This window comes from Thalassospira sp. CH_XMU1420-2, from assembly GCF_037029325.1.
GTDB lineage: Bacteria > Pseudomonadota > Alphaproteobacteria > Rhodospirillales > Thalassospiraceae > Thalassospira > Thalassospira povalilytica.
Window position 1 is genome coordinate 230,687 of record NZ_JAYMEG010000006.1, and the last position, 57,671, is coordinate 288,357.

Below are 57,671 nucleotides of genomic sequence, written 5' to 3' on the forward strand. Positions count from 1 at the left end.
AAGTTCTCGGGAAAAGCCATCATGTTGCCACCGCGAATTTCATCAAGCGTCTTGACGGAATTCACCAGCATCACAAACAGCGGCAAAAGATAATAAACCGCAAACAGGATCAGGACCGCATAAAGACATGCGCGCAGCAAACGGGCCGGTGAAAATGCAGGTTGCGATGAATGTGCCATTACCGACGCTCCCTGAGTTCTGCATACAGATAGGGTACAATAATGGATGCGATCATCGCCAGCATGATGACCGCTGATGATGCACCAACCCCCATCTGATTGCGGGTAAAGGTATAGGAATACATAAAGGTTGCCGGAAGTTCGGTCGCCCGTCCCGGCCCGCCATTGGTCAGCGCGATGACAAGGTCATAGGCCTTGATCGCCAGATGGGCCAACACCACGAAAGCCGACAAAAAGACCGGGCGCAATTGCGGGATCATAATCCTGGTATACAGGCTCCAGCGACCGGCACCGTCCATTTGCGCGGCCTTGAGGATTTCGCTGTCAATCCCGCGCAATCCGGCAAGAAACATCGCCATGACAAAGCCCGATGACTGCCAGACCGCGGCAATCACCACGGTATAGATCGCCATATTGCGATCCTTGATCCAGTCAAAGGTGAAGCTTTCCCATCCCCACAGATGCATGGTGTTTTCAAGACCAAGTCCCGGATCAAGAAACCATTTCCATGCTGTTCCGGTCACAATAAAGGACAGCGCCATCGGATAGAGATAGATCGGGCGCAAAATGCCCTCGCCCCGGATTTTCTGATCCAGAAAGATCGCAAGAACAAGCCCCAGCAAAGAGCAAATCAGAATGTAAAGAATGCCAAAAATCGCAAGGTTCTGAAGGGCCGTGATCCAGTTACGCTGCCCCCACAAGCGGGCATAGTTATCAAACCCTTGCAGATCATAGGATGGCAACATCCGGCTGTCGGTAAGCGACAGATAACCGGTATAAAGGATGAAACCGTAAACAAATAACAGGATTAAGAACAGACTGGGGCTCAGCACCAGCCGCGGAAGGATTTCCCGCAGGGTGGCTTCTGCCTTGCCGGGCAGTGAGTGTTGCATTGATGATGCTCCGCACTTCCGCAATTCGGTTCGGCGGTCGGAAACCCGACCGCCGAGGATCATTTTTATTCTTACTGTGCAGACTCAACGGCGTTGACGAGTTCCTCGACCGCGGTCTCGGCGTCGTATTCGCCATTGAAGTGGGCTGTGATCACGTCATACATGGCGTTTTTGACACCGGCCGGGACCGAGTGGCCATGGGCCATGGACCCGAACAGCGTGCCTTTTTTGTTGGCTGCTGCCAGTTCTGCCATGCCTTTTTTGCCACAGGCATCAAAGGCATCATTGGGAACGTCGGTACGGGCCGGAACCGATCCCTTGACTACGTTGAACGCCGACTGGAAGGTTGGCGACATCACTGCTGATGCCAGTTTCATCTGGGCGTCCTGACGGTCTTCACCGACCTTGAACATGACGAACTGGTCAGAGTTGAAGGTCACGGCATCCTGCGTTCCCGGGAAGCGGAAGCACATAAAGTCCTGATCGGGCACCTTGCCCGCATTCAGGAATTCACCCTTGGCCCAGTCGCCCATGAACTGAACACCAGCTTCCTTGTTGATCACCATCGCGGTTGCAAGGTTCCAGTCACGGCCCGAGAAATTGTCATCCACATAGCTGCGCAGCTTCGCCATGCGTTCAAACACGGTTTTCATGGTGTCGGAACCAAGTGCGTCGGGATCGGTATCGATCATCGATGCCTGATAGAAATCAGGCCCGCCCGTTGCCATTACGACCGCATCAAAGATGGTCGCGTCCTGCCAGGCCTGACCACCATGGGCAACGGCGGTGTAGCCAGCAGCCTTGATCTTGTCGAGGGCCGCAATCAGCTCATCCCAGTTGCCCGGCTGTTTCAGGCCAAGCTCGTCAAAGATCGCCTTGTTGGCCCAGACCCAGTTGGTCGAATGCACGTTGACCGGGGCTGCAATCCAGTGGCCATCATATTTTGAAAAGCCCTTAAGCGCATCGGGAACAACCGCATCCCAGCCTTCCTTGCTGGCAAGCTCATCAAGATTGGCCAGAACACCCTCGCCCGCCCAGTCCTTGATATCAAAGCCCAGCATCTGAACGGCTGTCGGTGCATTGCCCGATGTCACGCGCGCGCGCAAAACAGTCATTGCCTGTTCCCCGCCACCGCCTGCAACCGGCATGTCATTCCATGAAACACCCTGACCTTCGAGATCCTTTTTCAGAACCTGAAGCGCCTTTGCCTCGCCACCGGCGGTCCACCAGTGCAGAACCTCCACGCTTTCCTGTGCGGATGCGATGCTGGTGGAAAGACCCAGTGCCGCAATCATGCCAAGCCCGGCACGCGTCATCTTGCCAAGAAACATTTTGCTTCCTCCCTGTACGGTTATTGTTTCGGCGCTTGATTACTGCAACGTTACAGTTGAGTGTCAAGCTACACCTGTAACGTTGCAGTACAGCATGACATCAACCGCCCGAGAAACCCTTGATTGAGATATGGGCACTATCGCATCGCAAAATCGGACATTTCCGTGAAAAGCATGGTGACATGCAGAAGACTCGGTGCTGCCTTAACCAAATTGCAACCGCTTTTGATGGAAAACGGGCTTAATAACTTGGGTCATGACCCTGGGGCAGGTTCGCCTCCCTCCAATAACTTTAGAATAATTCAGAGCATTAAATTGGCACGCAGCAAGACAAGATCAGGATTGATTGCGGCCTTGGACATTGGAACGTCCAAGGTCTGCTGTTTCATTGCGCGACGCGAAAAGGACCATCCGCCGAAAATCATCGGTATCGGACACAACATGTCCAAGGGCCTTCAAAGCGGTTCGATCGCCAATCTTGATGCTGCACAGGAAGTCGTTCTGGCCGCGGTCAATGCGGCTGAAAAAATGGCGGGTCAGACCATTGAATCGGTCATTGTGAACCTGTCGGGTGGTCGCCCGGAATCAGAAACCCACACGGTTGAACTGCCATTAGGGTCGCGACCGATCGGCAATCTCGAGATCCGCAAACTGAATGACCAGAAAGAAGCCCTTCTGCGTCAGGCCGGTGACGAACTGATCCACACCGTTCCGCTCGGCTTCCGGCTTGACGGGGCCAGCACGATGAACGATCCGCGCGGCATGTATGGATCGACCCTTGGTCTTGATCTGCATTTCGTGCGCACCCAGACCGCGCCATTGCGCAACCTTGATACGCTTCTGGGACGATGTCATCTGGCGATCGAGGAAACCGTGGTCACGCCGCTGGCGTCCGGTCTTTCGGCACTGACCCCTGATCAGCGTGACCTTGGCGCAACCGTGATCGACATGGGTGCCGGCACAACAAGCGTTGCCGTGTTCAATGGCGGCCAGGTGATCTATACCGCCTCGATCCCGGTTGGTGGCGCGCATGTTACCCGCGATATTGCCTATGGCCTTAATACGTCGCTTAATCACGCGGAACGGATGAAGACCCTGCATGGCAGTGCCCTGACATCACCTTCGGATGATCAGGAAATCCTTGCGGTCCCGATCATTGGTGACGAAGACGAAAACAACTTCAACCATGTGCCGCGCTCGATGCTGATCAACATCATCAAGCCGCGCCTTGAAGAAACCTTTGAACTGATCCGTGATCAGCTTGAAGAACACGGCCTGACCCAAATCGGCGGACGCAGCATTGTCCTGACCGGCGGCGCAAGTCAGCTGAATGCCATTGCCGATCTGGCCAACCAGATGTTTGAACGTCCGGCATCCGTTGCCCATCCGCACGGGGTGACCGGCCTTGCAGAAGCAACCGCCGGCCCGGCATTTTCGGCCTGCGCAGGCTTGTTGCTGCGGGCGGTTGAACAAGGCAATGATCCCCTTAGCGAAGCGATGGCATCGATCCATCAATCGGGCGGTCGCTGGGGCCGTCTGGGGGCCTGGTTCAAGGAAAACTTCTAGTTTCCTGCGGCCCTTTCCCCTGACTGGCGCAGAAATCTGTGCAATCGAAAAACAAGTGCATTTTTTTCTGCATTTTTTCGAAAACTTTCGCGCGCATTAACAAGCCAATAACTCTTTGCCCGCTAAAACGGACTCGGAGGTCTTTGTGCCCGATGCATTTCGGGTACGCACAGGCAAAGGGAAGGCTTGTGTGATCTTAAGGGTCAGGACCTATTAATTTGATTGGAATGGCAGTGTTTATATTTGCGAAATCCAAGGAAAAGCCCGCAGAGCGGGTTGGCACCCCGGGCAAGGGATTTGACGCCGGAGTTCGTAAATATAAACACTGCCCTTCGGGTCAATCGGATTTTCGCGGGCTACTTTGTCTCAAAACCTTGAAAGATATTCATCTTCCTTCGGTTTTGATCCGCGTATCCGCATTAATCCGAATGACCATTCGAACCAAATTAATAGGTCCTGACCCTCAGCTCTAAAGCGCGGAGAGGAAGAGCAAACAATGAGTACAATCAATTTTTCCGTCCCTGAAACGGAAGAAAATCTAAAGCCTAAGATCACCGTTATCGGTGTCGGCGGTGCGGGCGGCAACGCCGTTAACAACATGATCGCGTCCGAACTCGAAGGATGCGATTTTGTCGTTGCCAACACAGACTCACAGGCCCTGACCCAAAGCAAAGCCACGCGCAAGATGCAGCTTGGCCGCAAAATTACCCAGGGTCTTGGTGCAGGCGCACGACCGGATGCCGGTAGTGCCGCCGCCGAAGAATCCATCGAAGACATTCAGGCCCAGCTTGAAGGCAGCCACATGGTATTCATCACCGCCGGTATGGGCGGTGGTACGGGTACCGGTGCAGCCCCGGTCATTGCACGTGCCGCCAAGGAAGCCGGCATTCTGACCGTTGGTGTCGTTACCAAACCGTTCCATTTCGAAGGTACGCGCCGTATGCGTACTGCCGAACAGGGCATCGAACAGCTTCAGCAATATGTCGACACCCTGATCATCATTCCGAACCAGAACCTGTTCCGGGTTGCGAACGAAAAAACCACTTTCGCAGATGCCTTCCAGATGGCTGACGATGTTCTGCGCAACGGTGTGCGTTCGATTACCGACCTTATGATGGTTCCGGGTCTTGTGAACCTTGACTTCGCCGACATTCGCACCGTGATGAGCGAAATGGGCAAGGCGATGATGGGCACCGGCGAAGCATCCGGGGAAAAACGTGCGCTTGAAGCAGCCGAAGCCGCCATTGCCAACCCGCTTCTGGAAGATGCATCGATGAAGGGCGCACGTGCGGTCCTGATCAACATCACCGGCGGCATGGATATGGCCCTGTATGAAGTTGACGAAGCTGCAAACCGCATTCGCGAAGAAGTTGCTTCCGAAGCCAACATCATCTTTGGTTCGACCTTCGATCCGACCATCGAAGGTGCGTTGCGTGTTTCTGTTGTTGCCACGGGCATCGACGCCGAGGAAGTACGCCGTCCGCAGCCGACCACCGTTTCCGTTGCACAGCCCAAAGCAGCACAGCCGGCTGAAAAGCCGTCCATGCCGTCCTTTGGTCAGCATGGCGCTGCCAACGCAGCAGCCAGCGTTGCTGAAACCACCCAGTCGGGCGGTGGCGATTATGCCGGTGGCGCATCCATCGATCACATTCCGGCCGAACGCTTTGCCGCGACCGGCAGCGCACAGCAGCCGGAACTGAGCCATCAGGCCGAAGCACAGGAAACCGGTGCCATTGAAATGGGCCAGACGGTTCTGAAACCGAAACCGGTTCTGCGCGCCAACAAGCCGATGGAAAAAACCAACAGCAACGGCGACATGGCCTTTATCCCGCCGCGCGCCGTTTCGCCAAGCGAAGCCGATCAGGTCAGTCACAGCCCGGACGTCTTCGAAGCTGCAGATGCCCAGAACGCAACCTCTCCGCGTTCGGTTCTGAGCAGCCTGTTTGGCAAGAACAAAACCGTCAAGGAACCGCATCAGCACGCAGAGCCGAAAGTCTCGCAACCGCAGGCACCGGCACCGCGTCAGACTGAAATGTCTCTTGGCGAAGACAGTGCTTCTGTCATGAAGAAGGAGCCCGCTTCCCGGGGCAAGGCGCAAGGCGCGTCTGATGACCTTCTTGAAATTCCGGCCTTCCTTCGTCGTCAGGCGAACTGACGGCAAAACTCCGCGCGATGAAAGGGAAGGCTTCGGCCTTCCCTTTTTTTATAGGCAGACCATTTTATCTGACGCCCAAGACCGGCACCTGTGAAATGAAATGTTTCACATCGTTGTTTCAGAACAGAGAAATATAAGTTCAGGTCATTGTTTTATTTGTAATTTTCGCCATTTTCGATGATTTACAAAGCGTAACAAAGAGTGATTTGAGTGATTTTCTCAACCTCTGTAGTGTCTGAAGCTAACGAAGTAAGGGTTACGGCCCTGCCAATGACTTCGACCAAGATTGATTGCAACCTGACTGACCTGATTTGGGGGTTCCTGTGAACAACATCGCCGACCTTAGTGCTGCCATCGCGCAGACAGGCGTCTCTGGTGACGATTACGTGCGTCAACGCACGCTTAAAGCGTCCATCGGCTGTGCGGGCGTCGGTCTGCATTCCGGTCACAAGATCCGCATCACACTGCACCCTGCCCCGGTTAATCATGGCATCGTATTTCGCCGCACGGATCTGGATGACCAGCCGTTGTTCCCGGCACGTTACGATGGCGTGATCGACACCCGCCTGTGCACCTGCCTGGGCGACGCATCCCGTGGCATCAAGATCGGCACCATCGAACATCTGATGGCTGCTCTGGCCGGATCGCGCATTGATAACGTTCTGATCGATATCGATGCCGACGAAGTTCCGGTTATGGATGGCAGTTCCGCACCGTTCAATTTCCTGATCGATTGTGTCGGCATCGAGGAACAGAATGCCCCGCGTCAGGTCATCGAAGTGCTCAAAGCAGTTGAAGTCGAATATAACGGCTGCACAGCACGTGTTGAGCCGGCCCACGGCTTTGAAATCGATTTCGAAATTGATTTTGCCAGCAAGGCCATTGCCAACCAGCGCATGAATGTCAAATTCGATGATGGTGTTTTCGTGGCCGACATCGCACGTGCCCGCACATTCGGTTTCCTTCACGAAGTCGAAGCCATGCGTTCGGCCGGTCTTGCCCGTGGCGGTTCGCTTGACAATGCGGTTGTGCTGTCGGGCGATGAAGTCATGAATGAAGAAGGCCTGCGCTACGAAGACGAATTCGTTCGCCACAAGATCCTTGATGCGCTGGGCGATCTTTATACTGCCGGCTTGCAGCTTCAGGGCAAGGTAACCGCCTATAAATCCGGTCACCACGTCAATAACCTGCTGCTTCAGGCATTGCTGGCCGATGAAAGCGCCTATCAGGTTGTCCCGATGCCGAAATCAGCTCTGCATGGTGCATCAGCACCGGTTCTGGCGACTGCGTAAACCGATAACGGGTTTTGGAATCCGGCACAAAACATTCGAAATTGGCGGCCCGTCGGGTCGCCTTTTTTGTTGTCTGACCGCGTTTTTCCCGCACAGATCAAAGCACAGGCTCAAGATCGGGCATAAAAGTCACCGATTGGCGACACAACTACTTGCCCAACCACGCCCTTCACATGATATAGTCCGGCGGATTTTCCCGTGAGTGCGTCACAAAATTCAAGGATAGGTCACAGTGCTTAGTACCGTTCGCGCCAAACACATCATTGCAACATGTGGCATGGCCATTCTGCTTGCTGCCTGCTCAAGCAATGAGGCACCGGAATATGTCGAACGTCCGGTTTCCGAACTGTATAACGGAGCACAGGATCTTCTGGACGCCAAGGAATATCAAAAGGCCGCCCAGGCATTTGACGAAGTCGAACGCCAGCACCCCTATTCGGTCTGGGCGACCAAGGCGACCCTGATGTCGGCCTATTCCTACTATCAGGACAACAAATATGATGATGCCATCAACGCACTTGATCGCTTCATCTCGCTTCATCCGGCCAACCCGGATGTGCCATATGCCTATTACCTCAAGGCATTGTCCTACTATGAACAGATTTCCGATGTCGGCCGTGACCAGCAGATGACCCAGCACGCCATGGAGGCGCTTGATGACGTTATCCGCCGTTTCCCCGACAGCAAATATTCCCGCGACGCCAAGCTGAAAAAGGACCTTACGGTCGATCACCTTGCCGGCAAGGAAATGAGCGTCGGGCGCTATTATCAGGACCGTCAGGAATATCTGGCTGCGATCAACCGGTTCAAATCGGTTATCGACAAATATCAGACCACAACCCACGTTCCCGAAGCACTTGCACGCCTGACCGAATGCTATTTGGCGCTGGGTCTTGAGGGTGAGGCAAAGCGCACCGCAGCCGTCCTTGGCCACAACTTCCCGGGCAGCGAATATTACAGCGAATCCTACAGCCTTCTGGTCGGGGATGCCGGTGCCGAACGCACCGAAGAAAGCTGGTGGGATTCCGCAACCAAGTCGATCACCGACCTTTTCTAGGTCACTCGTGCAAAAGACCTGATCACCATCAGGTCTTCTTGACATCCGGGGCAAAACAACCATAGAACACAACAGGAACAAATGATAATAAGGTCCTGTTGCAAATCGCTTCTGCTCCGACCGCACAAGATCCCGGTTTTTGATCACGCGCCGGGTGTTGCAATACTTGCAAGCCGGGTCGGTATTGGGCACTCTGCAAGTCGCAAAGCTGTTTGACCAAACTGTCTGCTGCCCCGTTAACAACATCAGTACCCAGAAATGCTTCGACGCCTCAGCATTCGGAACGTAGTCCTTATCGACAAGCTGGATCTGGATTTCCATGACGGACTTAGCGTCCTGACAGGTGAAACCGGGGCCGGTAAATCCATCTTGCTGGATTCTCTGGGGCTTGCTTTGGGCGCACGCGCCGATAGCGGACTGGTCCGCCATGGCTGCGACAAATGCAGCGTCACCGCCACCTTCACCCTGCCACAGGGACACCCGGTTTTCCGACTGCTTGCCGATCAGGATATTGATCTTGAAAGCGAAGAACTGGTGGTACGCCGCGTGGTAACCGCGGACGGACGGTCGCGGGCCTATGTCAATGACCAGTCGGTTTCGGTCGGGCTTTTGCGCGATGTTGGCAATTATTGCGTCGAAATTCAGGGGCAATTTGATCAGCACGGCCTGCTTGACCCGACAACCCACCGCGCCACTCTTGATGCCCATGGTAATCTTGGGGCGCTAGCCATGACGGTGCGCGACCACTGGCGGGCCTGGCGGGAAACGCAAAAAGAACTCAATGCCGCACGCGCACGCATCGACAAGGCGCGCGAAGAAGAAGAATGGCTTCGCCACGCAGTCGATGAACTTGAAAAACTGGGTCCCGAAGAAGGCGAAGAAGAACGCCTTGCCGAGGAACGCCAGTTCCTGATGCATGGTGAAAAGCTGGTTGCCGCCCTCAATGATGCCGGCACCGAGCTTTCGCGCGGCAAGGGTGCCGAAAGCGCGCTACGCAGCGCCCAGCGTTGCCTTGAACGTGAACTTGAAAAGGCCGATGGCCGATTTGAACCGATCATCGAGGCGCTGGACCGTGCTGCCATCGAACTTGAAGAAGCCAATCGCGCCATTTCTGCCACCCTTGCCGATCTGAATGTTGATACCGGCCATCAGGAAAATGTCGAGGAACGGCTTTTTGCCCTTCGGGCGGCGGCACGCAAATACAACGTGCCCGTCGATGGCCTGAATGCCTTGATGAAAGATTTCCGGTCCCAGATTGATCAGCTTGAATTCGGGGAAAAGGAACTGTCGCGTCTGACCGCTGCGGTTGGCGAACATCGCAATGCCTATATCGAAGCCGGACAAAAGCTGCATGCTGCACGCAAGGAAGCCGCTGCGAAGCTAGACGGCGCGATCAATGCCGAATTGCCGCCGCTTCGCATGGAAAAGGCCCGCTTCGTTACCGATATCGAACTGGTTGACGAAAATGAATGGGGCATTGATGGCATCGACCGGGTGCAATTCACCGTCGCCACCAACCCGGGAAGCCCGCCGGGCGCGCTGAACAAGATCGCCTCAGGCGGCGAGCTGTCCCGGTTCCTGCTTGCGCTCAAGGTCGTCCTGGCACGTGTATCAGCCGTCCCCAGCCTTGTCTTTGACGAAGTCGACAGCGGTGTTGGCGGTGCCACTGCTGCTGCCATCGGACAGCGTTTGCATCTGTTGGCAAAGGAACGCCAAATATTGGTGATCACCCACAGCCCGCAGGTCGCGGCACGCGGACGCACCCATTTCTATATTGCCAAGCGTGAAACAGACGGCACCATGGTGACCCGTGTCGATGCCCTGGTTGATGGTGCGCGCCGCGAAGAAATTGCCCGCATGCTGGCCGGGCATTCCGTCACCGCCGAGGCCCGCGCAGCGGCTGACAGCCTGCTTGAACAACCCAATTAAGATCCGGCATTCAGGCCGAACCCACTTCGAATACGGAACAAAAAGAATATGAACGCCGAACATGCGTCAAACAACACAAGCCTGCCGGAAATGCCCGCCACCAGCACCGAGGCACGCAAACAGCATGCGGAAATTTCCGATCGCATTCGGTCCTATAACGAAGCCTATTACGTCAATGACGAACCGCTCGTTCCCGATGCCGAATATGACGCATTGTTCAATCGCCTGATCGAACTTGAATCCCATTATCCAACGCTTAAGAAAAACAGCCCGACACAGGAAGTCGGTGCGGCCCCGGCCGAAGGTTTTGCCAAGGTCAAGCACGCCCGTCCGATGCTGTCGCTTGGCAATGCGTTTTCACGCGATGACATTGTCGATTTTCTTGCCCGTATCCGCCGTTTCCTGAACCTGACGGCGCACAGTCCGGTCGAAGTCGTGGGCGAACCCAAGATTGACGGGCTTTCGCTTTCGCTGCGCTATGAAGGCCGGACGCTTGTTACAGCGGCAACCCGCGGCGACGGGGCCGAAGGCGAAGATGTCACCGCCAATGTCGCCCATATTGACGACATCCCCAAAACCCTGCCCGATGATGCGCCCGATGTGGTCGAAATCCGCGGCGAGGTCTATATGGCGCGATCCGCCTTTCAAAAGCTGAACGAGACACAGGCAGAAACCGGCGGCAAAACATTTGCCAACCCGCGCAACGCTGCTGCGGGTTCCTTGCGCCAGCTTGATCCTTCCATCAGTGCGAAACGCCCGCTTCGTTTCTTTGCATACAGCTTTGGCGAACTGTCCGAAAGTCTGGCACAGACACAGTGGGACTTTTTGCAAAAGGTCGCAGGCTGGGGCTTTGTCATCAACCCGCTGACACGCCGACTGAACGATGCCGATGATATCATGGCGTTTTACGACGAGCTGGCAAAACAGCGTCCGGACCTTGATTACGACATTGATGGCATCGTCTATAAGGTCAATGATTTTGAACTTCAGCTGCGGCTTGGCTTTGTCAGCCGTTCGCCGCGCTGGGCCATTGCCCATAAATTCCCGGCCGAGCAAGCCCGCACCCGCCTTAATGCCATCGATATCCAGGTTGGCCGCACCGGCGCGCTTACCCCGGTTGCCCGTCTTGAACCGGTCACGGTCGGCGGTGTTGTTGTGTCAAACGCCACTCTGCATAACCGTGACGAGATCGAACGTCTGGGTGTGCGGGTCGGTGACATGGTGGTCATTCAGCGTGCCGGTGACGTGATCCCGCAGGTAGTTGAAGTCATCCTTGATGAACGCCCCGAGGGAACCGAGGAATATCAGTTCCCCGATGAATGCCCGAAATGTCACAGCCATGCCATGCGCGAAGAAGGCGAAGCTGTCACCCGCTGCACCGGTGGTCTGATTTGCCCCGCACAGGCGGTTGAACGGCTTAAACATTTCGTATCGCGCAATGCCTTTGATATCGACGGCATGGGGGCCAAAAATATCGAGACATTCTTTGAACTGGGCTGGGTCAAATCACCGGGCGATATTTTCCGGCTTGAAACGGACCATGGCGATGCGATCAGAAAGCTTGAAGGCTGGGGTGATAAATCCGCAACCAAACTGTTTGACGGGATCAATGAACGCAGGACCATCGGGCTTGACCGGTTCATCTATGCGCTTGGCATTCGTCAGATCGGTCAGGCAACCGCCAAACTGCTTGCCCGACACTACGGGTCACTGGGCGAATGGCGCAACGCCATGATTGCCGCCAATCAGGCCGATAGTGACGCATTGCGCGAACTGATCAATATCGATCAGATTGGCCCCGGCGTTGCCAAGGACCTGATCGAGTTCATGGCCGAAGAACACAATCTGGCGGTGCTCGATGACCTGCAATTGTTGCTGACCATCACCGATGTCGAAGCGCCCACCGTTTCCGACAGCCCCGTTAGCGGCAAGACCGTTGTGTTTACCGGTAAACTTGAACTGTTTTCGCGCAACGAGGCAAAGGTCAAAGCCGAAAGTCTTGGTGCTAAAGTAGCGGGTTCGGTTTCGGCAAAAACAGATTATCTTGTTGCAGGACCCGGTGCAGGTTCCAAATTAAAGAAAGCAGAAGAATTGGGTGTGACTGTTCTTGATGAGCAAGGATGGCTTGATCTGATTGCCACGCAATAATGGCGGTCCATGACCGAAGGAATGGGTGCAGATGGAAGATCTCGGAAGTTTTTTTCGCCGCTACGTAGATGCACATCTTAAGCTCGATGAAGGCGCGCTTGACGAATTTTATCACTTTCCCTGTCTGATCAATGACCTGTCCGGTGTTCATGCGATTTCCAAGGCCGAGGATCTGCACAAATATCATCAGTCATTCTTTGACGAGTTGAAAAATGCGGATCTGGCCATGGCCAAATCGATGGTGGTCGAACAGCATTCCGCACTTCCCGGCGGGGCACGTGCAATCGTGTCCTTCCGGTTTGGCAATTCGGAAAACAACCTGATCTTTGACTGTGATTATGCCTTTGCCCTGCTGAAACAGGACGAAAAATGGAAGGTCGTTTTCGCCCAGCTTGATGAAATCCGTTACAGCGACCTGTATTGAGGTCCCTTGATGGCCGTTCCTGATCCCCGCCGGTTTCTGATTTTATGTACTGTGCTGCTGCTTGCAGGCGCACCGCCCATGGCCAAAGCCGACCCTGATTTTGCAACATTGTCGGGAACGGCGCGGGCCATTGATGCCGACACATTGGAATTCGGATTTCGGCGTGTGGACCTGTGGGGCGCGGATGCCATGAACCGGTTCCAGAAATGCCTGGTGAATGGTCAAAGTACGGCCTGCGGTGCTGAGGCATGGCAAGTCACCACCAATCTTCTGGTGGCCACCCCGATCACCTGCCGGGTTCAGGGCAAGAACCGCTATCACCGCAATCTGGCCATTTGTCGCAATGCCAATGGCATGGATATTGGACAAAGTCTTATTGCCCGGGGCATGGCGGTCGCACGCCCCGATCAGATGCCCGAATATGGCGCGATCGAAGCCCGCGCCAGACAAAGCAGAACCGGCATCTGGGCCGGGCAATTCATTGATCCGTTGAAATGGCGGCGCGGTGAACGCCTTCCCGAACATGAAATCGAAGTCCGCCGCTGGTAAGGCGGCAAACCTGCAAGATCACCGGCTGGTTACGGTTTTGTATTGGGGGCGAATGGCCGTGCCAACAACCGCCCCAGCCCCGCAAGGCTGAAGCTGTTTTTCAACGATGCCACCCCCAAGGTTACAACCGCAAAACCGATCATTTGCGGAACCGTAAGAATTTCGCCCAGGAACAGCCAGGCAGCAAAAAATGTCATTGCCGGCCCTGACAGGGAAATCAGGGATGCCTGGGTCGCACCAATTCGCCGGATCCCCTCATACAAAAGGAAAAACGGGATCACGGTGCAAAAGATCGAAATGCCCGCCGTCCATGCAATTCCGGCCGGATTAAGGTTTAAAGGCTTCTGGACCACCAGTTCGTAAAGAACCATCGACAGCCCCGCCATTGTGTTGATCAGGGCCGCGAAATGCATCGACCCGATGGTTTTGATCATGCGCTGTCCGAAATACAGATAGCAGGCATAGGTCAATGCTGATCCGAACGCCCAGGCCGCGCCATACCACAGACTGCCTGACACCATGTCAAAACCGCCCGGTGCCAATACCAGCATCAGACCGATATAGGTCACAACAAAACACACCACCTGACGGAATGGCGGGAAACGCCGTTTGTGCAAAGCTTCCAGGATCATCACCACCGCAGGAAAGGTAAACAGCACGATCCGCGAGACGGTCACATCGATCAGGGATACGGCGGTAAAATCAAACAGCGATGCCAAAAAGAACAATCCGCCATACAACGCCCCCCATGCCAGATCGACCGGTTGCATCTTGCGATCACCGGGGCGCTGTTTGCCAAACAGCATAACGCCAAGCCAAAAGAACGGCATCGCAATCAGAAACCGCAACAGCAACAAGCCATCAACAGTCATGCCGGTGGCATACACAAATTTGGCAAGCAGCCCCTTCATCGCAAGCGCGACGGTCGCGAGCAACACAATCGTCAAGGCGGAGCCAACCGGCTTTTCCGCATTTGCGCTTTTCTGTGTGCTGACAGGTGATGACTGGGCAGATGCCGTCGGGGCATCTGCATCCGCGTGGGGCTGTGATGTCATGGTGGTCTCCGATCCTCTCTCGGGCTCAGTGTTACCCGCAAGGTGCCATTATTCAATTCGAATTAATTGCTATCAGATATCAGCTTTGGCTATATCTTAGGGGATCGCATCAACAAATCCGGCTTGGAACCGTCATCCATGGATATCAAACAGCTGCGAAGTTTCGTGCATATTGCCGAATTGGGAAGCCTGTCACGTGCAGCCGAACGGTTGAACCTTTCCCAACCGGCGTTAAGCCGCCAGCTTAACCTGCTTGAAGAAGCGCTTGAAACCAAGCTGCTTGAACGAACCGGCCGCGGTGTAAAGCTGACCGAAGCGGGGCAAATGCTTGCCGAACGTGCACGCGTCATTCTGGCCGATCTGGCCCGCCTTGAAGCGGACCTGACAGCGCGCAGCAGCCAGGTCACCGGGCATGTCCATGTCGGCGTCCCGCCAAGTGCCGGGATTGTCATTACCGGGGCACTGATTGAACGCCTTCGCGCACACTATCCCGATCTGAATATTTCGGTTGCCGAAGACCTGACCGGTGATGTTCAGGAAGGCTTGCTGTCAGGTCGTCTTGATATCGGAATTTTGCATGACGGCATGATTTCGCGCAGTTTGCATGCCGAACCGCTTTGGCGCGAGGACCTGTTTCTGATTTCCCACCCGTCACAGGTTGGCGAACAGGAAACCGAAATCGCCTATGAAGATGTCCTGTCACTGCCGTTGATCATGCCAACCAACAAACACGGTTTGCGGGCCAAAATGCAGGAAGCCGCCTTTCGTGCCGGCCGTCCCCTGACCCCGGTGGTCGAAGCCGACGCATTACGTGTGCTGGTCGATCTGGTTCATCGCAATGTCGGGCACACGGTTTTGCCGCGCAGTTCGCTTGTGATGGAACTGTCAACCGGGCGGCTCAAGGCCCGCCGGATCGTCAGCCCGGAACTCTCGCGCAAGGTGATGCTTTCCTGGCTTCATGATCGCCCGCTCAGTGCCGGGGCCAAGGCCGTGGTCGATACATTGCGCGATCTGGCCGGAACCATGCCAATGGCTGAAAAATGACCCTTTGATGCAACAAGGCCCCGAACGCAATACCGTTCGGGGCCTTGTTCATAAGCTTATCTGCAAACCGGATCAGACAGGTGCCTTGCTGTCCGATGACTTCTGCCAAAGGTTCAGGCCGCCATCGGCTGCATATTTGTCGATTTCCGCCAGTTCTTCTGCGCTGAATTCAAGATTGTTCAGCGCATCAAGGCTGTTATCAAGCTGCTGCACGTGACGGGCACCAATCAGGGCCGATGTGATTTCCGGACGCCGCAATACCCACGCAATCGCCATCTGGGCAAGGCTCTGCCCGCGGCGTTTGGCGATTTCATTAAGTGCACGGACACGATCAAGGTTTTCGTCCGACAACATGCCTTTCTGGAAGGAACCTTCCAGGGCGGCGCGTGATTCTTCGGGCACACCGTTAAGGTATTTGTTGGTCAAAAGCCCCTGTGCCAGTGGCGAAAAGGCAATGCATCCCATGCCAAGTTCGGACAGCGTATCAAGCAAGCCATCCTCGACCCAGCGGTTCATCATCGAATAGGACGGCTGATGAATGACGCAGGGCGTACCGAGGTCCTTAAGGATCGCGTGCGCCTGACGGGTCATTTCCGGGGAATAGGAAGAAATCCCGACATAAAGCGCCTTGCCCGACCGGACGATCTGATCAAGCGCACCCATGGTTTCGGCAAGCGGCGTGTTGGGGTCGACACGATGGGAATAGAAAATATCAACGTAATCAAGGCCCATCCGCTTGAGGCTCTGATCCAGACTGGAAATCAGATATTTGCGGGATCCCCATTCGCCAAACGGCCCCGGCCACATACGATAGCCCGCCTTGGTCGAAATGATCAGTTCGTCGCGATGTTTGCCAAGATCCTGGCTCAATACCTTGCCAAAGTTTTCTTCGGCAGATCCCGGGGGCGGGCCATAGTTATTGGCCAGATCAAAATGGAACACACCGCGGTCAAAGGCGCGGCGGATCATCGCACGCTGGGTCTCATAGACATCCACGCCGCCGAAATTCTGCCAAAGGCCAAGCGTAATTTTCGGCAGCATAAGGCCACTATTGCCACAGCGGTTCCAGGTTTCGTCGTCATAGCGGTTGGGGTTTGCCATCCACTGTGTTTCGACTTCAGCCATGTCTTCCTCCAATTATCAGAAGCGGTTTTCCGCCTTCTATTGAATCGATCCAATAGATACTCTTTAAGCCATTCCCGCGCGCTTGTCAGTGCCCGAAACAACAAAAAGCCGCCCCGCGGGACGGGGCGGCTCAACTTTTTCACATCATGGCATCCGATGGCCAGATCAGATGACTTTCTTCTTGATCGGAGCGGTTGCCTTTTGCAGCCATTCCCGATGATCTTCGTCCAGTTCATCGGCATACATGGCATAGACCTGGGCATGGTAATCATTAAGCCACTGCAACTCGTCAGCAGTCATCAATTCCGGATCGATCAATTTGCGCTCAATCGGCGAGAATGTCAGGGTCTCGAAACCAAGCATCTGACGGTCCGCCCCGATCGGTGCATCAATCTCGCAAACCGCAATCAGGTTTTCAATCCGGATGCCGTATTCGCCTTCCTTGTAAAAGCCCGGCTCGTTTGACAGAACCATACCCGGTTTCAGTGCGATGCTGTTCGGGGCCTTTGAAATTCGTTGCGGTCCTTCATGAACGCCAAGGTAACTCCCAACCCCGTGCCCGGTGCCATGATCAAAATCAAGACCGGCTTCCCACAGGGGCATGCGCGCCAGCGTATCAAGCTGCTGACCGGTTGTTCCGACCGGGAAAATCGCCCGCGCCAGCGCAATATGCCCCTTGAGCACGCGGGTAAACCGGTCACGGTGTTCCTGTGTCGGTTCACCAACAATCGTGGTCCGGGTGATGTCGGTCGTGCCATCCAGATACTGACCGCCCGAATCAATCAAAAAGATTTCGCCCGGGGTCAGGTTACGGTTGCTTTCGGGGGTGTTGCGATAATGGCAAAGCGCCCCGTTCGGACCACTGCCCGGGATGGTTTCAAAGCTTGAATCCCGAAATAGCGGATCTTCCTTGCGCAGCGACAGCAATTTGTCGGCAGCCGTACGTTCATCAATCTCGCCATCGATTGCCGTTTCATCAAGCCATTTGAAATAGCGAATGATCTTTTCGCCGTCGCGCTTGTGGGCCTTGCGCGATCCTTCGAGTTCGACGTCATTTTTGCAGGCCTTGGGCAAGGCCACCGGATCACGCCCGACACGAACGGTTGCCCCGGCCTCGGCCAATTGCATCCGCAACCAGTCACCCGCTGTTGCCTCGTCAAGGCGGACGGACTGATTGCCCATGGCCTTCAACGCATCGCCAAGTTCACCGGGTGCGCGCAGGCTTGCCTCATCACGCAGCCAGGCGACAGTTTCACCAGCCAGCTTGCGTTCATCCATGAACAATTCAACCGATGCATCACCGTTGATAATCGCATAACCAAGTGCAAGCGGCGTTTGCGGCACATCGGCCCCGCGAATATTCAAAAGCCATGCAATGCTGTCAGGTGCAGACAAAATGGCACTGTCACATGACAGGCGCGACAGCTGCCCGGCAATCATCTGACGTTTTTCGGCACTTGATTTTCCGGCATATTCCAACGGATGCGGACGCACCGGGCCAAGCGGCATGGCCGGCTGGTCACGCCAAAGCGCATCAATCGGATTGGTATCAATCGCAACCAGTTCCGCCCCGACACCTTCGCATGCTGTGCGCAAATGATTTGCCTGCTGCACGGTATGAAGCCACGGATCATACGCCAGTTTCTGTCCGGATTTCAGATTGTCATGCAGCCAGCCGACCACCGGTTCGTCAACCAGATGACGATATTCAAACAGGTCGCGATTGACCTGCTGGCGCACCTGAATGGTGTAACGGCCATCAACAAACACCGCTGCCTTGTTCGCCAGAACCACAGCAGCCCCGGCCGACCCGGTAAAACCGGTCAACCAGGCCAGACGTTCGGCCCGGGCTGGGACATTTTCGCCCTGATGTTCGTCGGCACGCGGAACGATAAAGCCGTCCACACCCTTTGCCGCAAGATATTTCCGAAGAGCTGCGATCCGTTCGGCCGGATTGAAATCATCCTTTGCCATTTTGAACAGACCTTTGCGTTCATCGCGCAGCGCCAACAGAACGTGCACCAGTTCTTCGCTGGGATCGGCACATACAAGATCAATCCAGTCGGTCCGGCTATGTCCGTCGGCGGCCGCAAGCACGCCATCAATCAGGGCGATGACAGCGCTAACATCCTTGTTGACATTGTCGCGTTCCAGAAGGGTCGCGAGTTGGGCATCGCCGGAAATGGTCATAGACGTCCTCGTTTTGATATGTGGGGCAGTTAATCTATGTAAGGGTTACTGCCGATCCCGCGCAAGCCACAATGATATTTGCGCATATTTTATAAAATAATCACCCCGTAATTCGGCCCCCAACAGCCGTAACATGCGTCACAGGAATGAATGCGTTGCAAGCTTCGCAATGCACATTAGTCAAAGATTAACTTATTACATCTCCGTGACAAAAAGATGGCCCGTCGGGACGTCAATTTGCAGGAGACCATGAACGGTGATCCGTTTTCCTATTACTGCCCTAAGTGTCGTACAATCGCGTCGACGTCAGACGGCCTATGATGGCCTTGAGCGCCTGACCATTGGTCGCAAAGCCGCGCTCGGTCTTGATATTGGCCCTGCCCATCTGGCAGACGATGAAGCAGACCGGTCCCCAACCGGATCGGCAGACACCAAAGGCAAGGATTGAAGGATCAGTCCCGCTCGGAATGGTCGGATGCCTAATGGCGAAGCGCAGGATCACGGTTCATGATCCTTGCGGTCAGTTTTGTCTTTTCCCTCTGAGACGGCCCTGCTTCTCCACAGCAGGGCCGTTTCTTTTTGACCATCACGCACCATCCGCGCCATAGTAGCCAAAACAACAAAACTGTTTCGGGGTGGTTATGGCAAAAACGGTTCTGATTACCGGCGGTTCGCGCGGGATCGGTCGGGCGACAGCAGTGCTGTTTGCTAGTCGCGGCTGGAATGTCGCTTTCAGTTTTGTCGGAAATCAGCAAAGTGCTGACGAAACCTGTGCCTTGTGCGAACGTGCGGGCGTTACCGGCAATGCATTTGCCCGCAAATGCGATGTACGCGACGAAGACAGCGTCATCGATTTCTTCCGGACCGCATATGAACGTTTTGGCGCAATCGATGGTGTCGTGAACAATGCCGGCATTGTCGCCCCCAAAAGCACCCTTGCCGATATGGATATCGACCGCATGAAAAATGTGTTCGATACCAATGTGCTTGGTGCGTATCTGGTTGCCCGTGAAGCGGCGCGGATGCTTCCGAACGGTGGATCGATCGTCAATGTTTCGTCCATGGCGGCCAAGCTTGGATCACCTGGCGAATATGTCGATTACGCCGGATCAAAGGGCGCGATCGATACGCTGACCGTCGGACTTTCCAAGGAACTCGGCCCCAAAGGCATTCGCGTCAATGCGGTGCGACCCGGGCTTATCAATACCGACATCCATGCCAGCGCAGGACGCCCGGAACGGGTTTCCGAACTGGGGCCGGGCTGCCCGCTTGGCCGTGCGGGGAATGCCGATGAAGTCGCACAAAGCATCTATTGGCTGATTTCAGATGACGCGTCCTATGTTACCGGGGCGGTCCTTGATGTTTCCGGCGGGCGATAACCCTGATCAAGGCCCCACCGCCGCCCGTAGCCCCGCCTATCGCATATCCCCCCTCACGGCAGCGGTTCCCCCGGCAAGGCTGTTTCATGTGCGACCGCGTCGGTTGACGATGCATCGGGTGCGGGTTTCTCGGATGATTGCACATGCTCTGTCGCGCCCTTGCAGGCCGTGGCCAGTGCATCGTGAAGTTCAACCACATCAACCGGCTTTGCTAGAATGGTCTCAACCCCAAGATCCTTATAGGCCGCCACGATATCATCGGCCGCATATCCCGTCATGACGACAACCGGAATGTCATGTCCGGACTGACGCAGCAATTCCACCAGTTTCACCCCGGTCATGTTTGGCATGGTCTGATCGGTCAAAAGACCGTCAAAACTTGCCCCCGGGGCTTTGATCGCCTCAATCGCATCAGCACCATTGGTAAAGGTTTCAACGGTATAGCCAATGCGTTCAAGCATCCGCGAACAAAGCTTGAGGTTCTTTTCCTCGTCATCGACAACCGCCAGATGACCACTGGCATTTGAAACAAGGCCACGCGAAACACGTTCCTCGCCTTCTTCCTCTCGGTCATATTCCGGCAGCAGGATCGAAAAACGCGTCCCCTGCCCCAGTCGGCTATAGACCGTGATTTCTCCCTTGTGACCGGCAATGATCCCGTGCACCGTCGACAGGCCAAGCCCCGTGCCCTTGCCCGGTTCCTTGGTCGTAAAGAACGGATCAAAGATTTTCTTGGCGGTATCGGCATCCATGCCCGTGCCGTTATCAATCACCGAAATGCGGATATAGGGCCCCGGTGTCAAAAGCGGATGCATTTCGGCACTGTCGTCGGTCAGCTCAAACGGTGCGGCTTCGATCTTTATTTCGCCCTCTTCACCAACCGCGTGATAGGCATTGGTGATCAGGTTCATCAGACACTGGTCAAGCTGCGTTGCATTGCCAAGGATCGACATGGTGTCGGGTGCCAGGTTACTGACCAGCGATACGGTAGATGGAATGGATCCGCGCGCGAACCTGACCGTTCCCTTGATCATGGATGCGACATCAATCGGCGACCGTTCGGTTTCGGAATTGCGCGAAAATGACAGGATTTGTTTGACAAGATCGCGCGCCCGATCTGCCCCCTGACGAATTTCCATGACATCTTCGCGCAGCGGCGAATCTTCGGGCAAATCCGTATATAGCAGTTCGGCATAACCGCTGATCGGTTGCAGAATATTGTTGAAGTCATGCGCAATCCCGCCTGCGAGAACACCAATCGTTTCCATGCGCTGCGAATGACGCAATTGCTGTTCAAGTTTTTCACGTTTGCGTTCGGCCTGAAGGCGCTGCAATTCTGCTGACGCACGCGCAGCGAACACTTCAACAATCGACCGCGCCAGTTCCGGATCGGCAATCGGCTGTTCTGAAACCGTTGCCAATATCCCGATCGGGTTGCCTTCGCTGTCCTTCAGTGCCGCCCCGACATATCCGCGGATATTAAGGTCGGTCACCCGGCGCACGCCGCTTGTCACTTCCTTGAAATTGTCCGGGCAGACAAAGATGCCGTTATCAATAACCCTTTCGGCGGCCGATCCCTTGACTTCGAAATCAAGCCCGCCGCGCGATTTGTCATGGCTGTAATGGGCAACCGGCTTTACGCGACCATTTTCGATCGACCCGACATGGCAATAATGCATGCCCAATGCTTCGCACATCACCTTGGTCAGGTTGTCAAAAAAGTCTTCACCGACCTGATAGCGTACACCGCGATAAATGGATTCAAGCGTTTCCTGATAGCGCTGCCGGTCTGTCACATCGAGCGCAAAGCTTGCAATACAATCAAGTTGCCCGTTGGTGTCAAAGATCGGGCTTTCATACCATTCACACACCAGACGCTTGCCGCTGCACGTCACATTTTCGAACCGGTTATTCACACTGGTCCGGGTTTCCATGATTTCATTGATCAGCGTTCCCAACCGGGCGCGTTCCGATGGCGGCACAATCAGTTCAAGCTTTTTGCCAACAAACTCCTCGGCGCTGAACCCGAACAACTGACAGGCGGTGTCGTTGACTTCAATGATCGTACGATCCGGGGTCCAGTAAAACACGCCGATCTTCGCGTTATTGAAGTGCGCACGCAAACGGCGCTGGTTGGCTTCAAGATCGGTTTTGGCATATTCAAGATCACGGCGATACCGCACCCGTTCGGTGACATCCCGACATGAAATGCGAACCCCCAGATTGGTTCCGTCACTATCGGCAATCTGTTGCCAGGACATTCCGATACTGACCCGGTTGCCATTTTTATGAATGGCGGTGAATTCCCGATCACTGCCCGAAAGCCCGGACAGGCCTTCATCCAGATAATGGCGTACACGCGCCTGATCTTCGGGTGCGACAAACGGCAACGGATAGTTTTCAAGTGTCATGCATTCCGAGACCGAATAGCCCAGAATACGTTCCACAGCCGGGTTGACCCACACCAGACGCCCGTCTGACGACACCCAGCTTTCCCAGTCATAGGTGTAATTGGCAACCGCCTCGAACCGCCTGCGCGAGAAATTAAGTGCCTCGTCGGCTTCCATGATCGACTTGATCCCGGCCGCCGCGGCAAGAAGTCCGCCTGCCATATGGGCAAAGACAACCTCGTCTGATCGCCAGACGCGGGTCCTTCCGACGGTCTCGAAACAGACAACGCCCATGCGACCGGCAACCGACATCAGCGACACATCCAGCATCGCCCCGATATTCAAGGGAATCAGGTAGTTTTCGGTAAATTCCGATGTCCGCGGGTCTTCTTTGGCATTTTCGGCATCAATCGCCTGCCCGGTTTCAAGGGCGGCAAAATACCGCGGCAGATCCTTGCGGCGCAGAACCAGTCCTTCATGCGATGCATCAGGGTTATTGGCATCGTAAAGGCCAAAGCATGCCACATCACCATCGTCATTCTGCAACCACAAGCTGGCCCGTTCGCAATTGAGCAATTCGGCAAACCGCTGCAAGGATGGGCGAAATGATACGTCTTCAACACGTTCCAGCGACGAAAAGTAGTTGGCAACTTCCCCTGCGCTGACACGGATTTCTTCCAGAAACTTCTTGCCGGAAACCAGTTCCCGTTTGGACAACAGTTGATCAACACTCATCTGCAACAGCGCCTGGCGCATCCAGATGACCCCGACAACCACGGCCGAACTCATCCAGGCATAGCCAAACAATGTCGCAATCCACACCGGCAACGTGTGTGCGACCATGCCCGCATCATCAATCAGAAATCCGTCAAGATCATAAACACGGATGATGCCGATGCCCGTTATGGTCAGAAAACAGAAAAGCGCATACCGGAATGTCGTAACCAGTGGATGGAATATAGCCACCGTCACTGTTGATACGATCATCAGCGCCATGCCACTGGCCGGCGAAAACATGATGATATAAAGCAACGACAACACTGTCATTGCGCCGACAATCACATGCGATTTTGTCCGTGTTTCAAGCCGGCGGCGCAGCACGAGGCTTGCGACCACGGCAACAAACACCAAAAGCTGGATGGTTTCAATCACCCAGAATGGCTGTTTTGTTTCACGCAGCAACGACGCAATCAGCGCCGGAAATCCGCCAATCACCATGACCAGCAACATGAAATCGGCAATGCGATTTCGCGTACGGTGCAAAATCACGTCTACGTTCTGGCTCATCGTCTAAACGTCTCCGGCTTTACACCATCTGGTCTGGCATGCTGTCAAATATCGACTCAAAGCGCTGATTATGTTCAAGAAACAGCGACATCAGTTTCGGGTCAAACATGTCTGGCGTCGTGCGTCCGTCGCCCTTGGTGATGATGTCGACGGCTTCCCTGTGGCTGAATGGCGGCTTGTAACGCCGTGAACTGCGCAGGGCATCATACACATCGGCAATGGAAACAATGCGCGCAACCATCGGAATATCTGCGCCCGAAAGCCCGTTGCAATATCCCGTGCCTTCCCACTTTTCATGGTGGTAACGCGCAATCTGTGCCGCCTGATCAAGCACCGGATTGTCCGACGCATTCAGCATCGAAAAACCGATTTCGGTATGGCGCTGCATGACTTCGAATTCGGCATCCGTCAGTGGCCCCTCTTTCAGAAGGACACTATCGGGCACACCAACCTTGCCGATATCATGAAGAATACCCGCCAGACGAATGGAGCGCTGGGTTTGCGTATCAAGCCCGGCCATATCGGCAAGCAACTGGGAATAAAGCCCGACCCGCACGCAATGTTCGGCGGTTTCAATGTCCCTGTATTGGGAAATCAGGCTGAGCCGATCAATCATTTCCTGTTCGGCACCACCCAGCTTGCGCGTGATGTCATCAAGCGTCTTTGCCTTGCTGACATTTTCAAGTTCAAGTTTCCGGACGCGTTCATGTTCACGATCCCGTTCAAGCAAACGTTCCTGCGCCTTCTGAACGGCGGCTTCAAGGTCCGCACGATCCACCGGTTTATCAAGGAATTCACGCACGCCCAGACGCAACGCATCGATCGCGTCTGACTTGTCACCATCCCCGGTCAGGAGGATGAATTCAAAATCACGGCGAAATTCGCCAATGGCGCGACGCACAAAATCAAGGCCGCCACAGTTGGGCATGCGCAAATCGGAAATGACCAGCCTCAATCCAGCGTCCTTTTGCAGATGCTCGATCCCGTCAAGACCATCAACGGCTTGCACAACCTCAAAGTTGGCTCGCTCCAGAACGCGGGTCAGCAATTTGCGGATTACCGGTTCATCATCAACCACAAGTATTCGATGTTCAAATTCAGCCAAGGACATCTCCCTTACTGATTTAATATATCATCGCTGTCACGCGCGATGTGGACTATACATAAGTAGTAAACTGATTACCACTTATATATAGTTATTCGAATGTAGGAATATGAGGTGGTCGATCCCGGCACATCGCCAAATTCATAAAAATGTCGCGTGGCATTAATGCATACCGGGAATGCCGGGCCGAAACCAAAATGCCATATCGCGCTTCGGGCAAGTTGCTACACTTCCGGAAAGTATCCCCGCAGCAGGAGCCTGTGGTCTTATGGATGACTATTTCTGGTGGATCGTTCTGATCGGCTTTGTCGCCCAGCTGATTGATGGCGCACTTGGCATGGCCTATGGCCTTACATCGACATCGTTGCTGATTACAATCGGATTGCCGCCGGCCCATGCCAGTGCAACTGTGCATGCCGCTGAAATTGCAACCACCGCTGTTTCAGGGACCGCGCATCATTTTGCCCGAAATGTGGACTGGCGGATGGTCCGGGTTCTGGCCGTTGCCGGTGCGGTTGGCGGTTGCGTCGGCGCAGCCTTGCTGTCCTCCGGGATTGGCAAATACCTTGCCCCGGCGGTTGCGCTTTATCTGTCGGCATTGGGTGTGCTGGTAATTGCCAAAGCCATCCGCAAGGTTCAGCCACCTGCGGCAATGCGCGGTCTGACGCCGCTTGGCCTGATTGGCGGATTTCTGGACGCTGTCGGGGGTGGTGGTTGGGGACCGATTGTTTCCAGCACCCTGGTTTATCGCGGCAGCGAACCCCACCGCATGCTCGGTACATCTGCGGCTGCGGAGTTTTTCGTTACTGTGGCGATTACAGTGACCTTTGCCGGATCGTTCGGGCTTGAAAGCTTCGGGATGGCGGCACTGGCCCTTGTTCTGGGCGGGGTGCCGGCCGCACCATTGGCGGCTGTACTGGTCAAAATCATCCCCAGAAAACCCTTGATGATCGCCGTAGGTGTACTGATCGTCACATTGGGCATTCTGGGGCTGTATCGATTTGCCGGAAGCCTGATGGCTTAGCCGACCAGAAGCGTGGTCCAGTTTTCAACCTTGAACCGTTTGATCAGCGACAGACCGACTTCGCGATAGGCCGAAAGAACAAACTGTTCCTGCTCGGACAGCAGCCCCGAAAGGATCACAACGCCGTCCTGTGACAATGTCCCGACCAGATCATGGGCCATGGCGCGCAACGGACGGGCCAGAATATTGGCACAAACAATGTCGTAATAACCGCCGTCACGGATACGGGTATCCTGGAAACCGTTCGAATGGATGGCGGTGACCAGATCGGCGATCTTGTTAACCCGCGCATTTTCCTGTGCAACGCGCACCGATGCGGCATCAATATCGGCCATCATCACTGTGCTGCGCCAGGTTTTGGCACATGCCATACCAAGGATGCCCGACCCGCAGCCCATATCAAGGGCATTATGGCGCGGACCGCGTTTTGCCACCCAATCGATTGCCGCAAGGCATCCCTTGGTGGTTTGATGTTCACCGGAACCGAATGCCAGACCGGCATCCACCTGAAGCCCGATTTTTGCCACCGGCAGGTCTTCGTCCCAATGCGAACCATGGACAAAGAAACGCCCGACCGAAATCGGCTTGAAGCTGCGCAGGTTTTCACTGACCCAGTCTTTGGGCTCATATGTGCCAAATGTCACAACTGGCGCATCGACCCCGACCGCCGATGCCATAATCGACACCGCCGTTTCAATTGCCGGCTTGTCAAACATCTCGCCCGAGAAACCTTCGATTCTCCAAGGCGCGCTGGGGTCACCCGGACGTTCGAAATGCGACAATGCATCACAATATTCGTATAGCCCTTCGGCAAAGGCCTCGGCATAGGCGCCATCAACTTCGAACTGGAAGTTATAGCAAAGAACGGGTTGGGTCATATCGCTTCTCGCTTGTCAGGGCCGCTTGCGATCGCCGCCCGGTTAGTTCGGTATTCCGTGAATATTTGAACCGGGGCTTACCCCGGCAGAATGAAGCTGTCGACCACTTTCTTTGTGCCGACACCCTCGAAATGGATTTCAAGTTTGTTGCCATCCACCGCACGCACCGTTCCCGGTCCGAACTTTCGGTGGCGCACTGTATCGCCAACCTTGTATTTCGATGATTTCGAACTGGTCGCATAGCTGGTTTCGCCATCCGGCTTTACATCAATTACGTTTTTACGCACGCGATCCTGCCAACCGCTTGATGCAAATTTGCGCTCGGATGCGCCGGAAACCGGATTGCGGTTGCTTGCACCCTCGTTGGCCCAGCTTGGCATTTTCATCCAGTCATCAGCCCCCCAGGCACCGGGCGAATGATTCCCGCCATGCCCGCCAAGACCGGTATCACTGATCCGTTCAATATGCTCATCTGGCAGTTCGTCGACAAAGCGCGACGGCAGCGCCGATTGCCACTGATTATAGATGCGACGGTTCGCGGCATATAAAATGGTTGCACGTTTGCGCGCGCGCGTGATCCCGACATAGGCAAGACGACGTTCTTCCTCAAGCCCCTTGACGCCGCTTTCATCCATGGCGCGCTGATGGGGGAAGACGCCCTCTTCCCAACCGGGCAGGAAGACATAGTCGAATTCCAGCCCCTTGGCCGCATGCAGGGTCATGATGGTGACTTTTTCCTGCGCGTCATTCTGTTCGTTTTCCATGACCAGCGACACATGCTCAAGGAAGCTGGTCAGGTTTTCGAACTCGCCAATTGCGGAAACAAGTTCTTTGAGGTTTTCCAACCGTCCCGGCGCATCGATTTCCTTGGAGGACCGCCACATATCGGTATAGCCGCTTTCATCAAGGACGGTTTCGATCACCTCGACATGGGAACTGCCTGCCAGCATTTCGCGCCAGCGTTTGAAATCCCCCAAAAGCCCGCCAATGCTTTGACGCATCTTGGGTTTGAGTTCTTCGGTATCGATCAGATCACGCGCCGCCGCAGGCAATGAAATCGCCTGATCACGGGAATATTGATGCAGGGTCTGAAGCGTGGCCTTGCCAACCCCGCGCTTGGGCACATTGACAATACGTTCGAACGCAAGACTGTCATCAGGCTGCGCAACCAAACGGATATAGGCCAGCGCATCACGGATTTCCTGACGTTCGTAGAAACGTGGACCACCGACAACCCGGTACGGGATGCCCAGCGTGATCAGACGTTCTTCAAATTCACGGGTCTGGAAACCGGCACGGACCAGAATGGCCATCTGGGATGCACCAATACCCTTTGATTGCAGGGCTTCGATGTCTTCGCCAACCAGACGCGCCTCTGCCTCGCCATCCCAGACACCTTTGACAAAGACCTTTTCGCCGGTGTCGATTTCCGTCCAAAGCTGTTTGCCCAGACGTCCATCGTTAAAGGTGATCAGTTTCGATGCGGCGGCCAGAATATGCGGGGTGGACCGATAATTCTGTTCAAGGCGCACGACCTTGGCACCGGGGAAGTCGGATTCAAAACGCAGGATGTTGCCGACCTCGGCCCCGCGCCAGCTATAGATCGCCTGATCATCATCGCCGACACAGCAAATATTGCGATGAACCATCGCCATGGCGCGCAGCCACAAATACTGCGCAACGTTGGTATCCTGATATTCATCAACCAGAATATAGCGGAAGGTGTTCTGATACTGTTTCAGAACTTCGGGATGCTGCTGGAACAGGGTCAGGCAATGCAGCAACAAATCACCGAAATCGCACGCATTCAGGACTTTCAGCCGTTCCTGATAAATCTTGTAAAGATGTTTGGCCCCGCCATTAGCGAATTCGACACTTTCATTGACCCGTTCGGGCGTCAGGCCCTTGTCCTTCCAGCGCTGAATAATCCCCATCAACTGCTTGGCCGGCCATTTTTTCGGGTCGATCTGTTCGGCATCCATGATCTGCTTGAGCAGACGGACCTGATCGTCGCTATCAAGGATGGTGAAGTTTGATTGCAGCCCGATCAGTTCGGCATGACGGCGCAACAATCGCGCCGAGAGCGAGTGGAAGGTTCCCAGCCACCAACCTTCGACCGGGCGGCCCAATGCCTGTGCCACACGTTCCTGCATTTCCTTTGCCGCACGGTTGGTAAAGGTCACGGCAAGGATTTGCTGCGGATGCAGACGTTCGGTCTGGGCCTTGGTTTCAAGCAAATGCGCAAGCCGCGTGGTCAAGACCCGGGTTTTACCCGTGCCCGCCCCTGCAAGAACCAGCAACGGCCCGTCAAGCGTTTCGACAGCGTCACGCTGCTCGGCATTCAGATTATCGAGATATGCCGGGGCCGGCGCATCACCAAGACGCATTTCCGGGCTGGCGGCGAATTCATCAATTTCGAAGGGATCATCCATCATGGCGGCATATATATCACGCTGTGTTCCAAGGACCAGCCTTGCATCGGATGCGGCCGGGTATTTTTTCCATTCTGCAACGAAACAGGAACATCAACCACCCCTTTCCCGATCTTAAAAAACTTTTTGCGCCAGTTTTTCCGGTCTTTCGCGTGAGTTCAGATAACAACGCAATTCTGAATGAAGGTAGAAATATGAGCGGCATCAGCAGCATGAGCGGCAGCATCGCGCAAATACTTAGCCAGAACAGCCAGTCTGCCAATTCATCAACAGGCAGCGATGGTTCTTCGGGCATTGAAGCATTTGGCGGATTTTCGCTTTATGCCTTGCAGGGCAGCGGATCGACCGGCACCGACAGCATGTCGGAAATGACATCGCAAAGCGAAGCCATCACCGGTCAGCTTTCAGACTCCATCATGTCGATGCTTCTTGAGTTGCAGGAAACCAGCACCACCACCGACGGCAACAGCAGCTTTGATGCCCAACGCCTGTTCTCTGACATGGATACCGACGGCGACGGCACGCTGACCAAGGATGAATTCATGGCATCGGCCCCCGATGGTGTCAGCGATGAAATGTCGGAAAACCTTTGGAATGTCATGGCCGGGTCCGATGCCCAAAGCATATCGGAAGATGACTATCTGGCATCCATGACACCGCCAAGCGGGGCCGTGCTTTCAAGCGATGACAGCAGCAGCGAAGATACCGTCATGAACAGCATGCTGGCTTCCATGGGGTCCGAGGGCACCTATGACCCGCTTGATACCAACGAAGACGGCGTGGTCAGCCTGTCGGAAATCATGGCTGCCGCCCCGCAGGATGCAACCCCGTCACAAAGCAGCCTTCCTGACAACAGCTCGGAATCTGACCCTGATACTGACGTTAATGCTGGAATGGATACGGCCACCGATAACGGCACGATGCCCGAAACCGTCGCGCGAAATATGGTTGAAAATAACGATGACAGCACCTTATCGACTGGCGGCTTTGACATGCGCAATGAAGCCCTTGGCAACAAGGTGATGGCGCAGATTATTTCCTGACGCCACCGTTTCTGCGGAATCGGTCAAGTTCCGCAATGACACGCCCGGTCGTTTGACCATCCCAAAGCGGGATTTCACACTCCTGCCGTTCCGGGGCGGACTGCCCGGTCATGGCGTCGATTGCCGTGGCGGACAGACCTTCAATGCTGACAAGACGGTTTGTCCCCAAGTCAATCGTAACCGGTCGTTCGGTTGACGGGCGCAAGGTCAGACAGGGGATCGCACGCCAACTGGTTTCTTCCTGCACACCACCGGAATCGGTTACCACCAGTCCGGCATTTGCCATCACGGCCCCAAAGGATACATACCCAAGCGGCGCCAAGACCTTCACCCCGCTTTGTTCAAGCATCGCAATGCCGTCAATCTGTTCAAGTTGATGGCGGGTTCTGGGATGCAGTGGCCAGCAAACAGGAACATGGCTGGCAATGTCACCAATTGCATGACAGATCCGGCGCAGCTTTGCGCGATCATCAACATTGCTCGGACGATGCAGCGTTACAAGCACATATCCACCCCCGGCAAGCCCCAGCCTTTCTGTTGTCACATCCTTGCATATCGCATCATTCATCATGACACAGGTATCAATCATGATATTGCCGACACGCCTGATGCGGTCTGGCGTGATCCCCTCGGCCAGAAGGTTTTCGTCCGCATCGACAGACGGGGTCAGATGCAGGTCCGCCAACCGGTCAATGGTCATGCGATTGCGTTCTTCGGGAACAGACAAATCAAAGCACCGCAATCCGGCCTCAAGATGGATCAGCGGTATTTGCAGCTTCGAGGCCGTCATCGCCGCGGCAAGTGACGCACTGACATCCCCGACCACCAGGACCGCGTCCGGGCGATTTTGGCGACAAAGCTTTTCATAACCGGCCATCATCGGCGCAATCCGGTCCTGATTGGTACTGGATTGCCACTGCACAATATGGTCGGGATCCGCCATTCCCAGATCACGCCAGATCGTTGACGTCATCTCCGCATCGCGATGCTGCGCCATATGAATGAAAGCCGCCTTGATATCCGCATGGGCACGCAAGCCCTGCCATAACGGGGCGATCTTCATGAAATTCGGCCGTGCCCCTGCAATCAGATGAAGCTTCATCCCCGTCCCGTCATTGCCGCCAGACATGTTTTCAAGGCCAAACAGCCTAATGGATAAGGCGGGGTGCTCATAACCCTCTTTGGTATCGGTATATTTTGCCTGCTGCACATCTTTCGGGGGCCGCCGCGCACGCAAAATTCAATTCACCTAAATTACCGTCCACTCAAGAAGATTGTCCTGCTTCATGTGGTCCGGGAATTGCTTGTTTCCCGGAGGTTAGCATCCTCTGACGGCGGTTTGTGCAAATTTGCCGCTGTCAGGGATGCTTTGTGCATCCCATAAGAAGGGTATCTCGGCATGAGTACTATTTTTGGATTGGGCAACGGGTTGCCAATGTCTTCCCGGGCCGGCTCTTCGGAGCGGTCAGGTGCACACGAAGGTATCGAAGGTTTTAGCGCAGGTAGCGCAGTACCTGTATTGACAACGGGCGACACCAATTCGGAAACCGGCACGTCCAAAAGCCAGCTTTCCGATGCGATGCAGTCCGTCATGCTTGAATTTCAGAATATCGGTTCGGGATCATCAAGCTTTGCGTCTGCCATGGCTGACGTTCAAGGCAATGACAATGACCCGAACAGCAATGCGGCGGGCGATGTGTTTTCGTCATCCTCACAATCTGATTCTACCGAAGCTGACATCTTGAACGCCAAGAAAGACGCCGAAGAAGAATTCAGAACCGCACTGCGTGATGCCAATTCAATTCCGATAAAGGATGATGAAAAGGCAGAAAAGGCTGAACTCGAACGACGCCAGGCACGTCAGGAACTTGATCAGATCGAACAATCCGCAACAAATCTTCCCGAAGATGTTGCCGGTCTGGACAGTCGCCTTACAGCCCAGCTTCTAAGTGGACAGCAAACCCGGAAATCAGCCGGTGACACGGCACTGGCTGCATAAAGACCAGTCTGTGATCCGACCACGCAAAAGAGCAGCATCTTTCGGTGCTGCTCTTTTTCATGCGAGGACTTTGATAACGTCAGAACAGCTTTGGCGGGGCGTCGCCGCGTTCTTCGCTTTGCAATTCAAGAAGCGCGTTGTTGTAGGCCATCATCGCGTCCTTTTCGTGGACAAAGCCGATCATCTCGCGATCTTCACCGTTATTGAGCACCGGCAAATGTTCCTCGCCGGTTTGCTCCATCAGGCGGATGGCCTTTTCGATGCTGTCAGTACGGAACAGAACCGGCGGTTTTGACCGCGCCACTTCGCCGGCCGTCATATTCTGGGCGGCATCCGTATCAAACGCGGCATTGCGCAAATCGGTCAATGTAATGGTGCCATGCAGTTTGCCTTTGTCATCAACGACAAAAAGCTCCGCATAGGGTGCATTGAAAAGGGCTGATCGGACACTTGGCAAATCATGGGATAAAGGCACGGTGACATATTCGCGCTTCATGATGTCGGCGACCTTGATCATGCGCAGAAGATTGACCTCCCGCCCCCAATTGGTCGACAACCCGCGCATTTTAAGCTGCCAGTGGAAGAATGATCCGCCATTGGCCTGATCCATGATTACCGATGCCAGAACCGATGCCAGCATCACCGCAATGGTCAGCTGATAGTCGCCGGTAAGCTCAAACACGATCAGGGTTGTGGAAATCGGTGCCCCCAGAACAGCAGCCGCCACCGCCCCCATCCCGACCAGGGTATATGCCCCGTGCCCGGACGAGAAATCCGGCAAGGCGTGGGTGGCAACAATCCCGAACGCACCGCCCAGCATCGCACCAAGAAACAGGCTGGGGCTGAACATCCCGCCTGCAAATCCAAGCCCCATGCAGATCGCCACGACAAATGCCTTGGCAAACAGCAGACCGATCAGAAATGTCAGGCTGTATGTTTCATAAAGCGCATCATTCATCGCGCCATAACCGACACCGATGATCTGCGGAAAGCCAAGGCCGACAATTCCAACCACCAGACCGGCAATCGCCGGCCGACACCAAAGCGGCGCACGCGTGGTATCGGCAACCTTTTGAACGATGGGAATGGCACGCACCGTCAGCATTGCGGTGATCCCGGCCAGCAACCCCAAAAGCGCAAATGCGGGAAATTCCCAGAACGACTGAATGTTATGGAGTGGGATCAAAAACGCCACTTCCGATCCGTAATAAAGACGGGTAATCACCGTCCCCATCACCGACGACATCACAATCGGTGCAAAAGCGGTCCGGGCATAGTGGCCAAGAACCACTTCATGGGCAAAAAACATCCCGGCCAGCGGCGCGTTGAAGGATGCGGCAACGGCCGATGCCACCCCGCACCCCAACAAGGTGCGCGCTGCCCCGCGGCGCAAATGCAACACGCGTGCAAGCCAGGCCCCAAACGACGCCCCCATATGGACAACCGGCCCCTCGCGACCAAGTGACGCGCCACTTCCCAGTGACACCGCGCTGGCAATCGCACTTTTGATGCCGCACCGGGTCGACATGCGCGCATCATTGAACGAAGCAGAGTCAATAACATCCGCAACCCCGTGCGGGCGCTGACCGGGTAAAAACTTGTAGATGAAAACACCGACGACCAGCCCGCCTGCGGTCGGTCCAAGAATCAGATGCCAGTTCGACAATCCCATCAGATGTTGATGAAGGGATTCTTCGCCCCACCCATAAACCAGCGCCTGCACCAGCAAAATGCCGTCCCGAAACAGGATCGTTCCACCCCCGGCCATCGCACCAACCACCAGCGCCAGAAGCGACAGGACCAGTTGCTCGCTTTTCACCAGACGGCGCAGACGGCTTAGTACCAGATTGGATTTGATCAGTTTTTCAGCCATTGCCGCAACACCGCAGAGCAAACATACGAAGGGGTCCTGTTCCGATGGGGTTGATCATAGGATCAGCGATTGCTGCGAATAAAGGGTAAACACCCGAAACATCAAGGATATTTTCCGATCTTTGCCCGCGCCCTCCCTCGTCAGCCGGTGTCCACAACCAAACAGCTTTCAAAAAACGATCATTGCCATCGACGGGGGAAATGCAGCATTCTTCGCCGTCTGTTCAGAATTTCTGACGCCACCCAAACCGTGTTGATACGGAATCCGAAAATGAATGATCCCCGACCCACGGGTAGCACTGCGGTACGACCGCTACCCGGCTTTGCTGAATTTGTCTGTCTGATGGCCATCACCATCGGGCTTGTCGCCCTGTCGATTGACAACCTGTTACCGGCCTTTGGCCCGATTGCTGCCGATTTCGGCATCGAAGACGGCAACCGCATGCAGATGCTGATTTATGTCTTCATGATTGCCTTTGGCCTGATGCAGATCGTCTATGGTCCGCTTGCCGACAGTTTTGGTCGCCGCCCGACCCTGATCGCCGGACTTGGCATCTATGCCATCGGTACGGTCATGGCGATCTTTGCCGACAGCTATGATCATTTGCTTATTGCCCGTTTCGTACAGGGACTTGGCGCTGCGGCCCCGCGCGTTCTGACCATGGCGATCACACGCGATTGTTTTGAAGGTCGCGAAATGGCGCGTGTCATGTCCTTTGTCATGATGGTATTCATCATTCTTCCGGTGTTTGCCCCGGCATCGGGCAGTTTGATTCTGGCACTGGCAAACTGGCACATGATTTTTGTCAGTACGCTTGTCCTCGCGATTGCGATTGTGTGCTGGTACCTGCTTCGGATGCCCGAAACACTGCATCCTGAATATCGGCATAAACTCTCGGTTCGCCGGATTGCCCGTGACATCAGAACCACCGTGACCAACCGCCAGACATTTGGCTATGCCACTGTCATGGGCATGATGTTTGCCTGTCTGATGGCCTATATCGGTTCGGCCCAACAAATCTTCGAGACCGAGGTCTATGGACTGGGTGTCTGGTTCCCGCTTGCCTTTGGCATGATTGCGGCCTGTATGAGTTTCTCGTCCTTCGTCAATGCCCGTCTGGTGCGGAAACTTGGCATGCACAAGATTTCCCATGTCGCCCTGTTCTTCATGACGGCAAGCAGTCTGGTCAACGTTCTGATCGCAATCGGTTTTGACGGCAAGCCGCCGCTTTGGCTGTTTGGTATCGGCCTTACCATGACGCTGTTCTGCTTTTCACTGACCATGCCGAATTTCAATTCGCTGGCCATGGAACCGGTTGGCGCCATTGCCGGAACTGCGTCTTCAATGATCGGCGTCTATAGCACCCTGATCGGCGTGATTGCCGGGGGCATTATCGGCCAGCAGTTTGACGGCACGGTCATCCCGCTTCTGGGTGGATATTTCTGTCTTGGTGTGATTGCCATCGTCATTGTCGGCATTACCGAACGCGGAAAGTTCTGTCAGGCGACACACTGACACTGACACTGACACGGGCTCTGACACTGACACGGCCTTTACCCAACAGGCCCCGCAACGAAAAAGCCCCGCAGAGTGCAGTCTGCGGGGCTTTTCATTGCGACCAGTCAGATCATCATGACTTCAGATCATTATGACTGACGTGGATCGTAATTCAGGTTCGGTGCCAACCAGCGTTCTGCCTCGGCCATCGTCATGCCTTTGCGTTCGGCATAACTTTCGACCTGATCGCGTTCGATCTTGCCAAGGCCGAAATATTTCGCTTCGGGGTGGGCGAAATAGAAACCGCTTACAGACGAAGCCGGTGTCATCGCACAGCTTTCGGTCAGGGAAACGCCGACATTTTCTTCGGCATTCAAAAGCGACCAAAGGGTGCGTTTTTCGGTATGTTCCGGGCACGCAGGATAACCAGGTGCCGGACGGATACCGCGATAGTTTTCCGCAATCAGATCATCATTGCCAAGATTCTCGTCCGCGGCATAGGCCCAAAGCTCCTTACGGACCTTTTCGTGCATACGCTCGGCAAAGGCTTCGGCAAAGCGGTCACCAAGCGCCTTGACCAGAATGGCATTGTAATCGTCATGCTCGGCTTCAAGCTTTGAGGCAATCTGTTCGACTTCCGGTCCCGCCGTCACAACAAAGGCACCGATATAATCGGTCTTGCCGCTTTCCTTCGGCGCGATGTAATCGGCCAAAGCCCGGTTCGGACGTTTGTTGTTTTCGCGGAACATCTGCTGGCGCAGGGTATGAAGCATGACCGGCTCATTCTGATCCGGGGCCGGGGTGACTTCGATATCATCACCGACCGAGTTTGCCGGCCAGATGCCAACAACCGCCCGCGGCTTGAACCATTTTTCCGCAACAATGCGTTTCAACATTTCCTGCGCATCGTCATAAAGACCGCGCGCAGTTTCGCCGACTTTTTCATCCTTGAGGATATCGGGGAAACGACCATGCAGTTCCCAGGTTTCAAAGAACGGCTTCCAGTCAAAGCGCGCGACCAGATCTTCAAGATCAAAGTCATCAAACACGGTGATCCCCGGCTTTGCCGGCACCGGAACGTCATAGGCATCCCAGTCAAGCTGCACCTTGTTGGCGCGCGCATCGGCAAGGGCGAAGCGTTTTTTCTGCAATTGCTGGGCGGCGTGTTTTTCCGCCATCGCCAGATATTCATTGCGGATTTCAGCAGCAAATCGTTCGCGATGGGTTTCCGAAACCAGCTGGCTTGCAACACCCACCGCACGCGATGCATCAATCACGTAAACGACCGACTTGTTATAGTTCGGTGCGATCTTGACCGCGGTATGTACCTTTGACGTGGTCGCCCCGCCGATCAGAAGCGGGATATCCAGACCTTCGCGTTCCATTTCGGCCGCAACATAGGTCATTTCTTCAAGCGACGGCGTGATCAGGCCCGAAAGACCGATCATGTCGACCTTTTCGGCCTTGGCGGTTTCAATGATCTTCTGGGTCGGAACCATCACACCAAGGTCAAGGACCTCGAAATTGTTACATTGCAGAACCACACCAACGATGTTCTTGCCGATGTCATGGACATCGCCCTTTACCGTCGCCAGAAGGATCTTGCCGTTGCTTTCGCGCACACCGTCTTTTTCTTCTTCGATGAACGGGATCAGATAGGCGACGGCCTTTTTCATCACACGGGCGGATTTCACCACTTGGGGCAGGAACATCTTGCCGGCACCAAACAGGTCACCGACGATGTTCATCCCATCCATCAGCGGCCCTTCAATCACATGAAGCGGCTTGTCGGCCTGCTGGCGGGCTTCTTCGGTGTCTTCTTCGACGAATTCGGCAATGCCGTTGACCAGCGCATGGGCCAAACGTTCATTGACCGGCTTTTTGCGCCATTCCAGATCGGCTTTCTTTTCCGGGCCGCCCGTGCCCTTGTATTTTTCGGCAACCTCAAGCAAACGGTCGGTCGCATCCGAACGACGGTTCAAAATGACGTCTTCGACGCGTTCGCGCAGTTCTGCCGGAATTTCTTCATAAACGACCAGCTGCCCGGCATTGACGATCCCCATATCAAGACCGGCCTGGATGGCGTGATACAGAAAGACCGAATGCATGGCTTCGCGCACCGGGTTATTGCCCCGGAACGAGAAGGACACGTTTGAAACACCCCCGGAAATCTTGGCATAAGGCAGGTGTTTTTTGATCAGCTTGCAGGCTTCGATGAAGTCGACCGCATAGTTGTCGTGTTCTTCGATACCGGTTGCGACCGCAAAGATGTTGGGGTCGAAAATGATATCTTCGGGCGGGAAGCCGACTTTTTCGACCAGAACGTCATAGCTGCGTTTGCAAATTTCAAACTTGCGATCGACCGTGTCGGCCTGACCTTTTTCATCAAAGGCCATGACAACAACAGCCGCACCGTAACGGCGCAATTGTTTGGCCTGGGCGATAAAGGGTTCTTCGCCTTCTTTCAGACTGATCGAGTTGACGATCCCCTTGCCCTGAAGACATTTAAGACCGGCCTCGATGACGTTCCATTTGGAACTGTCGACCATGATCGGCACGCGCGCAATATCGGGCTCGGCCGCGATCAGGTTGATGAACTTGACCATCGCCGTTTCGGCATCAAGCATCGCATCATCCATGTTGATGTCGATGATCTGCGCGCCGTTTTCGACCTGCTGGCGGGCAATTTCAAGGGCCGCATCGTAATCTTCGTCAACGATCAGCTTTTTGAATTTCAGCGATCCGGCAACGTTGGTACGTTCACCAATATTGATAAATCTGGAAATGTCGGTCATGGGTCTGTTCGATCTCTTTTCAGCAATCAATATCGGGTTTACGCAGCGTCAAACGGCTCAAGGCCGGACAAACGCATTCTGGGTTCAATTTTCGGAAGCGCCCGCGGCTTGGCATTGGCCACGGCATCAGCAATCGCCTTGATGTGTGGCGGTGTCGTGCCACAGCATCCGCCCAGCAAATTGACCATGCCGGTTTCGGCCCATTCCTTGACCAGTGCGGCCATTTCCGCATCACTTTGATCATATTCACCAAATTCGTTCGGCAGGCCGGCATTGGGATAAACCGAAACGCGGCATTCGGCAATGCGCGACAGTTCCTGCACATAGGGGCGCAGCTGTGCAGCACCAAGTGCGCAGTTCAAACCGATCGAAAACGGCTTGGCGTGGCGGACCGAATTATAAAATGCTTCGGTGGTCTGCCCCGAAAGGGTACGGCCCGATGCATCGGTGATGGTACCCGAAATAAGGACCGGAACATCTTCACCGCGTTCTTCAAGAACTTCGTCGATGGCAAACAATGCAGCCTTGGCATTGAGCGTATCGAAAATGGTTTCGACCAGAAGCGTATCCGCACCACCGTCAAGCAGCCCCTTGGCCGCTTCCTTATAGGCGTCTTTAAGCTGATCAAAAGTGATCGCGCGATAGCCCGGATTGTTCACATCCGGCGAGATTGAGGCCGTGCGGTTGGTCGGACCAATGGCACCGTTCACAAAACGCACGTCGCCGGGATGGGCAGCTTCCCATTCGTCGCAGGCCTGACGCGCGATCTTGGCACTTTCGAAATTGATCTCGTAGGCCAGATCTTCCATGCCGTAATCGGCCTGCGCGATGGTCGTCGCACTGAAGGTATTGGTCCCCTGAAGGTCTGCACCTGCCGCAATATATTGCAGATGGATGTCCTTGATGATGTCTGGCTGGGTCAGAGACAGAAGATCGTTATTGCCTTTGACATCCTGTTTCCAGTCGGCAAACCGTTCACCGCGATAATCTTCCTCGGTCAGTTTGTGTTTCTGGATCATGGTGCCCATGGCGCCATCAAGGATCAGTATCTTTTGTTCGGCCCGTTTGCGCAGCAGGGCGACGCGTTCCTTGCGATCATTCATCTTTTTCATCCAGTCTTTCAGTCAGGCTTTGCTGTTATCGGTAATCGGAACTCAGGCCGCAGCCTTGTCCGTTCCGCGGATACCCAGCGCATGACAGATGGCATAGGTCAGTTCGGCACGGTTCAGGGTATAGAAGTGGAAGTCGCTGACCCCTTCCTTCATCAACCCTTCAACCTGTGAAATGGCTTCGTGGAATGCAACCATGCGGCGCGTTTCCGGATCTTCGTCCAGACCGTCAAAACGCCAGTGCAAGCGTTCCGGCACAGACGCCCCACACATATCGGCAAATTTCAAAAGCGATGCAAAATTGGTCACCGGCAGGATGCCCGGAACAATCGGGGCCGTGATGCCAGCAGCATCACATTTGTCACGGAACCGCAGATAGGTCTCGTTATCAAAGAAGAACTGCGTGATCGCACGGTTGGCCCCGGCATCGATCTTGCGTTTCAGATAATCGATCTCGAAATCGGCACTTGGTGCATCGGGATGCATTTCCGGATAGGCCGACACCGAAATATCAAAATCGGCAATTTCCTTAAGCCCGGCAACAAGATCAACCGCATAGGGATAACCACCCGGGGTCGGTTCATAGGTATCACCGGCATCGGGCAGATCACCGCGCAGGGCCACGATCGAACGGATGCCTTCGTCCCAGTATTTACGGGCGATCTGTTCGATTTCATCCTTGGTATGACCAACACAGGTCAGGTGTGCGGCCGCGGGAATGCCGGTTTCGCCCTGAATTCGGGTGACACTGCCATGTGTGCGATCACGCGTGGTACCGCCCGCGCCATAGGTCACCGAAACAAAGGACGGGTTCAGCGGCGCAAGACGATGGATCGATCGCCACATGGTTTCTTCCATCTTTTCCGTTTTGGGCGGAAAGAATTCGAATGAAACCCGCAGATCGTTGCGTGCTGCCTGTTTTTCTTGAACCGTCATCATTTCAATCCTGTCTTCGCTTTCCCTTGGATCGGGCTTTATTTTTGGTCTCGGGTGATACGGATTATTCCGCAGCCCTGTCGGTGTTTTTATCTGGTGTCTGTGTGGCGGCCTGGGTTGCGGCATGCGCTGTCCAGATCCGAACGGTCAGCGGCTTGCCGGGCAGGTTTATGACATTGTCGAATACAAGTTCACATGCGCGAAACCACGTACTGATCGACGAATCTTCAAAGCCGAGGCGCCGGTGCGCGTGCTCTTCCCGCAATTCTTCGCGATCATGCGGAGCAAAATCGACAACCACCAGCCTGCCCCCCGGCGCCAGAACGCGGGCGGCTTCGGCGATCGCCGCATCGGGCTTTTCGGCAAAGTGAAGAACCTGATGCAGGGTCACGACATCAAACATGCCCCCCGGATACGGCAGCTGATACATATCGGCCTGACGCACCAGACAATTGGAAAGATCGGCACGTTGCAGGCGCGCACGCGCCACGGCAAGCATTTCGCGCGACATGTCCACACCGACACCTTCTTCGGCATTTCGGCCCAGCAGTTCCAGTATCCGGCCCGTTCCCGTACCGATATCAAGAATACGCCCGCCGCTCAGATCGCCAACCGCGTCAAGCAGGGCCTGTTCAACAACAGCCTCGTCAATATGAAGGGATCTGATCTGGTCCCAGTCTTCGGCATTGGCGCGGAAATATTCCGTGGCGATTTTTTCACGCTGTGCTTTGACCTGATCAAGGCGGGCCCGATCAAGGGACAAAATTTCATCATCGGCCGGCAACAATGCCAGAACCGGCTGCACCAGATCGGCCCCCGGGCCGGAATGCGGCGTACGATAAAACACCCAGGTCCCTTCACGGAACCGCACAAGCAACCCGGCTTCGCAAAGCAATTTCAGATGACGGGAAACACGTGGCTGGCTTTGGCCGATGATCTGCGTGATCTCGCTGACCGTCAGTTCGCATTCCGCGCAAATCGCCAATAACCGAAGCCGTGTCGCTTCGGCGGCTGCGCGCAATCTTGCCAAAACCTGTTCCATAGCCGTCTCTCCCATTCACGAAAAACAGATATAAAGATATGTTTATATTTAATCAACGACTATTTTCCCACCCAAACGAGGTATGGCAAAAAGGTCACACGGTAAAACGGCTTGAACCCTTTCAACTTTTTGTATGCTGGCGTTTAATTTCGCCCTATGCTAACCACATAAATATTCGAGGCGTACGCGATACATGATCCGACTTCGAGAGCAGGAAGTTGATCGGTAACGTTTTTTGGTGTTCCCGCGCGAAAAACGTCTTGGGTCAAGGAAGTCTATGTATCGAAAATCGGTTGGCTGAAAATAATGAAGTTTCGAGCTCTACTTTCACTCTGTGCTGCTGGTTCGCTGTCCTTGCTGACGGCTTGTGCATCAACAGAGCCCGCACAGGATATGAGCGATTTCGACCCAATTGAACCGGTAAACCGTGTTGTGCACGGTGTAAACGGCGCAGTCGATTTCATGGTTCTGTACCCCGCTGCGATGTGGTACCGCGATATTGCGCCGGAACCCGTCAAGACGTCGGTTGCAAGCTTTGTGCGCAACCTGAACGAACCGCTGAACTCACTCAACGCATTGCTTCAGGGTGATCCGGATCAGGCTGCGGCCTCGTTCCAGCGTTTCATCATGAACTCGACGCTGGGCTTCCTTGGTTTCAACGACGTCGCTGCCGATTTCGGCATTCCGTATCGTCGCGAAGATTTCGGTCAGACCCTGGCGCATTATGGCGTCGGCGCCGGTCCTTATATTGTTCTGCCGCTGATTGGTCCGTCCAACTTGCGTGACAGTGTTGGCCTTGGTGTTGACTATGTTGCCAACCCGCTGACCTGGGGCGCACGGAACAGTGACACCGCCGAAGCACTTTATCTTGGCTCGATCGGTGTGAGCGCATTGCATTATCGCTATGCGACCGTCAATCAGCTTAACGAGTTGCAGAAATCGTCAATCGACTATTATGCAGCCCTGCGCAGCCTGTATCGTCAGCAGCGCAACACCCTGATTCGCAACGGCGCACCTGCACCGGCTTCTGCGGTCGAGGATGAAAGTGCTGAATTCAGCTTTGACGACGCCGTCGAAGCCGCAAGCCAGTAAGAGCGAGCCATGACCAAGACCAAGATCATCATCCCCGCAGCAGCCGCACTTTTTGGTGTTGCTGCGGTCTGGTCTGGCCCGGTTATGGCCGCGACCACCGCATCCCCGGTGATCGCAGAGGTCGCCGTTGACCAAAGTGCGGCCAATGTCATTCAGTCCCTTGCCGATCAGGCAATGGCCGAACTGACCGACCAGACGCTTGGCGATGATGTCCGCCGCCAGAAATTCGTTGCCCTGATGGATCGCTACTTCGAAATGGAAGTTGTGTCGCGCTTTGTGCTCGGCCGCTATTGGCGTTCCATCTCCAAGGAAGAAATCGACGAGTTTTCCAAGCTTCTTCAGAACTATCTCGCGCTGAATTATGCCAACCAGTTCAAAGCCTTTAACGGCGAACAGTTCGTTGTCGGCAGCGAGACGGAAAAGAACAAGGACACCTTCGTCAATTCACAGTTCGTTCGCCCCGATGGCCCGCCGGTCAATATCGTTTGGCGTATGCGTCTGTTTAATAACCATTACAAGATCATTGATGTTTCGATCGAAGGTCTGAGCATGGGCATTACCCAGCGTGACGAATTCACCTCGGTGATCCAGCAAAATAACGATGATGTCAGCGCCCTGACCAGCGCGCTTAAGGCAAAAACCGGCCTTTAGGTCACAGACCACACCATCAAAAGATCAAAGCCACCATTTCCAGATGGTGGCTTTTTCTTTGTCCGGAAATAAGCCCATTGCGCGCCAAAACAAAAGGCCACCCGAAGGTGGCCTTTCACAATTCACAATACCCTTTCCCGAATTAACGGGTAAGCGGCTTGTATTTGATGCGGTGCGGGCGGCTTGCCTCTTCACCATAGCGGCGTTTGTAATCCGCCTCGTATTCCTGATAGTTGCCTTCGAACCATTCGACATGCGAATTGCCTTCGTAAGCCAGGATGTGGGTCGCAATACGGTCAAGGAAGAAGCGATCGTGCGAGATAACCACAGCACAACCGGCAAATTCCAGAAGACCTTCTTCAAGCGCGCGCAGTGTATCAACGTCAAGATCGTTGGTCGGTTCGTCAAGCAGCAGCACGTTTGCGCCCGATTTCAGCATCTTGGCAAGGTGAACGCGGTTACGTTCACCACCGGAAAGCTGACCGACTTTTTTCTGCTGGTCCGCACCTTTGAACGCAAACTGCGAAACATAGGCGCGCGATGACATCGGACGTTTACCCAGAAGGATCTCGTCCAGACCGTCGGAAACTTCCTGCCAGACGGTCTTGTTCGGATCAAGCGAGTCACGCGACTGATCAACATAGCCAAGCTTGACGGTTTCACCGATCTTAAGCGTTCCGGAATCCGGGGTTTCGGTTCCGGTCAGCATTTTAAACAGCGTGGTTTTACCGGCACCGTTCGGGCCGATCACACCAACAATACCGCCCGGCGGCAGACGGAAATGAAGATCATCAAACAGAAGCTTGTCATCAAATGCCTTGGTCAGACCTTCGGCAGTGATCACCTCGTTACCAAGGCGCTCGGCAATCGGAATAACGATCTTGGTCGAATCCGGCACTGCCTTGGCGGCTTCGGCGACAAGATCATCATAGGCACGGACACGGGCCTTGGATTTTGCCTGACGGCCTTTCGGGTTCTGGCGAATCCATTCCAGCTCGGTTGCCAGCTGCTTCTGGCGGCTGCCTTCCTGACGGGCTTCCTGTTCCAGACGCTTCTGCTTCTGTTCCAGCCAGGATGAATAGTTGCCTTCATACGGGATGCCCTGACCACGGTCGAGTTCAAGGATCCAGCCGGTAACGTTATCAAGGAAGTAACGATCGTGGGTAACCAGAATGACGGTGCCCTGATAGTCTTCCAGGTGACGTTCAAGCCACGCAACCGATTCCGCATCAAGATGGTTGGTCGGTTCGTCAAGCAGCAGAATGTCCGGCTTGGCCAGCAGCAGACGGCAAAGCGCAACGCGGCGGCGCTCACCACCTGAAAGCTTGGACACATCGGAATCTTTGGGCGGGCAGCGCAGCGCATCCATGGCGATTTCAAGCGTACGCTCAAGATCCCAGCCATTGGCCGCATCGATGCGTTCCTGAAGTTCACCTTGCTCGGCAAGGAGATCATTCATCTCGTCATCGGTCATCGGCTCGGCGAATTTGGCGCTGATTTCGTTAAAGCGCGCAAGATCGTCAACAACCTGGCCGCAACCTTCCATGACGTTGCCAAGAACATCCTTTGCCGGGTTCAGCTGCGGTTCCTGTTCAAGGTAACCAACGCGAACACCTTCTGCCGGCCATGCTTCACCGGCAAAATCCTTTTCGATGCCTGCCATGATCTTGAGCAGGGTCGATTTACCCGCACCGTTGTTCCCCAGAACACCGATCTTTACGCCCGGCAGGAACGACAGCGTAATGCCCTTGAAAAGTTCACGACCGCCCGGAAGGATCTTGGTCAGGTCCTTCATGACGTAAATATACTGGTAGGATGCCATTAAATTCCCCATCCAAATGTCATTGGGTCCGTCCCCATCGGGACCGGATCACGACGGCATGCACATATTCATGCCTGAAAAGCTGTGCCCGTTTGTAACCGACGTGCTTGCGCTTAACAACTTCAAACCGCACATGCCCGCATGCAAGCCGCACGCGGGGGCAAGACACCCTCTAACTTTGTCGAAATTGGTGATCGGGCAACCGCGCCGGGCAATTTTTTGCGCAAGCGACGCGGAAATTTGATCCGCAACCGATATGCAAACCACCACAGGCAATCGCCCCCAAACAGACCAAAAGCATCCGGAACACTGCCAAACGGCAATCTATGAGTGTTTTATTCACCCCGAAAACTCAACCAAAAATACCGCATTGCACAATGGAAAAACTGGCGGGAATCTTTGCGATTTTGGGCAATTCATTCAACCAGACCGTCGCTAACGCACTGTTCTATACGACTAATGATTAGCTTCTGGGGAATCCCGAAAACTGGTATCGAGCTTAGAAGGCAATGAGTGTGTCGTTACAGTTTCATTGCCGCTTAGTACATGCGGCCGACTGACAAAAACACAACAAACGGTCGGCAGGGGAAGTTATCAATTCTAGGAAGGAGACGCGCGATGGATGAACAAAGCGCAGCCTACTGGAAGAGAAACGTGAAGCTGGTCGCAACTCTGACTGTGATCTGGTTCATCGTTTCCTACGGTTTCGGCATTCTGTTTGTCGATGCCCTTAACAGTATCGAAATAGCGGGCTTCCAGCTTGGTTTCTGGTTTGCTCAACAGGGGTCCATCTATGTCTTTGTCGCACTGATTTTCGTTTATGTGTCGAAGATGAACAAACTGGACCGCGAGTTCGACGTTCACGAAGACGACGATTGACGCTGGATCTGGGGAGACAGACAAAATGGATCTTACTACCCTTACATATATCGTCGTAGGCTTGAGCTTCGCGCTGTATATCGGCATCGCGATCTGGGCCAAGGCGAGCACCACCGGCGAATTCTATGTCGCAGGCAAAGGTGTTAACCCGGTCGTCAACGGCATGGCGACCGCAGCAGACTGGATGTCGGCTGCTTCCTTCATTTCTATGGCTGGCCTCATTGCCTTCCTTGGCTATGGCGGCTCGGTTTACCTGATGGGCTGGACCGGCGGCTACTGCCTGCTGGCCATGCTTCTGGCACCTTACTTGCGTAAATACGGCAAGTTCACCGTGCCGGAATTCATCGGCGATCGCTATTACTCCAAAGCAGCCCGTATCGTTGCTGTTATCTGCCTGATCTTTATTTCGTTCACTTATGTGGCAGGCCAGATGCGCGGCGTCGGTATCGTGTTCTCGCGCTTCCTTGAAGTCGAAATTCTTACCGGTCTGATCGTCGGTATGGGCATCGTCTTCATCTATGCCGTTCTTGGCGGCATGAAGGGCATTACCTATACCCAGGTTGCACAATATTGCGTTCTGATTGTTGCCTACACCATTCCGGCGATCTTCATTGCCTTCCAGCTGACCGGCAATCCGCTGCCGCAGCTGGCATTCGGCTCGACCGTCAATGGTACCGGCGAATATATGCTTGAACGCCTCAACAATGTCGTGACGGAACTCGGCTTCCTTGAATACACGACCACCAACAAGTCGACGATTGATGTCTTTGCCATCACCGCCGCCCTGATGGTTGGTACGGCCGGTCTTCCGCACGTTATCGTTCGCTTCTTCACCGTGCCGAAAGTGCGTGACGCACGTTCGTCGGCTGGTTGGGCGCTGGTCTTCATCGCGCTGCTTTACACCACTGCCCCGGCAGTTGGTGCAATGGCTCGTCTGAACCTGACCGAAACCATCCAGACCGGTGAAGTTGGTGCCGAAGACGGCAACCTGTCCTATGAAGAACGTCCGGACTGGATGAAGCGCTGGGAAGCAACCGGCCTTCTGAGCTTCGAGGACAAGAACGGTGACGGTCGCATCCAGTATTACAACGATGCGAACGCAGAATTCGCTGCCAAGGCTGCCGAATATGGCTGGGCTGGCAACGAGCTGAGCGTGGACCGTGACATCATGGTTCTGGCCAACCCGGAAATTGCACAGCTTCCGAACTGGGTCATTGCACTGGTTGCTGCGGGCGGTATTGCCGCTGCGCTGTCGACTGCTGCCGGCCTGCTTCTTGTGATTTCCTCTGGTGTGTCGCATGACCTTCTCAAAGGTACCTTCACACCGGACATGACAGAAGGCCAGGAACTGATGGCAGGACGTATCGCAGCAGCAGTTGCGATCCTGATTGCCGGTTATCTCGGGTACAACCCGCCGGGCTTCGTGGCACAGGTGGTCGCGTTTGCCTTCGGTCTTGCGGCATCCTCGCTGTTCCCGGTTATCATCATGGGGATCTTCTCCAAGAAGGTTAACCGCGAAGGCGCGATTGCCGGCATGTTGACGGGTCTGATCTTCACCATGGGCTATATCCTTGCCTATAAAGGTGTGTTCTTCGATCCGATCATTGCCAACACGCCGGACAACTGGCTGTTCGGTATCTCGCCGGAAGGCATTGGTACCGTGGGTATGGTTCTGAACTTCATCGTTGCTTTCGCTGTGTCGAAAGTCACCGCTGAACCGCCGGCACATATCCAGCACATGGTTGAAGACATCCGCGTTCCGAAAGGAGCCGGTGGCGCGGTTGACCATTAATCGGTCAACCGGTTTGCCAAATCTGTTGCAGGCCCCCGGATCAATGGTCCGGGGGCTTTTCTTTTCGGTTGCTATCAGGCAACAATGACGGCGGGTCTGTTTTATTTGGTTTGCATTGATTTAGGTTGCCGCACCAACGGGCCGCGCTGTGCAAATTAAATCAAACAGCCTCTGGCAGAGGACAAAAGGCATGAGCATCGAACTCGAAGAAATCGCGGAATTTCTCAAACAGCATCACCCGTTTGCGCTGTTGCCTGACGAAGAAATCAATGCCCTGCCCAAACGGCTGACGGCCCGGTATTTCCGCGCCGGCACCAAGGTCCTGTCCCCCGAAGAACAATGCCTTCATCTTTACATCATCCGGACTGGCGGCACCGAAACCCGCGATCCGGACGGCCAGCTTCTTGCCCGCCTGTCCGAAGGGGAATGTTTCGGTGTGCGCGCGATGTTCCGCAATGGCAAGGCTGCCAATAACATCACCACCCTTGAAGACAGCCTGTGTTACCTGTTGCCGGAAAAGGACTTTCACGAGCTGGCCGGGAAATATCCGCAATTCAAATATTTCTTTGCCCAGATGGGGGGCGACCGGCTGCGCAGCGGCATGCAACTGATTGAAAGCCGCGATGACGATCAGCTCAAACTCATGAGCATCAAGGTCGCCGACCTGATTGCCCGCGATCTTGTCAGCATCGACAAATCGGCCACCATCCTTGAAGCCGGAAAACTGATGAGCAAGGAACGGGTTTCCTGCCTGCTGATCACCGAGGGTGCCGACGAGATTGCCGGCATCATGACCGACCGCGACCTTCGCAATCGTGTTGTCGCCCAGGGGCGCAGTTATGATGAACCGGTAACCGAAATCATGACCGCCAACCCGATCTCGGTTCATCCCGATGATTATGCCTTTGACGCGCTTCTGACCATGACGCGACACAATGTGCGCCATCTTCCGGTCATGAAAGACGGCAAGGCGGTCGGCATGATCACCACCAACAACCTGCTGGCGCGTCAATCCCTGTCCGCCGTTTACATGGCCGGACGGATCGGCAAACTGACCAATCCGACAGACATGGCAAAGGTGATCGAACAGGTTCCCGAACTTCTCAGCCACCTGATCGAAGCGGGCGCAACTTCGCAAAATGCCGGACATATCGTCACCACCCTGTCGGATGCGGCAACCGTGCGGCTTTTGCAACTGGCCGAAGAAAAGCTTGGCCCGCCGCCCGTTCCCTATGTCTGGATGGCTGGCGGATCCCAGGGCCGACAGGAACAAACCGCCCTTTCCGATCAGGACAACTGCCTGATCATTGATGACACCTATGATCCCGAACAGCACGGGGCCTGGTTCAAGGCGCTGGCTGATTTTGTCTGTGACGGGCTGAATACGGTTGGCTATGTCTTTTGCCCGGGCGAGATGATGGCAAAAACCGACCAGTGGCGTCAGCCCGTACGGGTCTGGCAGCAATATTTCAACAAATGGATCGAACAACCCGAACCCAAGGCCCTGATGCTGTGTTCGGTCTGGTTCGACTTGCGCCCGATCCACGGCACCAAAAGCCTGTTTGACAATCTGCACCGCCTGATTGTGTCAAAGGCCCGCGACAATCGTATTTTCCAGGCCTATATGGTTGGCAATGCCCTGACCCATCATGTGCCGCTGGGCTTCTTTAAAAACTTTGTGATGATCCGCGGCGGGGAACATGACCGGACCCTTGATCTGAAACATAATGGCGTGGTCCCGATTGTTGATATTGCGCGTATCCACGCGCTGGCAAATGGGGTCGAAGCAGTCAACACCTTCGAACGTCTTCATGCCATCAAACCATTGCCATCCATCAGCACACAGGGGGCATCCGATCTGCTTGATGCGTTCGAATTCATCAGCATCACGCGCCTGAAACATCAGGTGCGGCAAATCCGGCGCGGGGATGCCCCGGACAACTTCCTTCATCCTGAAAGCCTGTCTGCGTTTGAGCGCAGCCACCTTAAGGATGCCTTTTCGGTGATCAAGAACCTTCAGGGTGCGCTTGAACACGCCTTTGGCAAAAGCGGGACCTGATCGGTATGGGGTTGCGCCAGAAAATCTTCGACAGTCAGCTCTACCGCGATTTCATCCAGCGCAAGGCCACCGGCCCGTTGCGCCGCTACTATGACATCCCGCCTGCCGATCCGGCCCGGTCGGTGATGGAGACCGAATTTATCGCCCTTGATCTCGAAACCACGGGTCTTGATCCCAAACGCGACGAGATCGTCAGTCTGGGCTGGGTGATTATCCGCCAACTTGGTGTCGATTTTGCCAGCTGCGAACATATTCTGGTCCGCCCGCGCGGAGAACTTCGTGAAAGTTCAGTTGTTGTTCACCGCATCTTTGACAGTGACGTGGCCGACGCCCCCGACATTGCCACCGCTCTTGAACATTTGCTGCCCCAAATGGCTGGCCGGGTTCTGATATCGCATCACGCCCCGATCGAACTCGGCTTTTTGGGTCAGGCCTGCAAACGATGTTTTGGTGCGCCATTGCAAATTCCAACGGTTGATACCCTGGTTCTGGCATTGCGCGACCTGCATCGCAGCGGACAGCCAATGAAATCAGGGGCGCTGAAACTTGATAATTTGCGACGCAGTCATAATCTGCCACCATTTCGCGCCCATAACGCATTGTCCGATGCAATTGCCGCCTCGGGGCTGTTTCTGGCACAGATTGCCAAACGTGATCCAAAAGGCGAACTTGAGCTCAACCGGATACTGCGCTAATCCGATGATAGGGCATTAAAAAAAGGCCCGAACAAATATAACAGGGAACTGGGAGCCGCACGCATGTATGTCTTTATTTTCACGACGGTTGTCGTTGGGTTTGCTGCGGCCGGGGTGGTCATGTTGCTTTTTCGCCTGTGGGGGCGCAAGGCACCGAAATATGTCATCCCCTTCATCGCGGCTGTTGCGATGTTCTGCTATATGATCTGGGATGAATATAGCTGGTTTGAACGCTATGGCGCCCGCCTTCCCGATACCATCACCGTTATTCAGACCTTCACCGACAAAAACCCGTTCGCCCCCTGGACCCTGATTTCTGCGCCGATCAATCGCTTTACCGCCATTGACCGGGACAAGCTTGTCACCAATCCCGGCAATCCTGACCAGAAACGGGTCACCACATTGCTGCTGAAAAAAGGTGCCGAAACACTGGCACTGACCCATCTCGTGGACTGTGCATCGGGCAAACGCGGCTATATCACTGCCGATAACAATCTTGATGAAAACGGCTTTCCGACCGACATGACGGAATGGTTTGACATGGATGCTGACGATCCGCTGCGCGCGGCGGTCTGCCAGTAACCACCGCCGAATTCTTCATCACCCGATCCCGACAGCCCGCTTTTTACGGGCTGTTTGTTTTTGCGGACACGAACCCGCCATCAGGCACCCGATGCGCACAATGGCCATCGCATCAATTGCTTGACGCATCGCTATATCCAATGAAATATAACGATATATCATAACCGGTCCGGAAACCCGCCCCATGCGCTATCTCGCCCCTTTTCTTGTTCTTCCGGTGATTCTTTTTGCGTCGCTTGCCGTTCGCGCGGACACTATTACGGTTTTTGCTGCGGCCAGCCTGACCAATGCAATGACCGCAGCAGCCCGGTCTTATGAAGACCAAACCGGCGATCATATTCAGATGTCATTTGCCAGTTCATCGACACTCGCCCGGCAAATCGCGGCGGGGGCACCGGCCGATATCTTCATTTCGGCCAATCAGAAATGGATGGACTGGCTGTCTGATCAGGACATGATCGCGCCGGGCACGCGTCACGATGTTGTTGCCAATTCGCTGGTGGTGATCGCGCCAACCGACAGTCCGGTTGAAACGGTTTCCCTGACCGGGGACCCTGGACTTGTGGCACTGCTGGGAAAAGATGACCGGATTGCGGTTGGCGACCCGGACCATGTTCCTGCCGGTATTTATGCCAAACAGGCGCTTTCCAAACTGGGGCAGTGGGATGAACTGTCACCCCGACTTGCACGCGCTGATAATGTGCGTGCGGCCCTTGCCCTGGTGGAGCGCGGCGAGGCGCCATTCGGGATTGTGTATGGCACCGACGCGGCAATTGCACAGGATGTCAAAATTGTCGCAACCTTCCCCAAAGACAGCCATCCCCCCATCACCTATCCGGTCGCCCTGACCAGGGATGCACATACCGATCGCAACACAAAATTCCTTGCCTGGCTTTTGGGGGATGACGCGGGTCGAATTTTTGCCGATTATGGCTTTGATCCGGTTGAGACACTCAAAACAGGTACGACCCCGCAATGATCAGTTTAACGCCCGCCGAAATCGAGGCCCTTTTACTGAGCTTGCGAATTTCGGGCGTTGCTGTTTTATGCGCCATGCCCTTTGCCATTCTTGTCGCCACAGCACTTGCACTGGGCCGGTTTCCGGGGCGCTTCATCCTTGATGCCATTGTGCATTTGCCCCTGATCCTGCCGCCGGTGGTGATGGGCTATTTGCTTTTGATCGGGTTTGGCACCCGCGCCCCACTTGGCGCGTGGCTTTATGAAACCTTTGATATTCGCTTTGTCTTTAGCTGGACCGGGGCGGCATTGGCATCGGCCATTGTCAGTTTCCCGTTTCAGGTCCGGGCCATCCGGCTCAGCCTTGAAAACGTCAATCACGGCCTTTATCAGGCCGCAGAAACACTCGGCGCCGGGCCGGCTGATCGCTTTTTCTCGCTAACATTGCCACTTGCCCTTCCGGGGATCATTGCCGGTGCGATTACGGCCTTTGCTGCCAGTTTGGGCGAATTTGGCGCGATCATTACATTTGTTTCCAATATTCCCGGCGAAACACGAACATTGCCGCTTGCAATCTATACCGCCATTCAGACTCCGGGCGGCGAACTTGCCGCGGCACGGCTGGCTGCCCTGTCGATCGGCTTGGCCTTTGCCGGATTGTTGCTGTCTGAAATTGCCATGCGTCACATCCGCAAAAGGGCACTGGCATGAGCATCACTGTTTCGATCAGCCACAAGCTTGGCAAATTTGATCTGGATGCGGACTTCCATATTCCTGATACCGGCATCACCGCCCTATTCGGGCCATCGGGCAGCGGCAAGACCAGTCTGATCAATATTATCGCCGGGTTGGAAACTCCCCGTCAGGGCCATATCGAAATCAGTGACCGGGTTGTCTTTGACCATCGCCAACGGATCAATTTGCCCGCACGGAAACGGCGGGTCGGCTATGTGTTTCAGGATGCTCGCCTGTTTCCCCATAAAACTGTCAGTGAAAATCTGTATTTCGGGGCGCGCCGCAATGCACAGAAACTGCCACGCGAAGAACAAAGCGCCATCCTTGAAATGCTGGACATTCTGCCGCTGATGGGACGCCGTCCTGCCGCACTTTCCGGCGGGGAAAAACAGCGCGTCTCTCTTGGCCGTGCGCTGTTATCCAACCCCGATATCCTGCTGCTTGATGAACCGCTATCGGCACTTGATCATGCCCGCAAACAGGAAATCCTGCCCTATTTCGAATGGCTTCGTGACCATCGCAAAATCCCGATGCTTTATGTCACCCATGCGATTGACGAAGTTGCGCGGCTTGCCGACCATATGGTGGTGATTGATCAGGGCAAAACACTGGCCAGCGGATCGGTATTTGAAATGCTGGGTCGCACCGACTTGCCCCCCCTTGCCGGTCGGTTTGATGCCGGTACCGTTCTTTCGGCCCGTATTGTCAGTCGCGATCCCAAGGCCGAAGTCAGCTTTCTTGATTGCGCCGGACAACGGCTTGTTGTGCCCTATCTCGGCCGTCCGACCAATCCGAATGTCAGGCTGCATATCCGTGCGCGCGATGTCATGATCGCGAAAACCGCACCGACCGGCATCAGTGCCAATAACGTCATTCCGGTCACCATCACCAAGATCAGCCAGGAAAACCGCGATACCGTCGATATCAGCCTGTGCCTTGGCCATGATGCAGTTTCACGCCCTCACGACACAGCAAATGCTCAACCGGTCCTGCATGCCCGCATCACCCGATGGTCGGCACACCGCCTGAAACTCGGTCTTGGTCAGAAAGTCTTCGCCGTCATCAAATCCGTCACGGTCGACGGTCAGGTTGCCGACCAGGCGATCTGATGATGTTAGCGCTAACAAATATTGAAATTCAATTATTTGGCATATCCGGGCCAAGCAGGCCTGCAAGTTCGCAAAGCTCCCCATCAAGGGCGGCACGGGCCTTTGTGCAGGCTGCTTCGTAAAGTTCGATCACCCGCATGCCGGTGGCGGTCAAAGTTGCCCCGCCATGGCCGCGCCCGCCGATGCTTGTTTCAATCACTGGATCCGCAAAGCTGCGATTAAGCTCGTCAATCAGCAACCACGCCCGGCGATAGGACATCCCCATCGACCGCGCCGCTGCCGAAATCGAGTGATGCGCATCCACCGCCCTTAGCAGATCGACCTTGCCATAGCCAAGCCGAACACCGTCGGGCAGTTCAATTTTCAGTCGGACCGTAAGTTTTTCGCCTGTCATGGCGCTACATTATCCCTACCGGCAATTGCCCGCCAAGATCAAAGATCAGGGGGCCTGGCAACGGGTCTCATTCGCGGTCACGCGACTGGCGTGATCAGTTCCCCGCGCGTATCCCAGGCATCAAGATTATCAACAACAAGCTGCGCCATGGCATCTCGGGTTTCAACAGTACCGCTGGCATGATGCGGATACAGAACCACGTTTTCGAACGCGGCAAAAGCCCGGTCCATGTTTGGTTCGTTATAAAAAACATCGAGCCCGGCACCGGCAATCCGCCCGGTTTCAAGGGCCTTGATCAGGGCAGGCTCGTCAATGACAGAACCGCGCGCCACATTGACAACAAAACCGTTTTCCCCCAATGCCGCCAGCACATCGGCATTGATGATCCCCTCTGTTGCTGGCCCGCCCGGACAGGACAGCATCAGGATATCGGCCCATGTCGCCAGATCGGTCAAACGATCAAAAAACCGGTAATCGACCGGCTTTGGATTGCGTCCGAAATAACCGATTTCAAGCCCGCTTGGCACGGCACGCGATGCAATCGCCTGACCGATCCGGCCCAGGCCGACAATGCCAAGTTTCTTGCCCCGCACTGAACGGGTTAATGCCATCGGCCCGACCGATGCCCATTTGCCACTGCGCACCCAGTCATCACCGGCAACCAGTTTGCGCAAGGTCGCATGCATCAACATGATCGCGGTATCGGCAACATCATCTGTCAGAATATCGGGGGTAATTGAAACCCGGATGCCGCGCGCCCGGCACGCTTCGAGATCAATCTGATCATAGCCGACCCCGAAACTTGTAATCACTTCAAGATTTGGCAACCGGTCCATCAGATCGACAGACAGTCCAAACCTGGCCGAAGTCACAACAGCAGTTATCTTATCCCCCATTCGATCAAGAAACGCCGCCTTGTCATCGATCTGATCAAAACGATGAAGGTCATATCGCTGGGCAAGCTGCGCGGTATAGGCAGGACGAATATCCGTAATCGCAAGAACAGACCGGGTCATGATCAGACTTTCATTGGGGCAAACAAAGACCAAAACTACCCAATGCCAACTTGTAAAACAAGTTGATAAGATAAATAACAATTGCCGATTTTGGCCAACGCCAGCGCAAAGATAGGCCAACCGTTAACATCGCAACTCTCAACAAAGGAAGCCCACAAAAGGTGACGCTGTTCCAACCCAATCTGCGTTCCTTGAACAAGCAGAATTCGGACCAACTACCCTTGATAGCTTGGCGTCCAACTGTCGATAACTTCATCACCACCGAGAAATCCATTAACAATTTTGAATAGACCTGCCGGTCATTCAATTTCCCCGCGCACCTCCCGAATGGTACCCAAAATTATGCCTCTGCCCTGAACATCATTGGACAGAGCAGCACGAACATGGTTGCGGCGATCAAGACGTCGCCAAACGCAATTAGACAAAACAAATTGGCTTTCGTGGCACGGGCCGTCATCGGACCCGGCATGCAAAGCCCCCAATCGTTGCGTAACACTCGGGAGGAAAATGATGTTTCGCAAATTACTGATTGCCGGTGTCATGACATCGGCACTTGCTGTCTCGTTCAATCAGGCACAGGCCGCCGACTATACCCTGCGCTTTTCGCATCAATGGCCGCCGGTTGCCGGCATGCAAAAGGACCTGTTCCAGGTCTGGGCCGACACCATCGCCAAGGAATCCGATGGCCGGATCGAAGTTGAAATGTATCCGTCCGCGACCCTTGCCGCACCACCCACACAATATGAAGCGGTCGAAGACGGCATTGCCGATGTCGCCGCCGCCATTCAGGGCTATACCGCCAACCGCTTTCCGCTGACCCAGGTGGTGGAGCTTCCGGGCCTGATCAAGAATGCCGCCCATGGTTCCTGCATCATCCAGAGCCTGTATGACGAAGGCCTGATTTCCGATGAATACAAGGGTACCCGGCCCCTGTTCCTGTTCACCCACGGTCAGGGTCTTTTGCATACCGGGGACAAGCTGATTGCCACCCCGGATGATCTGGCCGGGCTTCGTATTCGCCGTCCGACATCTGTGGTTGCCAATATCCTTGAAGCAGCAGGTGCGCAACCGCTTGGCATGCCGGCCCCGGAATCCTATCAGGCCATGCAGCTTGAGGTGATTGACGGTGTTGCCCTTCCGTGGGAAGGCGCATTGGCATTCCGTCTCAATGAACTGGCCAAGGCCCATACCAGCGTCGGGGACCTTTACACCCTGTCCTTCCTTGTCACCATGAACGAAGACAGCTTTGAAGACCTTCCCGAAGATCTTCAGGACGTGATTACGAAAAATTCGGGCATGGCATGGTCGGAAAAGGCCGGGAACCTGTTTGACGCCCTTGATGCCAAGGGCCTGAAACAGGCACAGGATGCCGGTCACACCTTCCTGACGGTTGAAGGCGGCGTTGACAACCCGGCCTGGAAGCCGGTTCTGGACAAAGCAACGGAAACCTATCTGGCCGATCTTGAGAGCCGCGGTCTTCCGGCCCGCAAAGTCTATGCCCGCGCCAAGGAACTTGCCGCGACATGCAAGTAAGCTCGACCAAAGAGCCTGCCCGCAAGGCTTTCTTCCTTCTTGACCTGACCGACCGCATCGCCAAGGCGATGCGGATCGGTAGCGGGGTTCTTCTGGTCTTTATCATGACAGTCACGCTTGTCGATGTCATCGCACGCACGACCTTTGCCGCGACGAATGGCGGCATTGATGTCACCTTTACCGGGGCGGTCGAACTGGTCAGCTATGGCATGATGGCGATGGTTCTTCTGGCCTTTCCCTATGGCGTCGACAAGGGACAGGTGATTGTCGATCTGTTTACCGACAATCTGCGCCGCCGCACCAAAATGATCCTTGAAGCCGTTTACATGTTCGGCTTTGCCGCCCTGTCATCTGGCATGACGGTTCGATTTTTCGAAGTTGCCGGTCGCATGCGACGGTCCGGTGAATCCAGTCAGGATCTTCTGATCCCCCTTCACATTGTCTACAGCCTTGCATCCTGCGCGCTGGCGTTCCTTGCCCTGCGCTGCACCCTGCTTGCGATTGACTATCTTGTTTCAGGAGCTAAACGACCATGAGCGCGCCCCTGATTGGTCTTATCTGCGTTGCGGTCATGCTGCTGCTGATTGCGTTTCGCTGCCCGATTTCACTGGCGATGTCGGCGGTCGGCT

The 57,671-nt window shown here is 54.9% G+C and carries 47 protein-coding genes (2 of these 47 running past the window's edge); 28 read left to right on the plus strand and 19 right to left on the minus strand.

Going from position 1 to position 57,671, the window contains the following annotated elements:
• The 3 genes from WA429_RS17995 to WA429_RS18005 form a co-directional block, all read right to left on the minus strand.
• Positions 1–179 carry the 5' portion of a carbohydrate ABC transporter permease gene (locus tag WA429_RS17995; protein WP_287466205.1) on the minus strand. The gene continues 700 nt to the left of window position 1, outside the view, so 179 of the gene's 879 nt are visible here — the first part of the coding sequence; its start codon is at positions 177–179; its stop codon lies off the left edge, out of view.
• The gene (locus WA429_RS18000) at positions 179–1,072 is read right to left on the minus strand and encodes a carbohydrate ABC transporter permease (RefSeq protein ID WP_287466204.1); all 894 of its coding nucleotides are present in this window, start codon (positions 1,070–1,072) and stop codon (positions 179–181) included. Before WA429_RS18000 ends, WA429_RS17995 begins: the two co-directional genes overlap by 1 nt.
• A 71-nt stretch (positions 1,073–1,143) precedes the next feature.
• Positions 1,144–2,403, minus strand: coding sequence for an ABC transporter substrate-binding protein (locus WA429_RS18005; RefSeq protein WP_101245711.1), 1,260 nt, complete (start codon positions 2,401–2,403; stop codon positions 1,144–1,146).
• Between the two features lie 354 nt (positions 2,404–2,757).
• Between WA429_RS18005 and ftsA the strand changes: the two genes are divergently transcribed.
• From ftsA to WA429_RS18045, 8 genes are all read left to right on the plus strand, one after another.
• Positions 2,758–3,969 carry a cell division protein FtsA gene (ftsA, locus tag WA429_RS18010; RefSeq protein WP_286888563.1) on the plus strand — a complete coding sequence of 404 codons (1,212 nt, stop codon included), beginning with the start codon at positions 2,758–2,760 and terminating at the stop codon, positions 3,967–3,969.
• A gap of 496 nt (positions 3,970–4,465) precedes the next feature.
• A complete protein-coding gene (gene ftsZ / locus WA429_RS18015) occupies positions 4,466–6,124 on the plus strand; it encodes a cell division protein FtsZ (protein ID WP_287466203.1) in 1,659 nt (552 codons plus the stop codon).
• A 323-nt stretch (positions 6,125–6,447) separates the two neighbouring features.
• Positions 6,448–7,416, plus strand: coding sequence for a UDP-3-O-acyl-N-acetylglucosamine deacetylase (gene lpxC, locus WA429_RS18020; RefSeq protein ID WP_082817857.1), 969 nt, complete (start codon positions 6,448–6,450; stop codon positions 7,414–7,416).
• A 232-nt stretch (positions 7,417–7,648) separates the two neighbouring features.
• Entirely contained in the window at positions 7,649–8,473 is an 825-nt protein-coding gene (locus WA429_RS18025) for an outer membrane protein assembly factor BamD (RefSeq protein ID WP_082817856.1), read from the plus strand.
• Between the two features lie 258 nt (positions 8,474–8,731).
• Complete coding sequence (gene recN / locus WA429_RS18030; protein ID WP_114113702.1) at positions 8,732–10,402, plus strand: DNA repair protein RecN; 1,671 nt, start codon at positions 8,732–8,734, stop codon at positions 10,400–10,402.
• 48 nt (positions 10,403–10,450) lie between these two features.
• Positions 10,451–12,550, plus strand: a complete 2,100-nt coding sequence (ligA, locus tag WA429_RS18035) for an NAD-dependent DNA ligase LigA (protein ID WP_287466202.1) — start codon at positions 10,451–10,453, stop codon at positions 12,548–12,550.
• Positions 12,551–12,581: 31 nt separating this feature from the next.
• The gene (locus WA429_RS18040; RefSeq protein ID WP_068519506.1) at positions 12,582–12,974 is read left to right on the plus strand and encodes a hypothetical protein; all 393 of its coding nucleotides are present in this window, start codon (positions 12,582–12,584) and stop codon (positions 12,972–12,974) included.
• 78 nt (positions 12,975–13,052) lie between these two features.
• Positions 13,053–13,523, plus strand: coding sequence for a thermonuclease family protein (locus WA429_RS18045; protein WP_287466201.1), 471 nt, complete (start codon positions 13,053–13,055; stop codon positions 13,521–13,523).
• A gap of 29 nt (positions 13,524–13,552) precedes the next feature.
• Here WA429_RS18045 and WA429_RS18050 read toward each other — a convergent pair whose 3' ends face one another.
• Positions 13,553–14,578 (minus strand): DMT family transporter, encoded by a 1,026-nt coding sequence (locus WA429_RS18050; RefSeq protein WP_287466200.1) that lies wholly within the window; start codon positions 14,576–14,578, stop codon positions 13,553–13,555.
• Between the two features lie 138 nt (positions 14,579–14,716).
• Here WA429_RS18050 and WA429_RS18055 point away from each other — a divergent pair, with 138 nt between their 5' ends.
• Entirely contained in the window at positions 14,717–15,622 is a 906-nt protein-coding gene (locus WA429_RS18055) for a LysR family transcriptional regulator (protein WP_206926975.1), read from the plus strand.
• A 72-nt stretch (positions 15,623–15,694) separates the two neighbouring features.
• Here the strand turns inward: WA429_RS18055 and mgrA are convergent, their stop codons facing one another.
• A complete protein-coding gene (mgrA, locus tag WA429_RS18060; protein ID WP_287466199.1) occupies positions 15,695–16,747 on the minus strand; it encodes an L-glyceraldehyde 3-phosphate reductase in 1,053 nt (350 codons plus the stop codon).
• A 165-nt stretch (positions 16,748–16,912) separates the two neighbouring features.
• Positions 16,913–18,937, minus strand: coding sequence for an aminopeptidase P family protein (locus WA429_RS18065; protein ID WP_287466198.1), 2,025 nt, complete (start codon positions 18,935–18,937; stop codon positions 16,913–16,915).
• Positions 18,938–19,193: 256 nt separating this feature from the next.
• Between WA429_RS18065 and WA429_RS18070 the strand changes: the two genes are divergently transcribed.
• The gene (locus WA429_RS18070; RefSeq protein ID WP_068519500.1) at positions 19,194–19,385 is read left to right on the plus strand and encodes a hypothetical protein; all 192 of its coding nucleotides are present in this window, start codon (positions 19,194–19,196) and stop codon (positions 19,383–19,385) included.
• A 193-nt stretch (positions 19,386–19,578) separates the two neighbouring features.
• Entirely contained in the window at positions 19,579–20,316 is a 738-nt protein-coding gene (locus tag WA429_RS18075) for an SDR family oxidoreductase (protein ID WP_287466197.1), read from the plus strand.
• Positions 20,317–20,369: 53 nt separating this feature from the next.
• Here the strand turns inward: WA429_RS18075 and WA429_RS18080 are convergent, their stop codons facing one another.
• Positions 20,370–23,993 carry a PAS domain S-box protein gene (locus WA429_RS18080; protein WP_287466196.1) on the minus strand — a complete coding sequence of 1,208 codons (3,624 nt, stop codon included), beginning with the start codon at positions 23,991–23,993 and terminating at the stop codon, positions 20,370–20,372.
• Positions 23,994–24,012: 19 nt separating this feature from the next.
• A complete protein-coding gene (locus tag WA429_RS18085; protein WP_170310109.1) occupies positions 24,013–25,098 on the minus strand; it encodes an HD domain-containing phosphohydrolase in 1,086 nt (361 codons plus the stop codon).
• Between the two features lie 268 nt (positions 25,099–25,366).
• On the opposite strand from WA429_RS18085, the gene WA429_RS18090 reads away from it, so the two are divergent.
• Positions 25,367–26,122, plus strand: a complete 756-nt coding sequence (locus WA429_RS18090) for a sulfite exporter TauE/SafE family protein (protein WP_287466194.1) — start codon at positions 25,367–25,369, stop codon at positions 26,120–26,122.
• Here the strand turns inward: WA429_RS18090 and WA429_RS18095 are convergent.
• A complete protein-coding gene (locus tag WA429_RS18095) occupies positions 26,119–27,000 on the minus strand; it encodes a 50S ribosomal protein L11 methyltransferase (protein WP_068519495.1) in 882 nt (293 codons plus the stop codon). The two genes, WA429_RS18090 and WA429_RS18095, sit on opposite strands and share 4 nt — an antisense overlap.
• A gap of 77 nt (positions 27,001–27,077) precedes the next feature.
• Positions 27,078–29,432 carry an ATP-dependent helicase gene (locus tag WA429_RS18100; protein WP_287466312.1) on the minus strand — a complete coding sequence of 785 codons (2,355 nt, stop codon included), beginning with the start codon at positions 29,430–29,432 and terminating at the stop codon, positions 27,078–27,080.
• A 194-nt stretch (positions 29,433–29,626) separates the two neighbouring features.
• On the opposite strand from WA429_RS18100, the gene WA429_RS18105 reads away from it, so the two are divergent.
• Positions 29,627–30,475, plus strand: a complete 849-nt coding sequence (locus WA429_RS18105; protein WP_287466193.1) for an EF-hand domain-containing protein — start codon at positions 29,627–29,629, stop codon at positions 30,473–30,475.
• Here the strand turns inward: WA429_RS18105 and wecB are convergent.
• Positions 30,465–31,604 (minus strand): non-hydrolyzing UDP-N-acetylglucosamine 2-epimerase, encoded by a 1,140-nt coding sequence (wecB, locus tag WA429_RS18110; RefSeq protein WP_287466191.1) that lies wholly within the window; start codon positions 31,602–31,604, stop codon positions 30,465–30,467. The genes WA429_RS18105 and wecB overlap by 11 nt on opposite strands.
• Positions 31,605–31,874: 270 nt before the next feature.
• Between wecB and WA429_RS18115 the strand changes: the two genes are divergently transcribed.
• Entirely contained in the window at positions 31,875–32,474 is a 600-nt protein-coding gene (locus WA429_RS18115; protein WP_156480885.1) for a hypothetical protein, read from the plus strand.
• A gap of 79 nt (positions 32,475–32,553) precedes the next feature.
• Here the strand turns inward: WA429_RS18115 and WA429_RS18120 are convergent, their stop codons facing one another.
• Complete coding sequence (locus WA429_RS18120) at positions 32,554–34,347, minus strand: chloride channel protein (protein ID WP_068519492.1); 1,794 nt, start codon at positions 34,345–34,347, stop codon at positions 32,554–32,556.
• Positions 34,348–34,617: 270 nt separating this feature from the next.
• Between WA429_RS18120 and WA429_RS18125 the strand changes: the two genes are divergently transcribed.
• Positions 34,618–35,862 (plus strand): multidrug effflux MFS transporter, encoded by a 1,245-nt coding sequence (locus tag WA429_RS18125; RefSeq protein WP_287466190.1) that lies wholly within the window; start codon positions 34,618–34,620, stop codon positions 35,860–35,862.
• A gap of 131 nt (positions 35,863–35,993) precedes the next feature.
• On the opposite strand, the gene metH is transcribed toward WA429_RS18125, so the two are convergent.
• The 4 genes from metH to WA429_RS18145 all read right to left on the minus strand — a co-directional run bounded on the left by metH (position 35,994) and on the right by WA429_RS18145 (position 41,726).
• Complete coding sequence (gene metH, locus WA429_RS18130) at positions 35,994–38,639, minus strand: methionine synthase (RefSeq protein WP_082817852.1); 2,646 nt, start codon at positions 38,637–38,639, stop codon at positions 35,994–35,996.
• A gap of 38 nt (positions 38,640–38,677) precedes the next feature.
• The gene (locus tag WA429_RS18135) at positions 38,678–39,742 is read right to left on the minus strand and encodes a homocysteine S-methyltransferase family protein (RefSeq protein WP_242512714.1); all 1,065 of its coding nucleotides are present in this window, start codon (positions 39,740–39,742) and stop codon (positions 38,678–38,680) included.
• Between the two features lie 51 nt (positions 39,743–39,793).
• Positions 39,794–40,687: a methylenetetrahydrofolate reductase gene (gene metF, locus WA429_RS18140; RefSeq protein WP_369813526.1), complete on the minus strand. Its 894-nt coding sequence runs from the start codon at positions 40,685–40,687 to the stop codon at positions 39,794–39,796.
• A gap of 61 nt (positions 40,688–40,748) precedes the next feature.
• Positions 40,749–41,726, minus strand: a complete 978-nt coding sequence (locus WA429_RS18145; protein WP_068519490.1) for an ArsR/SmtB family transcription factor — start codon at positions 41,724–41,726, stop codon at positions 40,749–40,751.
• Positions 41,727–42,119: 393 nt separating this feature from the next.
• Here WA429_RS18145 and WA429_RS18150 point away from each other — a divergent pair, with 393 nt between their 5' ends.
• On the plus strand, positions 42,120–42,818 hold the full coding sequence (locus WA429_RS18150; protein ID WP_242512713.1) for an MlaA family lipoprotein: 699 nt from the start codon (positions 42,120–42,122) through the stop codon (positions 42,816–42,818).
• 9 nt (positions 42,819–42,827) lie between these two features.
• Positions 42,828–43,469 (plus strand): MlaC/ttg2D family ABC transporter substrate-binding protein, encoded by a 642-nt coding sequence (locus tag WA429_RS18155; RefSeq protein WP_287466189.1) that lies wholly within the window; start codon positions 42,828–42,830, stop codon positions 43,467–43,469.
• A 142-nt stretch (positions 43,470–43,611) separates the two neighbouring features.
• Here the strand turns inward: WA429_RS18155 and ettA are convergent, their stop codons facing one another.
• Positions 43,612–45,291, minus strand: a complete 1,680-nt coding sequence (gene ettA / locus WA429_RS18160) for an energy-dependent translational throttle protein EttA (protein ID WP_287466187.1) — start codon at positions 45,289–45,291, stop codon at positions 43,612–43,614.
• A 618-nt stretch (positions 45,292–45,909) separates the two neighbouring features.
• On the opposite strand from ettA, the gene WA429_RS18165 reads away from it, so the two are divergent.
• From WA429_RS18165 to modC, 8 genes are all read left to right on the plus strand, one after another.
• On the plus strand, positions 45,910–46,170 hold the full coding sequence (locus tag WA429_RS18165; protein ID WP_068519485.1) for a DUF4212 domain-containing protein: 261 nt from the start codon (positions 45,910–45,912) through the stop codon (positions 46,168–46,170).
• A gap of 25 nt (positions 46,171–46,195) precedes the next feature.
• A complete protein-coding gene (locus WA429_RS18170; protein ID WP_068519484.1) occupies positions 46,196–47,962 on the plus strand; it encodes a sodium:solute symporter family protein in 1,767 nt (588 codons plus the stop codon).
• 190 nt (positions 47,963–48,152) lie between these two features.
• Complete coding sequence (locus WA429_RS18175; RefSeq protein ID WP_206926964.1) at positions 48,153–50,021, plus strand: DUF294 nucleotidyltransferase-like domain-containing protein; 1,869 nt, start codon at positions 48,153–48,155, stop codon at positions 50,019–50,021.
• A gap of 5 nt (positions 50,022–50,026) precedes the next feature.
• Positions 50,027–50,716 (plus strand): exonuclease domain-containing protein, encoded by a 690-nt coding sequence (locus WA429_RS18180; protein ID WP_068519482.1) that lies wholly within the window; start codon positions 50,027–50,029, stop codon positions 50,714–50,716.
• Positions 50,717–50,779: 63 nt separating this feature from the next.
• On the plus strand, positions 50,780–51,298 hold the full coding sequence (locus tag WA429_RS18185) for a hypothetical protein (RefSeq protein WP_287466186.1): 519 nt from the start codon (positions 50,780–50,782) through the stop codon (positions 51,296–51,298).
• Positions 51,299–51,482: 184 nt separating this feature from the next.
• Positions 51,483–52,277 carry a molybdate ABC transporter substrate-binding protein gene (gene modA / locus WA429_RS18190; protein ID WP_228196347.1) on the plus strand — a complete coding sequence of 265 codons (795 nt, stop codon included), beginning with the start codon at positions 51,483–51,485 and terminating at the stop codon, positions 52,275–52,277.
• On the plus strand, positions 52,274–52,966 hold the full coding sequence (modB, locus tag WA429_RS18195; protein WP_287466185.1) for a molybdate ABC transporter permease subunit: 693 nt from the start codon (positions 52,274–52,276) through the stop codon (positions 52,964–52,966). The genes modA and modB overlap by 4 nt, the downstream gene beginning before the upstream one ends.
• Positions 52,963–54,099: a molybdenum ABC transporter ATP-binding protein gene (gene modC, locus WA429_RS18200; protein WP_287466184.1), complete on the plus strand. Its 1,137-nt coding sequence runs from the start codon at positions 52,963–52,965 to the stop codon at positions 54,097–54,099. The genes modB and modC overlap by 4 nt, the downstream gene beginning before the upstream one ends.
• Positions 54,100–54,127: 28 nt before the next feature.
• Here modC and WA429_RS18205 read toward each other — a convergent pair whose 3' ends face one another.
• Positions 54,128–54,493: a winged helix-turn-helix domain-containing protein gene (locus tag WA429_RS18205; RefSeq protein ID WP_287466183.1), complete on the minus strand. Its 366-nt coding sequence runs from the start codon at positions 54,491–54,493 to the stop codon at positions 54,128–54,130.
• Positions 54,494–54,570: 77 nt separating this feature from the next.
• Positions 54,571–55,509, minus strand: coding sequence for a 2-hydroxyacid dehydrogenase (locus WA429_RS18210; protein WP_287466182.1), 939 nt, complete (start codon positions 55,507–55,509; stop codon positions 54,571–54,573).
• A 510-nt stretch (positions 55,510–56,019) separates the two neighbouring features.
• On the opposite strand from WA429_RS18210, the gene WA429_RS18215 reads away from it, so the two are divergent.
• The 3 genes in view from WA429_RS18215 to WA429_RS18225 are tightly spaced (each overlapping or abutting the next) and all read left to right on the plus strand, a layout consistent with a single transcriptional unit that may run on beyond the window.
• The gene (locus WA429_RS18215) at positions 56,020–57,042 is read left to right on the plus strand and encodes a TRAP transporter substrate-binding protein (protein WP_287466181.1); all 1,023 of its coding nucleotides are present in this window, start codon (positions 56,020–56,022) and stop codon (positions 57,040–57,042) included.
• On the plus strand, positions 57,033–57,578 hold the full coding sequence (locus tag WA429_RS18220) for a TRAP transporter small permease (RefSeq protein WP_287466180.1): 546 nt from the start codon (positions 57,033–57,035) through the stop codon (positions 57,576–57,578). The genes WA429_RS18215 and WA429_RS18220 overlap by 10 nt, the downstream gene beginning before the upstream one ends.
• Positions 57,575–57,671, plus strand: the 5' end (the start) of a protein-coding gene (locus tag WA429_RS18225; protein ID WP_206926955.1) for a TRAP transporter large permease. Its footprint extends 1,190 nt past the window's final position; only the first 97 of its 1,287 coding nucleotides appear in the window; the start codon lies at positions 57,575–57,577; its stop codon lies off the right edge, out of view. The genes WA429_RS18220 and WA429_RS18225 overlap by 4 nt, the downstream gene beginning before the upstream one ends.

Coding starts and splice junctions, on each gene's coding strand:
- WA429_RS18210 (WP_287466182.1), bottom strand. CDS start 55,509: ATGACCCGGTCTGTTCTTGCGATTACGGATATTCGTCCTGCCTATACC.
- WA429_RS18150 (WP_242512713.1), top strand. CDS start 42,120: ATGAGCGATTTCGACCCAATTGAACCGGTAAACCGTGTTGTGCACGGT.
- WA429_RS18145 (WP_068519490.1), bottom strand. CDS start 41,726: ATGGAACAGGTTTTGGCAAGATTGCGCGCAGCCGCCGAAGCGACACGG.
- WA429_RS18120 (WP_068519492.1), bottom strand. CDS start 34,347: ATGGCTGAAAAACTGATCAAATCCAATCTGGTACTAAGCCGTCTGCGC.
- WA429_RS18135 (WP_242512714.1), bottom strand. CDS start 39,742: ATGAATGATCGCAAGGAACGCGTCGCCCTGCTGCGCAAACGGGCCGAA.
- metF (WP_369813526.1), bottom strand. CDS start 40,687: ATGATGACGGTTCAAGAAAAACAGGCAGCACGCAACGATCTGCGGGTT.
- WA429_RS18220 (WP_287466180.1), top strand. CDS start 57,033: ATGCAAGTAAGCTCGACCAAAGAGCCTGCCCGCAAGGCTTTCTTCCTT.
- WA429_RS18005 (WP_101245711.1), bottom strand. CDS start 2,403: ATGTTTCTTGGCAAGATGACGCGTGCCGGGCTTGGCATGATTGCGGCA.
- modC (WP_287466184.1), top strand. CDS start 52,963: ATGAGCATCACTGTTTCGATCAGCCACAAGCTTGGCAAATTTGATCTG.
- WA429_RS18205 (WP_287466183.1), bottom strand. CDS start 54,493: ATGACAGGCGAAAAACTTACGGTCCGACTGAAAATTGAACTGCCCGAC.
- WA429_RS18215 (WP_287466181.1), top strand. CDS start 56,020: ATGTTTCGCAAATTACTGATTGCCGGTGTCATGACATCGGCACTTGCT.
- ftsZ (WP_287466203.1), top strand. CDS start 4,466: ATGAGTACAATCAATTTTTCCGTCCCTGAAACGGAAGAAAATCTAAAG.
- WA429_RS18095 (WP_068519495.1), bottom strand. CDS start 27,000: ATGACCCAACCCGTTCTTTGCTATAACTTCCAGTTCGAAGTTGATGGC.
- metH (WP_082817852.1), bottom strand. CDS start 38,639: ATGACCGACATTTCCAGATTTATCAATATTGGTGAACGTACCAACGTT.
- modA (WP_228196347.1), top strand. CDS start 51,483: ATGCGCTATCTCGCCCCTTTTCTTGTTCTTCCGGTGATTCTTTTTGCG.
- WA429_RS18125 (WP_287466190.1), top strand. CDS start 34,618: ATGAATGATCCCCGACCCACGGGTAGCACTGCGGTACGACCGCTACCC.
- WA429_RS18100 (WP_287466312.1), bottom strand. CDS start 29,432: ATGGATGATCCCTTCGAAATTGATGAATTCGCCGCCAGCCCGGAAATG.
- WA429_RS18075 (WP_287466197.1), top strand. CDS start 19,579: ATGGCAAAAACGGTTCTGATTACCGGCGGTTCGCGCGGGATCGGTCGG.
- WA429_RS18180 (WP_068519482.1), top strand. CDS start 50,027: ATGGGGTTGCGCCAGAAAATCTTCGACAGTCAGCTCTACCGCGATTTC.
- ligA (WP_287466202.1), top strand. CDS start 10,451: ATGAACGCCGAACATGCGTCAAACAACACAAGCCTGCCGGAAATGCCC.
- recN (WP_114113702.1), top strand. CDS start 8,732: ATGCTTCGACGCCTCAGCATTCGGAACGTAGTCCTTATCGACAAGCTG.
- wecB (WP_287466191.1), bottom strand. CDS start 31,604: ATGTCTGGCGGCAATGACGGGACGGGGATGAAGCTTCATCTGATTGCA.
- WA429_RS18165 (WP_068519485.1), top strand. CDS start 45,910: ATGGATGAACAAAGCGCAGCCTACTGGAAGAGAAACGTGAAGCTGGTC.
- modB (WP_287466185.1), top strand. CDS start 52,274: ATGATCAGTTTAACGCCCGCCGAAATCGAGGCCCTTTTACTGAGCTTG.
- WA429_RS18185 (WP_287466186.1), top strand. CDS start 50,780: ATGTATGTCTTTATTTTCACGACGGTTGTCGTTGGGTTTGCTGCGGCC.
- WA429_RS18050 (WP_287466200.1), bottom strand. CDS start 14,578: ATGACATCACAGCCCCACGCGGATGCAGATGCCCCGACGGCATCTGCC.
- WA429_RS18175 (WP_206926964.1), top strand. CDS start 48,153: ATGAGCATCGAACTCGAAGAAATCGCGGAATTTCTCAAACAGCATCAC.
- mgrA (WP_287466199.1), bottom strand. CDS start 16,747: ATGGCTGAAGTCGAAACACAGTGGATGGCAAACCCCAACCGCTATGAC.
- WA429_RS18155 (WP_287466189.1), top strand. CDS start 42,828: ATGACCAAGACCAAGATCATCATCCCCGCAGCAGCCGCACTTTTTGGT.
- WA429_RS18090 (WP_287466194.1), top strand. CDS start 25,367: ATGGATGACTATTTCTGGTGGATCGTTCTGATCGGCTTTGTCGCCCAG.
- ettA (WP_287466187.1), bottom strand. CDS start 45,291: ATGGCATCCTACCAGTATATTTACGTCATGAAGGACCTGACCAAGATC.
- WA429_RS18040 (WP_068519506.1), top strand. CDS start 12,582: ATGGAAGATCTCGGAAGTTTTTTTCGCCGCTACGTAGATGCACATCTT.
- WA429_RS18115 (WP_156480885.1), top strand. CDS start 31,875: ATGAGTACTATTTTTGGATTGGGCAACGGGTTGCCAATGTCTTCCCGG.
- WA429_RS18080 (WP_287466196.1), bottom strand. CDS start 23,993: ATGAGCCAGAACGTAGACGTGATTTTGCACCGTACGCGAAATCGCATT.
- WA429_RS18000 (WP_287466204.1), bottom strand. CDS start 1,072: ATGCAACACTCACTGCCCGGCAAGGCAGAAGCCACCCTGCGGGAAATC.
- WA429_RS18045 (WP_287466201.1), top strand. CDS start 13,053: ATGGCCAAAGCCGACCCTGATTTTGCAACATTGTCGGGAACGGCGCGG.
- WA429_RS18055 (WP_206926975.1), top strand. CDS start 14,717: ATGGATATCAAACAGCTGCGAAGTTTCGTGCATATTGCCGAATTGGGA.
- WA429_RS18105 (WP_287466193.1), top strand. CDS start 29,627: ATGAGCGGCATCAGCAGCATGAGCGGCAGCATCGCGCAAATACTTAGC.
- WA429_RS18065 (WP_287466198.1), bottom strand. CDS start 18,937: ATGACCATTTCCGGCGATGCCCAACTCGCGACCCTTCTGGAACGCGAC.
- WA429_RS18170 (WP_068519484.1), top strand. CDS start 46,196: ATGGATCTTACTACCCTTACATATATCGTCGTAGGCTTGAGCTTCGCG.